General features: G+C 34.8%; 57 protein-coding genes and 1 tRNA gene (2 of these 58 cut by a window edge). 22 read left to right on the top strand and 36 right to left on the bottom strand.

Translation table 11 applies throughout. The features are described from left to right. The 6 genes from sprA to KI430_RS10015 all read right to left on the bottom strand — a co-directional run. Window positions 1-5,764, bottom strand: partial view of a cell surface protein SprA gene (sprA, locus tag KI430_RS09990; RefSeq protein ID WP_248874419.1) — the 5' portion only. It extends 1,400 nt beyond the left edge of the window; 5,764 of the gene's 7,164 nt are visible here — the first part of the coding sequence; it begins with the start codon at window positions 5,762-5,764; its stop codon lies off the left edge, out of view. Window positions 5,765-5,806: 42 nt separating this feature from the next. Further along, entirely contained in the window at window positions 5,807-6,391 is a 585-nt protein-coding gene (gene ruvA, locus KI430_RS09995) for a Holliday junction branch migration protein RuvA (protein ID WP_248874421.1), read from the bottom strand. A gap of 165 nt (window positions 6,392-6,556) precedes the next feature. Continuing rightward, window positions 6,557-7,288, bottom strand: coding sequence for a leucine-rich repeat domain-containing protein (locus tag KI430_RS10000; protein WP_248874423.1), 732 nt, complete (start codon window positions 7,286-7,288; stop codon window positions 6,557-6,559). 231 nt (window positions 7,289-7,519) lie between these two features. Further along, window positions 7,520-9,802: an NADP-dependent malic enzyme gene (locus tag KI430_RS10005; protein WP_248874425.1), complete on the bottom strand. Its 2,283-nt coding sequence runs from the start codon at window positions 9,800-9,802 to the stop codon at window positions 7,520-7,522. 199 nt (window positions 9,803-10,001) lie between these two features. Then, entirely contained in the window at window positions 10,002-10,862 is an 861-nt protein-coding gene (locus KI430_RS10010; protein ID WP_248874427.1) for a BadF/BadG/BcrA/BcrD ATPase family protein, read from the bottom strand. Between the two features lie 54 nt (window positions 10,863-10,916). After that, on the bottom strand, window positions 10,917-11,174 hold the full coding sequence (locus tag KI430_RS10015; RefSeq protein WP_074236458.1) for a hypothetical protein: 258 nt from the start codon (window positions 11,172-11,174) through the stop codon (window positions 10,917-10,919). 257 nt (window positions 11,175-11,431) lie between these two features. On the opposite strand from KI430_RS10015, the gene KI430_RS10020 reads away from it, so the two are divergent. The 4 genes from KI430_RS10020 (at window position 11,432) to KI430_RS10035 (ending at window position 15,249) form a co-directional block, all read left to right on the top strand. Then, window positions 11,432-11,890: a GtrA family protein gene (locus tag KI430_RS10020; RefSeq protein WP_248874429.1), complete on the top strand. Its 459-nt coding sequence runs from the start codon at window positions 11,432-11,434 to the stop codon at window positions 11,888-11,890. A 41-nt stretch (window positions 11,891-11,931) separates the two neighbouring features. Next, complete coding sequence (locus tag KI430_RS10025; protein ID WP_248874431.1) at window positions 11,932-12,651, top strand: lysophospholipid acyltransferase family protein; 720 nt, start codon at window positions 11,932-11,934, stop codon at window positions 12,649-12,651. Between the two features lie 83 nt (window positions 12,652-12,734). After that, the gene (locus KI430_RS10030; RefSeq protein WP_248874433.1) at window positions 12,735-14,183 is read left to right on the top strand and encodes an MFS transporter; all 1,449 of its coding nucleotides are present in this window, start codon (window positions 12,735-12,737) and stop codon (window positions 14,181-14,183) included. Next, a complete protein-coding gene (locus KI430_RS10035; RefSeq protein ID WP_248874435.1) occupies window positions 14,173-15,249 on the top strand; it encodes a DUF3810 domain-containing protein in 1,077 nt (358 codons plus the stop codon). The genes KI430_RS10030 and KI430_RS10035 overlap by 11 nt, the downstream gene beginning before the upstream one ends. 638 nt (window positions 15,250-15,887) lie before the next feature. Here KI430_RS10035 and KI430_RS10040 read toward each other — a convergent pair. The 7 genes from KI430_RS10040 to greA all read right to left on the bottom strand — a co-directional run bounded on the left by KI430_RS10040 (window position 15,888) and on the right by greA (window position 21,846). Continuing rightward, window positions 15,888-15,961, bottom strand: a tRNA-Met gene (locus tag KI430_RS10040). Between the two features lie 46 nt (window positions 15,962-16,007). Further along, window positions 16,008-17,288: a thioredoxin-like domain-containing protein gene (locus tag KI430_RS10045; RefSeq protein ID WP_248874436.1), complete on the bottom strand. Its 1,281-nt coding sequence runs from the start codon at window positions 17,286-17,288 to the stop codon at window positions 16,008-16,010. Between the two features lie 60 nt (window positions 17,289-17,348). Continuing rightward, window positions 17,349-17,525 carry a hypothetical protein gene (locus KI430_RS10050; RefSeq protein WP_248874438.1) on the bottom strand — a complete coding sequence of 59 codons (177 nt, stop codon included), beginning with the start codon at window positions 17,523-17,525 and terminating at the stop codon, window positions 17,349-17,351. Between the two features lie 66 nt (window positions 17,526-17,591). Next, window positions 17,592-19,619 (bottom strand): hypothetical protein, encoded by a 2,028-nt coding sequence (locus tag KI430_RS10055; RefSeq protein WP_248874440.1) that lies wholly within the window; start codon window positions 19,617-19,619, stop codon window positions 17,592-17,594. A gap of 83 nt (window positions 19,620-19,702) precedes the next feature. After that, window positions 19,703-20,881, bottom strand: a complete 1,179-nt coding sequence (gene clpX / locus KI430_RS10060; RefSeq protein WP_248874442.1) for an ATP-dependent Clp protease ATP-binding subunit ClpX — start codon at window positions 20,879-20,881, stop codon at window positions 19,703-19,705. Window positions 20,882-20,927: 46 nt separating this feature from the next. Then, window positions 20,928-21,317, bottom strand: coding sequence for an HIT family protein (locus KI430_RS10065; RefSeq protein WP_248874444.1), 390 nt, complete (start codon window positions 21,315-21,317; stop codon window positions 20,928-20,930). A gap of 61 nt (window positions 21,318-21,378) precedes the next feature. After that, complete coding sequence (gene greA / locus KI430_RS10070) at window positions 21,379-21,846, bottom strand: transcription elongation factor GreA (RefSeq protein WP_248874446.1); 468 nt, start codon at window positions 21,844-21,846, stop codon at window positions 21,379-21,381. A gap of 98 nt (window positions 21,847-21,944) precedes the next feature. On the opposite strand from greA, the gene KI430_RS10075 reads away from it, so the two are divergent. Together KI430_RS10075 and dtd are read left to right on the top strand one after the other, a co-directional pair. Continuing rightward, complete coding sequence (locus KI430_RS10075) at window positions 21,945-22,403, top strand: hypothetical protein (RefSeq protein ID WP_248874448.1); 459 nt, start codon at window positions 21,945-21,947, stop codon at window positions 22,401-22,403. A 1-nt stretch (window position 22,404) separates the two neighbouring features. After that, complete coding sequence (gene dtd / locus KI430_RS10080) at window positions 22,405-22,854, top strand: D-aminoacyl-tRNA deacylase (protein ID WP_248874450.1); 450 nt, start codon at window positions 22,405-22,407, stop codon at window positions 22,852-22,854. Between the two features lie 26 nt (window positions 22,855-22,880). Here dtd and KI430_RS10085 read toward each other — a convergent pair whose 3' ends face one another. The 7 genes from KI430_RS10085 to KI430_RS10115 form a co-directional block, all read right to left on the bottom strand. Continuing rightward, window positions 22,881-23,612 carry an SIMPL domain-containing protein gene (locus KI430_RS10085; RefSeq protein WP_248874453.1) on the bottom strand — a complete coding sequence of 244 codons (732 nt, stop codon included), beginning with the start codon at window positions 23,610-23,612 and terminating at the stop codon, window positions 22,881-22,883. A 125-nt stretch (window positions 23,613-23,737) separates the two neighbouring features. After that, window positions 23,738-24,100 (bottom strand): dihydroneopterin aldolase, encoded by a 363-nt coding sequence (gene folB, locus KI430_RS10090; RefSeq protein ID WP_248874454.1) that lies wholly within the window; start codon window positions 24,098-24,100, stop codon window positions 23,738-23,740. Between the two features lie 196 nt (window positions 24,101-24,296). Beyond that, window positions 24,297-24,467 carry a hypothetical protein gene (locus KI430_RS10095; protein ID WP_248874456.1) on the bottom strand — a complete coding sequence of 57 codons (171 nt, stop codon included), beginning with the start codon at window positions 24,465-24,467 and terminating at the stop codon, window positions 24,297-24,299. A 22-nt stretch (window positions 24,468-24,489) separates the two neighbouring features. Next, window positions 24,490-25,506 carry a quinolinate synthase NadA gene (gene nadA, locus KI430_RS10100; protein ID WP_248874458.1) on the bottom strand — a complete coding sequence of 339 codons (1,017 nt, stop codon included), beginning with the start codon at window positions 25,504-25,506 and terminating at the stop codon, window positions 24,490-24,492. A gap of 17 nt (window positions 25,507-25,523) precedes the next feature. Beyond that, window positions 25,524-26,090, bottom strand: coding sequence for a guanylate kinase (gene gmk, locus KI430_RS10105; RefSeq protein WP_248874461.1), 567 nt, complete (start codon window positions 26,088-26,090; stop codon window positions 25,524-25,526). Between the two features lie 10 nt (window positions 26,091-26,100). Then, a complete protein-coding gene (locus KI430_RS10110) occupies window positions 26,101-26,688 on the bottom strand; it encodes a hypothetical protein (RefSeq protein WP_248874463.1) in 588 nt (195 codons plus the stop codon). A 19-nt stretch (window positions 26,689-26,707) separates the two neighbouring features. Next, window positions 26,708-27,565 carry a YicC/YloC family endoribonuclease gene (locus KI430_RS10115; RefSeq protein ID WP_248874465.1) on the bottom strand — a complete coding sequence of 286 codons (858 nt, stop codon included), beginning with the start codon at window positions 27,563-27,565 and terminating at the stop codon, window positions 26,708-26,710. A 143-nt stretch (window positions 27,566-27,708) separates the two neighbouring features. On the opposite strand from KI430_RS10115, the gene KI430_RS10120 reads away from it, so the two are divergent. The 3 genes from KI430_RS10120 to KI430_RS10130 all read left to right on the top strand — a co-directional run bounded on the left by KI430_RS10120 (window position 27,709) and on the right by KI430_RS10130 (window position 31,342). Then, complete coding sequence (locus tag KI430_RS10120) at window positions 27,709-29,442, top strand: CotH kinase family protein (RefSeq protein WP_248874467.1); 1,734 nt, start codon at window positions 27,709-27,711, stop codon at window positions 29,440-29,442. Between the two features lie 75 nt (window positions 29,443-29,517). Further along, the gene (gene lpxK / locus KI430_RS10125) at window positions 29,518-30,543 is read left to right on the top strand and encodes a tetraacyldisaccharide 4'-kinase (protein ID WP_248874469.1); all 1,026 of its coding nucleotides are present in this window, start codon (window positions 29,518-29,520) and stop codon (window positions 30,541-30,543) included. After that, window positions 30,527-31,342: a purine-nucleoside phosphorylase gene (locus tag KI430_RS10130; protein WP_248874471.1), complete on the top strand. Its 816-nt coding sequence runs from the start codon at window positions 30,527-30,529 to the stop codon at window positions 31,340-31,342. Before lpxK ends, KI430_RS10130 begins: the two co-directional genes overlap by 17 nt. Before the next feature lie 39 nt (window positions 31,343-31,381). Here the strand turns inward: KI430_RS10130 and KI430_RS10135 are convergent, their stop codons facing one another. The 6 genes from KI430_RS10135 to KI430_RS10160 are packed head-to-tail and all read right to left on the bottom strand — an operon-like array spanning window position 31,382 to window position 35,121. Continuing rightward, window positions 31,382-32,131: a T9SS type A sorting domain-containing protein gene (locus KI430_RS10135; RefSeq protein ID WP_248874473.1), complete on the bottom strand. Its 750-nt coding sequence runs from the start codon at window positions 32,129-32,131 to the stop codon at window positions 31,382-31,384. Between the two features lie 4 nt (window positions 32,132-32,135). After that, window positions 32,136-32,657, bottom strand: a complete 522-nt coding sequence (locus KI430_RS10140) for an ankyrin repeat domain-containing protein (RefSeq protein WP_248874475.1) — start codon at window positions 32,655-32,657, stop codon at window positions 32,136-32,138. Beyond that, window positions 32,657-33,199: a YceI family protein gene (locus KI430_RS10145; RefSeq protein ID WP_248874477.1), complete on the bottom strand. Its 543-nt coding sequence runs from the start codon at window positions 33,197-33,199 to the stop codon at window positions 32,657-32,659. The genes KI430_RS10140 and KI430_RS10145 overlap by 1 nt, the downstream gene beginning before the upstream one ends. A 19-nt stretch (window positions 33,200-33,218) precedes the next feature. Continuing rightward, entirely contained in the window at window positions 33,219-33,578 is a 360-nt protein-coding gene (locus KI430_RS10150; protein WP_248874479.1) for a c-type cytochrome, read from the bottom strand. Window positions 33,579-33,588: 10 nt separating this feature from the next. After that, window positions 33,589-34,428 carry a DUF5777 family beta-barrel protein gene (locus tag KI430_RS10155; RefSeq protein ID WP_248874481.1) on the bottom strand — a complete coding sequence of 280 codons (840 nt, stop codon included), beginning with the start codon at window positions 34,426-34,428 and terminating at the stop codon, window positions 33,589-33,591. Between the two features lie 57 nt (window positions 34,429-34,485). Beyond that, window positions 34,486-35,121 (bottom strand): Crp/Fnr family transcriptional regulator, encoded by a 636-nt coding sequence (locus KI430_RS10160; protein ID WP_248874483.1) that lies wholly within the window; start codon window positions 35,119-35,121, stop codon window positions 34,486-34,488. A 162-nt stretch (window positions 35,122-35,283) separates the two neighbouring features. Between KI430_RS10160 and KI430_RS10165 the strand changes: the two genes are divergently transcribed. The 4 genes from KI430_RS10165 (at window position 35,284) to KI430_RS10180 (ending at window position 39,349) form a co-directional block, all read left to right on the top strand. Beyond that, window positions 35,284-35,799 (top strand): TlpA family protein disulfide reductase, encoded by a 516-nt coding sequence (locus tag KI430_RS10165; RefSeq protein WP_248874486.1) that lies wholly within the window; start codon window positions 35,284-35,286, stop codon window positions 35,797-35,799. A gap of 117 nt (window positions 35,800-35,916) precedes the next feature. Next, entirely contained in the window at window positions 35,917-37,002 is a 1,086-nt protein-coding gene (gene dinB / locus KI430_RS10170) for a DNA polymerase IV (protein WP_248874488.1), read from the top strand. A 441-nt stretch (window positions 37,003-37,443) separates the two neighbouring features. Then, window positions 37,444-38,913, top strand: coding sequence for an alpha-amylase (locus KI430_RS10175; RefSeq protein ID WP_248874491.1), 1,470 nt, complete (start codon window positions 37,444-37,446; stop codon window positions 38,911-38,913). A 37-nt stretch (window positions 38,914-38,950) separates the two neighbouring features. Next, window positions 38,951-39,349 (top strand): VOC family protein, encoded by a 399-nt coding sequence (locus KI430_RS10180; RefSeq protein ID WP_248874493.1) that lies wholly within the window; start codon window positions 38,951-38,953, stop codon window positions 39,347-39,349. Window positions 39,350-39,400: 51 nt separating this feature from the next. Here the strand turns inward: KI430_RS10180 and deoC are convergent, their stop codons facing one another. Together deoC and KI430_RS10190 are read right to left on the bottom strand one after the other, a co-directional pair. Beyond that, the gene (gene deoC, locus KI430_RS10185) at window positions 39,401-40,147 is read right to left on the bottom strand and encodes a deoxyribose-phosphate aldolase (RefSeq protein ID WP_410744675.1); all 747 of its coding nucleotides are present in this window, start codon (window positions 40,145-40,147) and stop codon (window positions 39,401-39,403) included. 59 nt (window positions 40,148-40,206) lie between these two features. Continuing rightward, complete coding sequence (locus tag KI430_RS10190; protein ID WP_074236428.1) at window positions 40,207-40,677, bottom strand: Lrp/AsnC ligand binding domain-containing protein; 471 nt, start codon at window positions 40,675-40,677, stop codon at window positions 40,207-40,209. Between the two features lie 410 nt (window positions 40,678-41,087). On the opposite strand from KI430_RS10190, the gene KI430_RS10195 reads away from it, so the two are divergent. Then, the gene (locus KI430_RS10195; RefSeq protein WP_248874496.1) at window positions 41,088-43,907 is read left to right on the top strand and encodes an alpha-amylase family glycosyl hydrolase; all 2,820 of its coding nucleotides are present in this window, start codon (window positions 41,088-41,090) and stop codon (window positions 43,905-43,907) included. A gap of 61 nt (window positions 43,908-43,968) precedes the next feature. Here the strand turns inward: KI430_RS10195 and KI430_RS10200 are convergent, their stop codons facing one another. Next, a complete protein-coding gene (locus KI430_RS10200; protein WP_248874498.1) occupies window positions 43,969-44,499 on the bottom strand; it encodes an SRPBCC family protein in 531 nt (176 codons plus the stop codon). A 238-nt stretch (window positions 44,500-44,737) separates the two neighbouring features. On the opposite strand from KI430_RS10200, the gene KI430_RS10205 reads away from it, so the two are divergent. After that, entirely contained in the window at window positions 44,738-46,756 is a 2,019-nt protein-coding gene (locus tag KI430_RS10205) for a M3 family metallopeptidase (RefSeq protein WP_248874500.1), read from the top strand. 117 nt (window positions 46,757-46,873) lie between these two features. Beyond that, window positions 46,874-47,251 (top strand): YchJ family protein, encoded by a 378-nt coding sequence (locus KI430_RS10210; protein ID WP_248874502.1) that lies wholly within the window; start codon window positions 46,874-46,876, stop codon window positions 47,249-47,251. Between the two features lie 75 nt (window positions 47,252-47,326). Here KI430_RS10210 and KI430_RS10215 read toward each other — a convergent pair whose 3' ends face one another. Continuing rightward, entirely contained in the window at window positions 47,327-47,569 is a 243-nt protein-coding gene (locus tag KI430_RS10215) for a VF530 family DNA-binding protein (protein ID WP_248874504.1), read from the bottom strand. 169 nt (window positions 47,570-47,738) lie between these two features. On the opposite strand from KI430_RS10215, the gene KI430_RS10220 reads away from it, so the two are divergent. From KI430_RS10220 to KI430_RS10230, 3 genes are read left to right on the top strand one after another with little or no spacing between them, the layout of a single operon-like run. After that, on the top strand, window positions 47,739-48,392 hold the full coding sequence (locus KI430_RS10220) for an SGNH/GDSL hydrolase family protein (RefSeq protein ID WP_248874506.1): 654 nt from the start codon (window positions 47,739-47,741) through the stop codon (window positions 48,390-48,392). Continuing rightward, complete coding sequence (locus tag KI430_RS10225) at window positions 48,392-48,922, top strand: YfiT family bacillithiol transferase (protein ID WP_248874508.1); 531 nt, start codon at window positions 48,392-48,394, stop codon at window positions 48,920-48,922. Before KI430_RS10220 ends, KI430_RS10225 begins: the two co-directional genes overlap by 1 nt. 16 nt (window positions 48,923-48,938) lie before the next feature. Beyond that, window positions 48,939-49,340 (top strand): lysozyme inhibitor LprI family protein, encoded by a 402-nt coding sequence (locus tag KI430_RS10230; protein ID WP_248874510.1) that lies wholly within the window; start codon window positions 48,939-48,941, stop codon window positions 49,338-49,340. Window positions 49,341-49,356: 16 nt separating this feature from the next. Here KI430_RS10230 and KI430_RS10235 read toward each other — a convergent pair whose 3' ends face one another. After that, window positions 49,357-50,661, bottom strand: coding sequence for a serine hydrolase domain-containing protein (locus tag KI430_RS10235; protein ID WP_248874512.1), 1,305 nt, complete (start codon window positions 50,659-50,661; stop codon window positions 49,357-49,359). A gap of 92 nt (window positions 50,662-50,753) precedes the next feature. Here KI430_RS10235 and hutH point away from each other — a divergent pair, with 92 nt between their 5' ends. The 3 genes from hutH (at window position 50,754) to KI430_RS10250 (ending at window position 53,318) form a co-directional block, all read left to right on the top strand. Continuing rightward, a complete protein-coding gene (gene hutH, locus KI430_RS10240) occupies window positions 50,754-52,244 on the top strand; it encodes a histidine ammonia-lyase (protein WP_248874514.1) in 1,491 nt (496 codons plus the stop codon). A gap of 277 nt (window positions 52,245-52,521) precedes the next feature. After that, window positions 52,522-52,788, top strand: a complete 267-nt coding sequence (locus KI430_RS10245; protein ID WP_248874516.1) for a hypothetical protein — start codon at window positions 52,522-52,524, stop codon at window positions 52,786-52,788. A gap of 80 nt (window positions 52,789-52,868) precedes the next feature. Then, window positions 52,869-53,318 carry a GNAT family N-acetyltransferase gene (locus KI430_RS10250; RefSeq protein ID WP_248874518.1) on the top strand — a complete coding sequence of 150 codons (450 nt, stop codon included), beginning with the start codon at window positions 52,869-52,871 and terminating at the stop codon, window positions 53,316-53,318. A 96-nt stretch (window positions 53,319-53,414) separates the two neighbouring features. Here the strand turns inward: KI430_RS10250 and KI430_RS10255 are convergent, their stop codons facing one another. The 5 genes from KI430_RS10255 to KI430_RS10275 form a co-directional block, all read right to left on the bottom strand. Continuing rightward, window positions 53,415-54,590: a carboxypeptidase-like regulatory domain-containing protein gene (locus tag KI430_RS10255; protein ID WP_248874519.1), complete on the bottom strand. Its 1,176-nt coding sequence runs from the start codon at window positions 54,588-54,590 to the stop codon at window positions 53,415-53,417. Between the two features lie 187 nt (window positions 54,591-54,777). Beyond that, the gene (ygiD, locus tag KI430_RS10260) at window positions 54,778-55,605 is read right to left on the bottom strand and encodes a 4,5-DOPA dioxygenase extradiol (protein WP_248874521.1); all 828 of its coding nucleotides are present in this window, start codon (window positions 55,603-55,605) and stop codon (window positions 54,778-54,780) included. Window positions 55,606-55,984: 379 nt separating this feature from the next. Next, window positions 55,985-56,494 carry a YceI family protein gene (locus KI430_RS10265; protein ID WP_248874523.1) on the bottom strand — a complete coding sequence of 170 codons (510 nt, stop codon included), beginning with the start codon at window positions 56,492-56,494 and terminating at the stop codon, window positions 55,985-55,987. 248 nt (window positions 56,495-56,742) lie between these two features. Further along, window positions 56,743-57,501: a TIGR03915 family putative DNA repair protein gene (locus tag KI430_RS10270; RefSeq protein ID WP_248874525.1), complete on the bottom strand. Its 759-nt coding sequence runs from the start codon at window positions 57,499-57,501 to the stop codon at window positions 56,743-56,745. A gap of 80 nt (window positions 57,502-57,581) precedes the next feature. Beyond that, window positions 57,582-57,671: the final stretch of a hypothetical protein gene (locus KI430_RS10275; RefSeq protein WP_248874528.1), read on the bottom strand. The gene runs 339 nt beyond the window's last position; 90 of the gene's 429 nt are visible here — the last part of the coding sequence; its start codon lies beyond the right edge, outside the window; it ends in the stop codon at window positions 57,582-57,584.

Raw genomic sequence — 57,671 nt, forward strand, 5'->3', positions numbered from 1 at the left:
TGCTATTCTTTTTAGTAAATGCTGTATTGTAAACATTACCAAGAGAATCTATCTCTTGACGACGCTTCTGCATTGTCTCATTTATTTTTCTGAAATAACTGAACTTACCTAAAAACTTAGGAACATCTACAGTTGAAGTCGCTACAATGGCGTTGGTATTTTGAGAAATGTTACCCAAATTATCATACTCCTTAGTCTCTTCATTATAGAAATTTCTAACAGCTGTTGATCTAGCATTCCAGTTATATTGGAATTGATAGCTCAATTCTGCATTGATGAAATCCAAATATGGCAAATACTCAAACGGCAATCTGTAATTCAACTGTGCTCTGTGGTTATACAAAACAGGACGACCCGCTCTGAATGGATTACTGAAGATAGATTTGTTATTCATAGAATTAACATCCATCTGATCATTCAATGTTTTAGTTTCAGAATTGATTTCTAATTTTAAAGACTTAGTGAAATTAAACCCTAAACTATATTGCCATCCAAAGAAGAAGTTTCTGTTTCTGATGGTTTCAAAATCCTGACCTCCATTTCCGGAAAGTAAAGCATCAACATTTCTATATTCTAGCTCATTGTAATTTCTATCCAAAATAGTTCTGAAAGATAATCTTGTAGGAACCGGATTGAAATTAAATTCCTTAACCCATCTCAAATATTTGTACGACTTCGCTGTATCGCTAACCATTTTGTTGAATGGCTTCAAAACATAAGGTTTAAAGGTATAATTGTACTCCAAATAACCATTCAAATATTGCTTATAATTACGTTTTGTATAAACATCACGATAGAAATCATCATTATAAATTGCCGTAACATTTAAGTTTTCTACATCATAGAATTTTGGCTTTTTATCCGGATTCATTCTTTCCTTTCTCATGTTCACAACTCCAATACTTCTTTGTTGTGTGTATGTGCTGACTACTTTTTTAAGTTCCTCTTGATTTGGAGCTTTAGACAATTCCACATCATTATCCAAAGGATTGTATTTTGGATTGGTCATTGTCTGAGTATAAGAGTAGTTCAAAGGAATCTTCATACCAGATTTTTCCGGCAAGAACTTATCTACGTTAACAGTCGTATTAATACTGAAAGCAGAATTCTCGTCCTGAGATCTTTCTGATGGTTTTTGATCGATTGCTCCAAATCCTATAGAAGCATAAGAAGCATTAGCATTCACCATTGCAAAATCTCCAAGGTTGAAGTTCAAACTTGCATTAGCAGCGTAACCACCTTTATTTTCAATTTCTGACAAACGGATTTCGTTCACCCAAAGGACAAGCGTTTTGGAGGTTGCTTTGCTATTATTTCTAACTCCAATCATAATTGTCGTCACATTTCCGATACTTGGACGCCCTTTGACATAGATTTTTTTCTCTTTATTATTATCTGCATATTCTGTAAAATCATATCTATCAGTTAACTTAATTGTCGGATTTTGAACTCTCAACAACTCATCTCTTTTCAGCTTGGCATTAACAAAGTTTTCAATTTCTAAATCAACAGTATTAGCATCCGGCCAGATATCTAATGGTGATGTCGCATTGCTAGCAGTATAATTCAAAGAAGACTCGTACTCGTAATAGTTATCCGTATTATCACTACCAAAACGAATGAAGAATTTGGCATCTGGATCTTCTTTAAGCGCCGTATTACTAAGGTTTTCTGCGTGTACAAACATTGCTAATTTTTTGTAACGACGCATATCAAGACTTGTATTCTTGAAAACCCCTCTTGATTCTCCTAAAAGATTATCCACTTTCATATACAAAGAAGACTCATTCTGTCTTTGTGCCCCAGCATTCCCACTCAACACTTGTCTATCAATTCCCGGAGGCAAAACATACGGCGGCGTTCCTTGCGCGTTTTCTTCTAAGTTGACGCTTCCTACATTAAAGTTAGAATTAAGATTAGCATCCGAACTTGACGTTCCTTCTGTCTCGGTACCAACAGTACTACTATAAATACGGTTAGTATATTTTCTCCAATCAGATCTTACCAAATCAAAAGATCCAAATCTCAATGTTGATGTCTGGTCAAACCCCTTCATCAATAATCTAGCAAATCTTACGTTGTTAAGAACCGATTCATCAGAACCTTCTATAATAGGATTATTATTACCCCCTTCTTTACCATCATAGTCTCCAACTGGAATTCTAAATAAATACCATTTTACTTTTCCTGCTTGTCCGTTTTCAAACTTAACATCAACTTCTTTTACATCAACAATTTTATTCTGTCCCACCACCATACTTGTTGGATTAAGGTCAATTGTATATTGGTTATAATTTTCAGTTTGGTCAAGGTTATAATCTCTGTTGATATCTTCAGCATCTGGAGTTTGTGTTGCTACTTCTAAAGTATTGGCTGCAGAGTTACCTTCAGGACCTCGGAAATATTTATAACGCTCTGTCAACGAAGAAGCCAAATCGCCTTGGAACTGATCTGACAAATAGAAAACAAAGTTATCCGAAGCCGGATCTAGTTCATTCGTAACTGGGTTCACAAAATTAACACCAAATTTTTCTTGCTCTTGTGTCCCGCTCAATCCATCATAACCTAAATCCTGTTGTGCTCTTTCATCACCTTCTGATGAGAAAGCATAAAGAATCGGAACCTGCTTTGGCTGTGTTCCCCATTTGGTTGTCGTTGTATTGGAAGGCACGCTTCCTGTTGGCATTCCGTTTTCGTATTGCAATCTGCCATCTTTCAAAACATCCTCAGAAACGTTTCCTAATTGTAGTAATAATTTTGGATCACTTCCTAAGTTATTGCCATCTGCACGAGGATCCATCATCCAAAATTCTACATAATCTATATTAGAAGTTACAAAGTTGGTAACCGAAATTGGTCTCATCAAACCAGCCCATCTTTGCGAAGTTGTCTCTGTACCTGGGTTGACATTATAAGGTCCTCTCTCTTGCGGATAATACGTAATATCGAAAGTATTAAGAAGGGTTTGCTCCCCTGCAACGTAATCTCTGTTACTGTAGATTTCCTGCATCTGAACTCTTCTGGATGCGTGGTTGGAAAGTCTTTGGGCGTTAATTCCGTTTGGTGCCGCACCTCCAACTCCATAGAATCTAGGGTCGATGGTGTACCATGATAACAAACCTCTTCCGTTTCCAGTCGTTGTATCATCATTATTTACAGTCATTGGGAAAAGCGCAGGATAATCCTTATTCTTTTCAGGACGAGATGCCAAACTCCACATTGCAGGTTCTTTCAAAGAAATCTTTGAAGTGGTTTGTTCAAAATCATCAATATAAGATTGATCATTGATTCCTTTACTTTGACCTGGAATCAAATAAGCTCCTTCCGCTTTGAAGTTCAAATTAGATGGTGCTTCTGTATTGATGAACGGAATTTTATCTGTTAATCTCGTCAAGAATGGCAGCTCATTGTTGTACATCATATTGAAGCCGACCATTGTATTACTTACCGCTTCCTGACCATAATTTACTTTTTGAGTTAATGGTCTTTCTGTATAATTAACTGCAGTTGCACCAACTGTCAAATGCTCATTGAATTTTCTCTCCAAATTCAATCCCCAGAAACTTTTTCTCTGAGTATTGAAAGTTAATTGATTTTCCAGTGAAATATTAATTGCCTGTCCAGATTGTTTTACTGTTTCATTAATGATGTTAACTGTTCCAGACATATAATCTACAGTATAGTCTACACCTTCTACAAGCTGAGCTCCATTAGCCGTAACTTTTACAGAACCTTGCGGAACGTTGATTGCTCCAAGAGATATCCCTTGTCCTTGAGCTCCTTTGTAACGACCTTCAATCGTGTATCGTTGTGCTAAGTTACTTTGTTTTGCAGTTTCTTTTAATTTGGTATATAAGTCACTGTAGACATAATCTTTTGTATTGTCACTTTTTAAAATTTTGGTAAGGTAATTACCAAACGGTTGAACTTTGGTAAAGATGACTTTTCCATTTTCTGCATCTACGGTAGTTCCGCTAACAAAATCGAATATACCATCACCATATACCGTGTTATTATTTTTAATTGTAGTTTGTAAATCTCCATTGACATTTAACCTATCCCAATTGAAAACTCTTAAGAGATTTTCTTGGTCAAATTTGGTATAGTTAACACCATTCACATTTTCATTATAAGTAGCACCAGCCAAGTAATTAACCTTACCTCCAGAAGACGGATCTTTGAAGTAAACATTTAATAAGAAATCCTGTGCTTGAAGTTGATTAGAATTAAGTGAATAGATATTCTTCATCATCAAATCCCACATTGGAGATGTAGGTTTTACAGTAACATTGGATTTCAGAAGTTTTGTAATCAAGACTGCATTTTCTTCAGAAAACTCTCCGACTTTATAAACCTGACTAGACCCATTGACTGTATATGAGAATGAAACCGCAACAAATTGATTGTCATTCAGCCTTTGATTTAGGGAAATATAACCCAATTGTGTATTGTATTTATACTCTGAAGAAGTCAGTTTTCTTGCCTTTACATTGTTCATGAAATGTTCTCCCGAAACAAATGGTTCAGGTGTTCCTTGAGCATTTGGAAAAGATCTACCATTCAAAGTACTGTAAGCTGCAACAACATCTCTTGTAGTTCCTAATGCAGAAGAGATCTGTTGATATAAATTGTTATTTGCGTTATTTGGTGTTACTCCTTGTCCATCACCCAAATCTCTAATTCCGACAATTGGTTTCTGAGATTCGATATTAGCGCCACCTTGATCCAAAACCCAAACTTCAAGTCTTGTAATATTAATTCTGGAATTGATTAATGGATAATTTTCTAATGACGTATCATAATTATCTTTGAAATAATGTCCTAAAAAGTAGTGTTGATTATCTTCGTAATCATAAGCATTAACTTTGAAAGTACTCATCGTCCCACCACCTTGGGCAACAATGGTTTTAGCTTCACCTTGTTGTTGTGAAAACACCAAAGTTCCGGTTGTTTTACCCAGCTGGAATTCTGTTTTAAGACCAAATAAAGATTGAGAACCTCTGATTAAACTTGTAGAAAGTGGCATATTGATATTACCAACTTCTACTCTTTTGATGATTTTATCTTCTGGATCTTGTCCCTTTTCATTCAGACCTTTGGACTGTAGATCTTTCCATGATCCTTTTGCCTGCCAAACCATATTCATACGGTTTTCGAAGGCGAATCCACTTTGTGTATCGTAATTAGCTTTTAACTGAAGATTTTCTCCAACTTTACCGGTAATCCCTAATTGAATTCTTTGCTGAATATTAATTGCAAAACTGGTTCTGTTCTGAGGAAGAATCAATGGATTATCAATTTTTTGATACAATCCACCCAAATCAAATGATGCAAAACCTTGAGGAATCAATTCAATTTTATTACTTCCAAAAATATTTTCGAACATTTTATTTTTGATGGTAATAGCCGGAATCAAGCCTTTTTTCTTGGCATCTGTCTGATCTTTTCTCCTTCCAAGATCATTTAATAATGACTTTTCTTCGTAATAGGTACGAAGATTGCTTTCCATTACATAATTTTTGTATTCCTCAAAAGTCATGGCAATCGGAGAACCCACAACCGAATTTCCGATTTTAGGATACAGATAATACATTCCCGTTTTGATGTCGTAAAAAGCATCATAACGAATGGGGTCGCCAAGGCTAAATTCTTTTCTACCCGTCACCAGAGTGTCGGCAGGTTTTTCTTGTGCAGCAATGTTGGCAAAGCCTACAAAAAATAAAAAAAGGAGGGTTAATTTATAAAGGTAAATATTTTTCTTCACTTATATTCTTTTAAGAAACTGATGACAAAACATCATCAATTGTTAAATATTTTTTAAAATCTCTTTCACTAATTCTTCTACAGAAGCTTCTGGATTTTGCTTCAAAATTCTATCAGCAATCTTCTCGCTCACTTTCTTAGAAATTCCTAAAACTTCTAAAGCAGATAACGCTTCATTTTTGTTTTTATTGTTTGCAGAAACAGAAAGTTTTTCTTCAGAATTCCCGAAGTTACCGACTTTATCCCGCAAATCTATAATGATTCTTTCTGCAGTTTTCACACCTATACCCTTCACTTTTTGGATAAGTCCGCTATTACCGGAAAGTATAGCATTGGCAGCCTCTGACAAGCTGAGCGAAGATAACAAAATTAACGCGGAAACAGGTCCTACACCGTTAACACTTATTAACAGGTTGAACATCTCTTTTTCCTTTTTGGTAAAGAAACCAAAAAGCAGATGAGCATCTTCACGAATAATCTGTTGAATGTATAATAAAACCGGAGATTCTAATTTCAGATTTTGGGATGTCTGCAGACTGATGCCAACATAATATCCAATTCCGTTAACATCAATCACAGCAAATGTGGGCGTTAACTCCTGAACAACTCCTTTTAGCGAATATATCATTGAATTAATAAAAAATTAGGGTTTTGCGAAGATATAAATTAACTTAAAAACAAAAGCCATTTTAACAACTAAAATGGCTTTTTATAGATATTTCTTTAATAAACTTGTGATTATTCAAATTTTGTCATTTTTGAATGGGGCTTTTTGATTCTATTCACATCAACTTTATTTATTATTACAATATATTTTTCCTGATGATAATTTTGATCTGGAAAATTGTAAATCTTTATCTTTTATAGGATTTTTATCCAAAACTATTGATTCCAACGAAGACAAATTTGAGAGATCTATAGAAAAGGTTGATATCTTGTTATTTTCCAAAGCAAGCACTCTTAGATTTTTCAGATTATTCAATTGTGGAGCTATATTTTCAATCTGATTGTTTTCTAAAAACAAGCCCCATAAGTTAGGTAAATCATAGATGAAAGTTGGAATATTTTTAATTTTATTATTATTAAAATTAATTCTCTTCAATTTTTTAAGATTTTTAATAGAATTTGGAATTTCTTCAAACTGATTATTATCCAGATACAAATCTTCCAAATTAGTAAGATTCGATACTGAATTTGGCAGAGCCCTTAGCTGATTTTCGGTTAAGTACAAATCTTTCAAATTCGTCATAAGTCCAATATTGTCCGGCAAATTTTCAATCTTACTGCGATCCAATGAAAGAGACTCTAAGCTTTTTAAATTTACAATCGAATTTGGAATTTTAATCAAAGATTCATTATCAATGATTTTTAATGTTTTCAATTTAGGTAAATTTCCGATAGATTCAGGAAGTTTTTTAAGTTTAGGATTAAAAGCAATAATCAAAGTTTCAAGATTGACAAATTGTTCGATACATCTTGGTAGCTCTGCTATTTCTTCATCATCAGAAATAGATAGGTTTGTCACTTTCAAAGGTTCTTTGAACGCTTCTTCTAAAGAGACATAGAATTTTGTTTGGGCGAAATAAAAACTACTTATGAAAACAAATACCCATAAAACAAATCTGGTTTTATTTATTTTGGACATTTTTATAATGATAAATTTAGAAAATTAAACCTTCGAATACTATTTTAATCAATAAAAAAAGCCACTCTAATAATCAGAATGGCTTTCGTTTTATATTATATTGAAATTAATCTATTTCTTATCCTTGGTCTGCGCGTCCAAAACTGCAATTGTTGCAAGATTTACAATTTCGTCAACGCTTGATCTCATTTGAAGAACGTGAACCGGTTGATTAAGTCCCATCAGGATTGGCCCGATGGTTTGTGCGGCTTTCATTCCTCTGATGATTTTATAGGAAAGGTTTGCGCTTTCAAGATTTGGGAAAACCAAAACGTTAGCTGGATTGGTTCCTAATTTTGAGAAAGGATAATCCGCCAAGTGGTCACTATTCAATGCAAAATCAGGCTGAATCTCACCATCAACAACCATTTTCGGATATTTTTCGTGAAGAATTTTCACTGCCGCAGCTACTTTTTTAGAAGTATCAGCTTTAGCAGAGAAATTTTCGAATCCTAACATCGCCAGCCTTGGCTCAATTGCAAAAGATTTCACGGTGAACTCTGCCATTCTTGCAATCTCTACAAGATCTTCCGCAGAAGGATTTTTGTTGATTGATGTATCTGCAAAGAACAATGGTTTTTTTTCTGTCAGGATCATCATCATTGCGGCTACTTTATTAACGCCCGGCTTTTTATCGATGATTTCTAAGATCGGTTTCAGAACCGATGCATAACTTTTAGAGAAACCAACAATCAAAGCATCGGTATCGCCGTGTTCCAGCATCAACGGGCCAAAATAATCACGTTGTCTTACGTGTCTTTTTGCTTTATACTCATTGATACCTTTTCTATTTCTTTTGTCCCAAAGAGTTTTTCTGTATTTTTTACGGGTTTCTTTATTTTCGTCATCATTCGGGTCGATGATTGGAATATCTAATGTAATACCGTACTCTTCCATTTTTTCTTTGATGAGTCTTTTGCTTCCTAACAAACTTGGATAAGCAATTCCCTCTTCTTGTAGAATTTGAGCCGCTTTCAGAATATTATACTCTTCTCCGTTGCCAAGCGTTACTCTTTTCGGATTTGCTTTTGCACGGTTTTGCATCATTCTTACGAGTTTCTCATCTCTTCCCATTCTGTCAAGAAGCTGGTTCTCGTATTCTTCAAAATTCTCAATTGCTTTTCCAGCAATTCCACTTTCCATAGCCGCTTTTGCCACGGCAATTGAAACTTTGGTAATCAACCTATTATCAAAAGGTTTCGGAATAAAATATTCTTTTCCGAAACTGATATTGCTAACATTATAAGCCAGCTTTACCATTTCCGGAACCGGTTCCTTGGCAATTTCTGCCAAAGCGTGAACTGCAGCCAATTTCATAGCTTCATTGATTCCTCTTGCCTGAACGTCCAAAGCACCTCTAAATATATAAGGGAAACCAAGAACGTTATTCACCTGGTTAGGATAATCACTTCTTCCAGTCGCCATTATCACATCTTCTCTTGTCGCGACCGCTAAATCATAACTGATTTCCGGATCCGGATTTGCTAATGCAAAAACAATTGGGTCATTTGCCATAGAAAGAAGCATCTCTGGTGACATTACATTTCCTTTTGACAAACCAACGAAAACATCAGAACCTTTTACCGCATCTTCCAAAGTAGAAATCTCTGTCTGAGCAATGAAGTCTAATTTCTCCGGTGTAAGATTTTCTCTTTTATGATTGATGACACCTTTACTGTCACACATCAAAATATTTTTCGGATCAAGACCAAGCGAAATATACAATTTTGCACAAGCAATAGCTGCTGCTCCAGCTCCATTGATCACCATTTTCACTTCATTGATCTTCTTTCCTGTTATTTCCATACAGTTAATCAAAGCGGCAGCAGAAATAATCGCCGTTCCGTGCTGGTCATCGTGCATCAAAGGAATATCCAATTCCTCTTTCAATCTTTGTTCGATATAGAACGCTTCCGGCGCTTTGATATCTTCAAGATTAATTCCTCCGAAAGTTGGCGCAATGGCCTTAACAGTTTCGATGAATTTGTCAGGATCTTTTTCATTAATCTCGATATCAAAAACATTGATTCCCGCGAAAATCTTGAAAAGCAAACCTTTCCCTTCCATTACTGGTTTTGAAGCTTCGGGACCGATGTCTCCTAAGCCTAAAACAGCCGTTCCGTTGGAAATTACAGCAACTAAGTTTCCTTTTGAAGTGTATTCGTAAACGCTTTGCGGGTCATCGTGGATTGCCATACAAGGCACAGCAACGCCCGGCGAATAAGCCAAAGACAAATCTCTCTGCGATGAATGTGGTTTGGAAGGTATAACTTCGATCTTACCTTTCGGTTCCATACGGTGGTAATCTAAAGCGGCTTTATCAAAAGCGTTTTGGTCTCTTGAATTTTTTGACATTGTTGATTTACTTTTGTTGTGCACCTATATATAATATATAGAGTCACGGTTTTTAATTCTTTATCGCGTAAGGGCGGAGGGCATTGTTGGAGCTCCTCGCCAAAGGCGGAGAGCGACTGCCCGTAGACCGACCCGCTTGTTTTTGTGGCTGGCTCAGCTTGGAAAAACAAAGGGATACGCCCCAATTATTATTGCAAAGTTAAAGCTTTGGAATGATATAGTCACGATGATAATTCACCAGACTTTCTATCGGACGCTGAACAACGGTTCCGATTTTGAAGTGAAAATCTGAAGCTGCGGCTCTTAAAGAATCCTCAAAAAAATAGGCAATTGAACCTATAAAATTGATTTCACTTTCGCGGCATTCTTCGTACGGCATCACCTGAAACTCAAGGAAGTTCTTAAGTTCTTTGTAAATAAAATTCTGAAAATACGGATGCGTTTTTCTGTCCACAATGAACCTCGTGAAATCTGCCATATAAGCATTCGCTCTCGGATTGTGATACATATTTTTGAGCAAATCATCTATGTTCAACTGATATATCTCAGTAAATTGCTGATGCAAATCGGGCGGTAATTTCTTCATAAAATAATGACGCACCAATTGCTTACCCAATGCACTTCCACTACCTTCGTCACCAATAAGAAATCCTAAAGAAGGTAATTCTGTTTTGATATTTTCGCCATCGAAATAGCATGCATTGGAACCTGTTCCGAGAATGCAGACAATTGCCGGAACACCTCTGTATGCTGCATAAGCCGCCGCCAAAAGGTCTTCTTTTACCCGAATCTGTGCGTTGTTGAAAACCTTCTGGATTTCTCTTTCTACAATAAGTTTGTTTTCGGGAGTGCCACAACCGGAGCCGTAGAAAAAGATGTTTTCCAGATAGTCTTTGAATTTGGTAAGTGCCTGATTTTTTTCTATTTCAATTGTAATCAGTTCTGGTTTTATGATATTCGGATTGAATCCAACAGTTTCCGTCTTCAGAACCTCTGTACCGTCGTTTTCCAGAATAACCCAATCGCATTTGGTAGAACCGCCGTCAACAATGGCAATCATATAATATATTATTTAGAATGCTAAAATAATATTTTTTCGGGAAGGTTTGGAGATTTACTTTTTTTCAGCGTTGTCTTGTATGAGCCAATCTTCGATTTCGTCCTCCAGATAATTTGTCTGTAATTTGATAGCATTGATGAAATCGTCGGGAATACTTTCTGTAGAATCGCTGCTTTCGAGATTCCAAAGTTCATCGGACATCAATTCATATTCTGAATAGATTCTTTTGAAACGTGAGCTCGTTTTCTCCAACTCCTCAATCTTTTTTTGCTGAGGCAGAAATTTTCTGTAAGGTCTGCTAGAATTTTTCATTTTTCATTAATTATTTTGTAATTGTGGTGACTTAACAAGAGATGAAAAAATTTCCCGACCAAAACATAGTCAGGATTTGATTACATCATCGATTAATATTAACATTTTCACAATTTATTAACTATTTCATAATTAATCTTTCAGACAAATCGCAAAAACTATTAATACTTAATAAAAGTAAAAATATTTTTGAGACTAAAAAATTATTTAACTATTATTTTAAAACATTTAACAATTCGTATAAATTTGCAATTGAAATGAAACAATTAATTCTCCGTCATAAACAAGTTCTACTCTTCATCATCGCTGGTGGGCTAAGCGCGGTTGTAGAAATCGGCAGCTTCAAAATGCTAAGTGTTTACCTTCCAAAAGTCTTCAATTGGGAATATAATCTGTCCGGAATTAAATATCCGTTTAGTAATATCCTGTCCACAAGTTGCGGAATTATCACCAATTATTTTCTGAGCATTTGGTTTGTGTTTGAAAGAGGAAAACATTCTAAAAGGAAAGAGTTCGCTTATTTCATTTCCGTGTCAGTTGTTTCTACATTCATCAGTTTGTTTCTGTTCCAGATTTTATATCATTTTGTTTTCAAAGACGCTATAGATTTGGGAATCTACGTGCTTTCTCAAGAGATGATGAGTAAGATAACTTCTATCGTCATTGTATCTCTTCTTAATTATTCTGTAAAGAAAAAAGTAATTTTTAACGGATAAAAAAGCTATTTTTGATTTGAGTTAAATTTTAAGTAAGATTAATGAGAACAATTCTGGTCTATGCGTGGCGATTTTGGATGGTAATTTTGGGAACCGTTCTTACCTTAATCTTTTTTCTTCCTGTTTATATTTTATCTTTCCGAAAAGAACATTATAAATATTGTTACTTCTTTATCCGTCTTTGGGCGATTGGCATGTTTTATGGGATGGGTTTCCGTTATAAAAAAATTCTCAAGACCAAGAAAAAAATCGATAAAGATCAACCTTATGTTATCATCTCAAACCACACATCTATTATGGATGTGATGTTACCGTGCATTCTTTTCCCCAATCATCCGCTTTGTTATGTCGGAAAAAAGGAAATCGAGAAAATCCCGATTTTCGGAACGGTATACAAAAGAGTTTGTGTAATGGTGGATAGAAAAAGTGCCAGAAGTCGCGCCGATGTTTATCGAAGATGCGCCGAAAGAATGCAGGACGGACAAAGTGTTGTGATTTTTCCGGAAGGCGGTGTTCCAGATGATACAAGTGTAATTCTTGACCAGTTCAAAGATGGTGCTTTTATTTTGGCGACTAAACATCAATTCCCGATTGCGGTTTTCACTTTCCGAGGTTTGAAGGAAATGTTTCCTTTTGATAACAAAAAAGGTTATCCCGGAGTTGTGAAAGTTTTCTTCAATGACATCCTAACACCAGATGCTACACAAAAAGAATTAAAAGAAAAAGCATTTGAAGAAATCCGATTGTCTCTAATTGAGTAATTAAAATAATTATTCTACAAATAAGACTTTTTACTTACATTTGTTTTTAAATATTAACCTAACATTAACAATAAAATTAAATAATGGAAACACAAAAAACCAACTGGGCACAGTTTATCCCGCTTGTTACCGTTTTCTTTTTCTGGGGATTTGTTGCTGCCAGTAACGACATCCTTATTCCAGTTTTCAAAAAAGCATTCGATTTGACCCAAGGTCAAAGTCAGCTTGTATCTGTCGCTTTTTATATCGCTTATACAGTTGGTTCCATCATTTATATGCTGATTTCATTAGCCATTCGTAAAGATTTGGTCAACAAAATTGGATATAAAAACGGTTTAGCTTTAGGTCTTGCAATTTCTGCCTTAGGAACATTACTGTTTTATCCGGCTGCCAATCTGCATTCGTTTCCATTGATGCTTTCCGGATTGTTTATTGTGGCCTTAGGATTTTCTTTACAGCAAACTGTTGCCAATCCATTAGCGATTGCGCTAGGTCCTGTAAAAACAGGTTCTCAAAGATTGACATTAGCAGGAGGAATCAACAATCTTGGGACGACAATTGGTCCATTGATTGTGAGTTTCGCTATTTTTGGTTCAGCCGCTTCTGAGAATACAGAAATGAGCATCGAAAGTGTAAAAATTCCTTATTTGGTTTTAGGTGTGGCATTCTTAGCCGTTGCAATTTTACTTAAATTATCATCTTTACCAGAACATCCAGACACTATCGAAGAATCTGTAAAAGATGAAGGAACTGTAAGAAGTTCTGCTTTGAAATATCCTCAGTTATTATTGGGAATGTTAGCGATTTTCATCTACGTTGGTGTAGAGGTTTCTACAGCAAGTAACCTACCTGCTTATATGGAATCTATTGTGAATTCTGAAACTGGCGTTCTTTATACTTTACAAGAAATCTCTCCTTACATTTCTCTTTATTGGGCAAGTTTGATGATTGGTCGTTGGACAGGAGCTGTTGAAGCTTTCACAGACAATATGAGTTTGCAAAAAGTATTAAGATTCTTAGCACCTTATTTAGCGTTCGGCGTTTTCCTTTTGGTTAACGCTATTGCAAAACACGATTTGACACCTTTCTATGTTTACGGATTAATTATCCTAGTATTGATTGCCGCAGATATGGCGAGTAAAGGAAATCCTGCAAGAATGCTTTTGATATTCTCAGCTTTAGGAATTGTAGCTACTGGAATTGGTATGTTTACAGATGGAATTATCAGTATTTATGCTTTTACAAGTGTTGGATTGTTCTGTAGTACGCTTTGGCCTTGTATCTTTACACTAGCAGTAAGCGGTTTAGGAAGACACACCAGCCAAGGAAGCAGCTTCCTGATTATGATGATTATGGGAGGAGGAATTGTAAGCTGGTTGCAAGGATTCGTTTCCGAAAGTATTGGTATCCAAAACAGTTATATTGTTGGAGTCTTATGTTTTGCTTATCTTGCATTCTATGCTTGGAGAGTCAGCGGAATTCTGAAAAGCCAAGGTATTAGTTTTGATAAAAAAATATCCGGTGGACACTAAAAAAAATATCTTTATTAAAAATAAACTTTGGGCAATCATTTTGGTTGCCCAATTTTCGTTATTCTATATCCTATCGAAGTTTGAATTTGCTACAACATTTTTTTCGAATCTATATGAATGGAAAAAGGATTTTCACGTCCAATTATTTTCCGGATTCGGATTTTCTGTTGGCGATGTTATTTATACGATTATTTCGCTTGCCCTAGTTTATTCAATCATCAAATTAGTAAGAAAGAAAAAGAGTTTGATTTTAAAGAGAATATTGATTTTCGTAAATGTCTTTTATTTTTTATATCAATGTTTTTGGGGAATGCTATATTTCCAGCCTTTAGTTATAAAAAAACTTTCGAATAAAGAAGTGAAGATTAATGATTCTGATTTAAAAACTTTGAGTCTAAAATATCTTGAACTTTGCAAACAAACGAGAGAAAAAGTTTCCGAAGACAAAAACGGGGTTTTCACAATTAATAATTTTGATAAAATTAAATATGAAATTCTTGAGCAACAAAAGAGTTTACCAAATTTCATCAACACAAAAGAAACCGTTAAGATTCTATCTGTAAAATCAAGTCTTTACAATAGCTTTATGAATTACACTGGAATATTAGGCTATTACAATCCATTCACGGCAGAATCACAATTCAATCCCAATCTTCCTAAGACAAATATTCCTTTTACATTGGCGCACGAGATGTCTCATCAACTTGGTTATGCAAGAGAACAGGAAGCTAGTTTTATCGCTTATTTATGCGCAAAAAACACCAAAAATGCAGATTTACAATATAGCACCCAACTTTATGTTTTAAAAAGCTTACTACGAGCTTTGTCAAGGAATTTGGACAATAAAGATTTTGTTTTAAAAATGATTTCTCAGTATTCTGAAAAAATGCTCAGAGACAGAAAAAACGAATTAGAATTCTACGAAAGGAATGAAGGAATTATAAGTGACTTTTTTGGTGTAACCAATGATTTATTTTTGAAGTCGAATCAACAAGATGGAAGGGTGACTTATTCCTATTTTATCAATCTTTTGGTGATGTATGAAACAAAAAAAGAATCGTACTAGGTACGATTCTAAAAACACAAATGATGAAAAAAAATTTATTGCTCCTGAGTGATTGTCTCAAAAGCCCCGTAAAAGTACAACATATAAATGTAACCTCCAAATATATATTTAAAAATATTTATTAAATATTAAAAACAAACTATCAATCAATAATTTAAGATTTTAAATTTCTATTATTTAAAATAATTCAAATTATAATCATCAAACTTTTTTTAAATATTGGAAGTAAAAATAGTTTTTAAGACCATTATCCTAATCATTTTTAAAGGAACAAATTAAACACAAAAAAAACATCATAACACACTGAAAAACAACAATTAAAGCTTTAAAATCAATAGTATAATTTCTGTAATTATTCTCATAATAATTTCTTTTCCTTATCTCTATACACTACTTTTGTATAAGAAATCTGAAAGTAAATAGTTATTATTAATTATTAAATAATAATAAATACTTATAATTTATAAAAACACAAAAACACAAGTGATCAAATGGAAGTAAGTTAAACAACTTGCTTCCATTTTTTATTCATATTAGGAACTCAGCATATAACCTAAAGCTGATTTAAGATCGAAATCTTTCTTAAAATATAAAGCTAAAAAAACCGTAAATTGAAATCAATTTACGGTTTTATCTTGTAGCGAAGACGGGAATTGAACCCGTGACCTCAGGGTTATGAATCCTGCGCTCTAACCAACTGAGCTACCTCGCCATTTTTGTGGTGCAAATATAAGGATTATTTGCATTTCCACAAACTTTTAATTAACTTTTAAATAATCTAAAACATCTCCTACATGGTTAGGTTTGCTAAGAATCTTATTATCAGAATCTAACACAAAATATGTAGGCGTAGCAACGATATTATAAGTTTCTCCATAAGAGCTATACCAACCTTTCCCTTCTGATGCACTTACCCAAGGATAGATATTTGCTTTGTTTTTGAACTCATCCAAACTACTATCCAAAGAAAAGCCAACAATTTCTATATTTTGCGCTTTCAGTTTATCATATTTCTCAAGTAATTTAGGGAGTTCTGCTTCACAATGCGAACAAGTAGAAGACCAGAAAACAATTATCTTTTTAGAAGCTTTGATATCATAGAGAGATTTAGCTTTTGTATGGATTGCATTAGCTAATGTATTATTTGGCATTTTTGCGCCAATTTCTGTATTATTGTTCGCTTTCAATGTAGAGGATAATCTGTCGTTGATTGTACATTTGAGATTATTAGCTTGGGCAAGATATTTTTCTTTCAACTTATCCATATTGTAAGAATTAAAAATATCAATAAGCTCAGACAATATCGTTTGTCCGCGCGGCGTCTCAAGATTAACAGCATCCAACAATTTATCTACTCCACCTTCAACATTCGATTTGGATGCATTTAAATAGTTAATTAGAGATGGTTTCAAGATTAATGATGTTTCTAGAAACTCTCCAGATTTTGAGTAAAAATCGATATAATCTTGCGGTTTTATTTCAGCTGCTTTTTCCTGAACAGAATATTTTTGATTCTTATTATAATAATCTAAAAACGGATGCGAAGCATAAAGCGACGAATCGTTTTTAGAAAGAGCATTGATTTCTGTTTCTAATGATTTATAAAAACTCTCAGAAGGCTTATAATAATCTTTAATTTGGATAAGAGCAGGCAGGATCAACTCTTGCTTCTTTTGAAGTTCTACATCATTACTAAAAAGCTGATTGGTTTCATCAGTAAAAACTACATTGGAGATTTTATTTTTACTGTCCAATTCAACTTTAAAGTTAATATTGGAGTTCTCGGAAGCCATATTAATGGATGAATTTGACTTTTGAAAAAAAGCTCTCATCATTCCAATATATTTTTTGTCAACTTTGAAAACAGCTTTGTTATTGATAATTTTAGCTTTGGAATAGAGTATTTCTTTTGACCCGTTGAATCCATATAGATAAACTTCTGAATCCGCTAAATAAGTTGGTATATCCGCGCTTACAGTAAACTGCGGAAATGCATATGCAGATATTAATACACTGCTAACGAATAATAATTTTTTCATAGAATAAAATTAAAAAAAACCCACTAAAAAAGTGAGTTTTACAGTATTAAAAAATATTTTTTATTGTAATGTTCTTTGTCTTGATTTTATCACAAAGGCTACAATCATTACTAATGCTACTAGAAATAAGCCTATTACATAGTCATCAATTGGTGATGCCGGATAAGCTCCAATATCTCCAGACTCTGGATTTTCGGGTGGTGGTGGGACAGATTGTCCAAACGTAAGTATACTCATTACTAAAAATAAAAATCCGTATACCTTTTTTAATAAAAGATTTGTCATCATTAAATATTTGTGTGTTTAATTAACAATTTTTTTAATCACAACTTCTCCTTTATCAGAAATTGCTTTCACTACGAAAATACTTTTTGCCTGATAGTTCAAAGGAATAGTATAATCTGTACTTGTAGATATACCTGATTTTGTATTTAAAAGCTGTCCTGCAGAAGAATACACTTCAACAGTAGCTTTATTCCAATCTTTCGCAAATCTCACAGTCCACTTAGAATCTTTTTTAGCAATTACAGTTTGAAAATTATTAAGATTTCCTGTTCCTAAAGTTGCTCCTTCAGGTAACTCATAATATAATCCTAAAACTTGAGTTCCGCTTAAAGACAGCCCTTGACCATCTACTATCTTCGTAAATTGACCTTGAGAATTTTTAATATAGAAACTATTACCATTACTTAATCCTTCCGGCATTCTCTCTCCTTTCTCATAAACCTCAAATTTTATTTGATATGGCTGATCAATATTATTAATATATAAAGGAATTTCTTTTGACTTAAATCCAATTTCGTTAGCTTCATTGATATATAGCTTATCCATTTGGTTAATATCTTCCCCTCCATTTAATACTTCTTCCTTAGTATATATTTTTCGTTCTATACTAGCAGATGGCTCTGCTAATTGATCTCCAGCTACCACAGTATTGACAGTAGCATATGCCTGTAATTTAGTATTAATAGGATCGTAACCAGTTACTGCAGAAGGAGAAATAGCGTAATATGTTCTATCAATTTCTAATCCATCCAAATCGTATACTACGACAGCTACTTGTTTTACAATTTTATCTGCAGGAATATCATTATTATCTTCTGAACTGGATTTAGCAGATGTCACAGAATAATCAACTCCATCGGCACGAGAAGTAAATTTAAATCTTCTAGTTTTAGAAAAATCTAACGTTTGAGCTGTATTTGAATTTAACTTAACCATAAATTCTCCCATCGGCTTAATAATTAATCTATTAGCAGTAATATCTCCTGCTTGAAAAGCCCCTCCTGAAGTCAGTGCAACAATTGCAGTACCATAAGTAGTACCTTGACCTAACTGCCAATTAACTTGAGCGGAACCATAATAAGCAATTCCTACAAGATTTGATATATAATTACCATCACTAAGATTTCCAGCTTCATTAGTTGCAATAAATTTCAAATCTATATTAGTAAGAAATGGATTTGCCACGTGGTAAAGATTTCTACCATAATCTGTAGACCAGTTTGGAGTTTTAGAACTAAATGGATCATCTAAGTAACTTCTATAGGTTTCCCCATATGTATTTCTTAAACTACCATTATATCCAAAATTAACAGCTTGCTGACCTGACAAATTAAAAATAAAATTAGAAGATGTATTTGTATTATCTGAAATAGGATTACCAGAGAATGTTTTTAAATCTGCAGCAGATGTAGAAGTGGGATTCCAAAAATAAGTACTTCCTGAAGCATTTCTTCTAGGCAATATGTAATAAGTCATAGGAGTTCCCACAACTGTATTATTATCTGGATTTATATAAATCTGGTCAAATTTGGAATTGAAATTATTCCATCTGAAAATGGAATTTGGGCTAAAACGACCACTTGGAGTATTAGCTCCATTAGTAAAATTAATTTGTCCCGTTCCGAAAGTATTGATCAGATCCTGAATAGTGAAACCATTAAATGGTAAACTTGTTTGTTGTCTACCTGTTACTCCATTTTGATAATCAGACCTGTATTCTTTATTTACCTTTCCTGTAACGGCAGTTTGTGGTATCCCAGATATGTACAATTGCCCATAATCTGTAGTTAATGCAGGATTATATTTTAAGTTGAAACTAGACGTATTCGCAATAGTTAATCCATCAGCTGCTACTCCATTAATCATAATATTTCCAGAGTTATTTACCACCGCAGAACCAGCAGTTTGTAAACCTCCTCCATTATAAACCAAAGTATTGCTTTGAACTGTTACCAGAGCTGTATTCCCAACATAAGTAAGTATGTTTTGGGAAAAAATAATACCATTAAAAAGTATCAGTTGGAGAATAAATAATTTTCGTATCATCGTGTGTATGTGTTTGTGTGTTCTTCCTGCAAAGATATTAATTTTTTAAATACTTGAAAAAAATATGTAAATAATTAAAGATTTTATAATATTGACTCAATTTTAACGATTGCATTATTTTCAATATCAAACATATAATCTTCCAAAACCTTTTCGGTCGTTCCTCTCAGTCCTCTTGCTCCAAGTCCTTTGTTCATAGTATCTTCCACAATTTCTTCAATTGCATTATCTGTAAACTCAAGAACTACATTATCCATTTTAAAAAGTTCTGTAAACTGATTGATAATCGAATTTTTTGGTTCTTTCATAATTCTTACAAGTGTCTCTTTTGTTAACTTATCCAGATAAGTAATGATCGGAAATCTCCCCAAAAGCTCAGGTATTAATCCAAAACTCTTCAAATCGATCGCATTGATCTGACTTAGGATGTAATCTTCCTCATCAACTTTATTGATTTTTTCCGCAGAAAAACCAATAGCTTGTTTATTCAACCTTCTCTCGATAATCTCCTTCATTCCGTCAAAAGCACCACCAGCAATAAACAAAATGTTCTGAGTATTAACTTGGATATATTTTTGATCCGGATGTTTACGACCACCTTGAGGCGGAACATTAACAATACTTCCTTCTAACAATTTCAGTAAACCTTGCTGAACACCTTCACCGGAAACATCTCTTGTGATGCTAGGGTTATCAGATTTCCTTGCAATTTTATCAATCTCATCTATAAAAACGATTCCTCTTTCCGCTTTTTCTACATCATAATCCGCCACCATCAATAATCTCGAAAGAATACTTTCTACATCTTCCCCAACATAGCCCGCTTCAGTAAGAATTGTTGCATCTACGATACAGAAAGGAACATTAAGTTGTTTTGCAATCGTTTTTGCTAACAAAGTTTTCCCTGTTCCTGTTTCGCCGATCATTATGATGTTAGATTTTTCAATCTCTACTTCACGGTTTTCGTCTTGTGCGTGTAATAATCTCTTATAATGATTATAAACTGCAATTGACAATTGTTTTTTAGCTTGATCCTGACCAATCACATACTCGTCAAGAAAAGCTTTTATTTCTCTAGGCTTTTTAAGTTCTTCCAGAGATTCTGCCATAGAAGCTGAGTTTGATGTTTTATTTACACTATCCTTTACGATAGAATGTGCTTGTTCAATACAATTTTCGCATATAAAGCCATTCTGCCCAGAAATCAGGATTTGAACTTCATCCTTTTTTCTTCCACAAAATGAACATTGATTTGGATTCATAATTTTCTTAAGTTCTAAAATTAAAAAAAGAAGTTCAAGACTTCTTTTATGCTTTTGTTATGGATTCCTGAATTTCTTTGTACTCTTCTGGCGTAAAAACCAGCCTGACATTTTTAAAATTAAGCTCATCCATATTGTTGAGTGGTATCAAATGAATATGAGCGTGAGGCACTTCCAAACCAACAACAGCCACACCTACTCTTTTACAAGGAATAGCTTTTTTGATTTGTTTTGCAATATCCTGGGTGAAAGCCCAAAGTTCTTTATAATCTTCAGAATCTAAATCAAAAATAAGATCAATTTCTTTTTTCGGAACAACCAAAGTATGACCTTTTACCAAAGGCATTGCATCCAGAAAAGCAATATGCTTATCGTCTTCTGCTATTTTATAACTTGGGATTTCTCCGCTGATGATTTTAGAAAAAATAGTGCTCATATTTTTTTTAATATTGATTGTAATTTTCAGCAATTATTAAACCAACAATACTACATTTATCTTATAACGAAATCTCTAAAATTTCAAAAGAAAGTTTGTTACCATTTGGCAATATAATATCTGCAGTTTCACCAACAGCTTTACCCAAAAGACCTTTAGCAATTGGTGTATTTACAGAAATTTTTCCAGATTTTATATCACTTTCATTATCAGGCACCAAAGTGAACTTTTGCTCTCCTTTTGTGGCATTATTTTTCAATCTAACCGTTGTAAGGATAGATACTTTGCTAAGGTCAAGCTGACTTCCATCGATGATTTTGGATGTAGAAATAACATCTTTCAGTTTAGAAATTCTCATTTCCAACATCCCTTGTGCCTCTTTGGCTGCGTCATACTCTGCATTTTCAGACAGGTCGCCTTTATCTCTTGCTTCAGCAATCTGCTGTGTTATTTTTGGTCTTTCAATCGTTTCTAGTTGCTCCAGTTCGGCTTTCATTTTGTCCAAACCTTCTTTGGTTACGTAGTTCATAACAATAAAATTTATCGTTTGTATAAAAAAATAATCCGACCTTTGCCGGATACTAATTTGTCTCGAATTGAGTTTACAAATATATAATTTATTTTGAAATGAAAGCTAAAAAAATCGCATCATCATTAGCATTATTTTTGATTATCAGCATTTTAACCATTAATAATTCTTGTAGTGAAAGAAATGAAACCGTAAGCTGTTTTCCCAACTCTATTATTTCAGTCCAACTTGACCTCAAGTTACCTTTATATTATAAATTACAAACAGTAGGAGCTTGGGAATATATTAGCGTAGATGGAGCAGGAACTAGAGGATTAATTGTAGTAAGAACCACAACCGGATTCAAAGTTTATGACAGAAATGCGCCGCATATTTGCCCGGATACAGATACAACCTTGGAAGTTAAGAACGACACTTCTATTTATTGTCCAAAAGATGGCTCACAATGGATTTTGATTACCGGTCAGCCAACAGATAATAGTGTGGCAAAAATAGCTCCTAAAACTTATGGATACAGTTATAATTCTGCTTCCAATATTTTAGATATTTATAATTAAAATGAGAGTCGTAATCCAACGCGTTTCCGAAGGAAACGTAAAAGTAGATAACCAAATTGTCGGAGAAATCGGAAAAGGATTAATGCTTTTGATTGGCGTTGATGAAAGTGATGAAAACACAGATGCAGATTGGCTTGTTAAGAAAATTCTGGATGTAAGAGTTTTTTCTGACGAAGAAGGAAAAATGAATCATTCTGTGAAAGATATCAACGGCGAAATTCTTTGCATCAGTCAATTCACTTTGATTTCTGATTATAAAAAAGGCAACCGACCGTCTTACATCAAAGCGGCTAGACCGGACAAAGCCATCCCATTATTTGAATATTTTAAAGATGAAATAAAAAAGTCTGGCTTGAAAACCGAAAGCGGAATCTTCGGGGCAGATATGAAAGTTTCACTAATTAATGATGGACCTGTCACCTTAGTTTTTGACAGCAAGACAAAATTATAAAGGAGCAAATATTTGCTCCTTTACTTTTAATCGACCTCGTATTCAAGTTTTATGGTAATGCTTGCTTCTTTATCTTTGGAAGTAGTATTGTAAGTTCCGCCATAAGAATAATCTTCGTTGGAGTTAGGAGCTGTAATTTGAATCACACCCATTGTAGCTTTTTTCAAATTTCCGAGACTACTTCCTGCGTTGTCTGCAATTTTTTCTGCACGCTCTTTGGCGTCTTTAGTAGCGTTGGCAATCATTTCTTGTTTTACATCAGACAGTTTTGTATAAAAATATTGTGGTGATGAAGAAGTAAATTCGATTCCGCGATTGATGATTTCTGTAATGTTTCTGGAAATATTTTCAATCTTAGCCACTTCTTTTGATTTTATGGAAACACTTTGAGTCAAATTATAACCTGAAAATTCTCCTTGCTGATAATTGCCGTTAGAATCTGTAAAACTTCTGAATTGTTTCTGAATATCCACAGCGGAAAAAATCATCTCATTTTCCTTCACTCCTTTTGATTTTAAATATTGAGAAATCACTTGCCGGTCAATTGCCAAGGCATCATAAGCAGATTTCAACTCAAAACTATTTTTGGAAAAACTTCCAGACCAGGAAATCAAGTCAGAAGTAAAAGTTTTGGAACCAAGTCCCGTTACAGAAACCGTATTTTCCGATTTGTTTCTGTTTTTCACAGCACTTCCCAGTAAAGCAGCAGCAATAATAAAACCCAAAGCAGCAATTCCAACTGCAATATAATTCTTCATAAAATTTTGTATTTGAGTTCTTTGCATCAAACTTAATACCAAATTTTAAGATTTCATTAACATTATTATTTAATGAAACCCCTTCAGAGTTTAAAACTCTGAAGGAGTTGATTAGCATCTTTCTATTAGAATATCGATTTCTCAAATTCTAAGCTTACACCTTTCATTTCTCCTGACATTGGTGGAACGGTTTTTGTCAATTTGATTTTAATGAAAGTGATTTGAGGAAATGTATTTTCAATTTTGTTAATGATTCTTCCAATCACGTGTTCCAAAAGTTCGGAACGGATTGCCATTTCCTGATGGATGATTTCGCTAACCTCAGCGTAATTGATGGTGTCATTAAGATTATCAGATTGTGAGGCTTTTTCTAAATCGGCTTGTAATTCTGCATTGATGATATAATTATTCCCAATCAAAGCTTCTTCTGGCAAAACACCGTGATAAGCATAGATTTTTATGTCTTCTAAAATGATTTTTGATTTCATTCTTTAAAAATAGAAAAATATTTTGAACGCAAAGTCCGCAAAGATTTTTAATCATAATTGAAAAATATTTTAAGGTTCGCAAAGGCGTAAAACTCAGCAAAGAAACAAACGAATTAAAACATTTAGTTTGTCATTCCGGAAGAATCTCTTCGGTTTAGATTCTTACAGAATGAAAAAGATTCTGGTAAACTCTTATTTATTCTGAAGGTTTCTTTCTTGCAAAGCTGCAATAGGGATAGTAGTGGAAATCCTTTTTTGCAAAAAAAGATTGCAACGGATAGCCCGGCTCTGCAAATTTTTGCTTCGGGAAAGCTTTGGAAAAATCTTGCGGAGATTGCCCAAATAATTCCACAAAAAAAAACCTCATCTGAAAAGACAAGGTTTTGATTTTATTTGATGCTTTTGGAAAGTTCCAGCATGGCTTCAATCGGTTTCAATGCTTTGAGACGAATATCCTCGTCCATTGTAATTTCCGGAAGTTCATATTTCATACACAGATAAAGTTTTTCCAGCGTGTTTCTCTTCATAAAGAAACATTCTGAGCAGTTGCAGCTCTCGTCGAAAACCAAAGCGGGAATCAAAGATTTGTGTGGTGCGCGTTTTCTCATCTCGTGAAGAATTCCTTCTTCAGTCGCAATGATAAACTCTTGGCAATCATCTTGTTCTACATAATTCAAAAGCGCGGACGTTGAACCGATGAAATGCGCCAGTTCCAAAACCGGTGTTTCACTTTCCGGATGTGCGATCAGTTTTGCATTCGGGTGGTCTGCCAGCTGTTTTGCGATACGCTCCATAGAAAATGCCTCGTGAACGATACAGCTCCCGTCCCAAAGAATCATATCACGACCTGTTTTCTTGCTGAGATATCTTCCTAAGTTTTTATCCGGAGCGAATATAATAGGTCGGTCTTTTGGTAAAGCATTAATGATCTGTTCTGCATTGGAACTTGTCACGATGATGTCGGAAGCGGCTTTGGTTTCCGCATTACAGTTGATGTAAGTTGCTACCAGTGCATCTGGATATTGCTCGCGCATCTTGTTGAGACCTTCCGCCGAACAACCGTCTGCTAATGAACAGCCTGCTAAAGTATCGGGCAGAACAACTTTTTTGGTCGGGTTAAGGATTTTTGCCGCTTCTGCCATAAAGTGGACGCCACAAAAAGCGATCATATCTGCATCGGTTTCCTTTGCCTGTCTTGCCAACTGTAAAGAGTCTCCAAGGAAATCAGCGATATCCTGAATCGGTCCTGGCTGATAATAATGCGCCAGAATAACGGCATTTTTTTCTTTTTTGAGGTCAAGAATAGCTTTCACAAGGTCATCGCCTATTGGAATCGCAAATTCTTTGAGGTCAAGAAAACCTTTTACAGGCATATTGTTGATTGCAATGTCTAATGTATTTTCCATTACGTGTTTTTCAGATTTTATTCGTTGATAAAGTTATTAATAATTTTCTCGACTTCCGCTTTTGCCTCATCCAAATCTGTATTAACAATAATTTTATCAAAATGCTTTTGGTAAGTCATTTCCTCGCCTGCTTTTTCCACTCGGGTTTTTATGGTTTCTGCGCAGTCGGTATTTCTTTTTATCAATCTCTGTTCCAATTCGGCGATGCTTGGAGGCATTACAAAAATCGATAAAGCCTTGTCTCCGAATATCTCTTTCAGCCGAATTCCGCCTTTTACATCGACATCAAAAATCACGACTTTTCCTTCTTTCCAGATTCTTTGGACTTCGGATTTAAGAGTTCCGTAATATTTATCGGTATAAACTTCTTCAAATTCTACAAAACCATCTTGTGATATTTTGGCTCTGAACTCTTCCGGCGTCAGAAAATAATAATCTTTTGCGTGTTCTTCTTCGCCTCTTGGTTGTCTTGTAGTTGCTGAAATTGAGAAACTCAGTTGTGGAATTACGGAAAGTCCGTGTTTGACCAACGTTGTTTTACCACTTCCGGACGGCGCGGAGAATATGATGACTTTTTCTTTCAAAATTTGATTTTTAAAATTCTATGTTAAATTGTTTTCTGATGTATTTTAGAATACCTACGAAATCTTGGAGCTCATCAATGCCAGGATAGTTTTTTAAATAAGATTCGGGATTGCTGTATTCAAATTCATTCTGTTGTTTTCCTGCTTTATATTTTACCAAGTAACCAGTACCATCAAGAACCGACATTAGTTGTTGATGAAATACAAATGCATTTTCATCTGTATCAAAAATAACTTTTTTATTACTTGTCTTTTTGTATTGAAAAGCTTCTTCTTTTGGTAAGTAATTTATATTTCTTGCTTGAATGTTTACGAAAATTTCTTCTAATGATTTTTCAGATTTTAGAATTGTGTTTTTTGGTTTTATGAGCTCTTTGTCTAGTTTTTTTGGCAAAAACCATTGGATTAAATTTGCTTTCCAAGTTTTATCTTCTTGATAAATTCTGAAAACATAACTGCTGTTTGTAATTCCTCTGTCTTTATAAATTCTAATTTCTGATTCTTTCAATTCTGATGGAATATTAGCAAGAAAATCTATATTTTGTGATTTTACAATCGCAAATAAAAATATTAATAAAAACTTAAACGAAAAATTCATAAGCTTTTAAAATACATTTCTATAGAACATTCAGCGTTTGTTCCTTGATTTTCTCTAAATCATCCTTCATCTCAACAACCAATTTCTGAATCTCAGAATGATTAGCTTTTGAACCCAACGTATTGATTTCTCTTCCCATTTCCTGAGCAATGAAACCTAATTTCTTTCCATTGAAATCTTCATTTCTCATCACTTCAAGATAATATTTGATATGTTGGGAAAGACGAACTTTTTCTTCTGATATATCTAATTTCTCCACGAAATAAACCATCTCCTGATAGTATCTTGTCTCATCTACATTTTCAAAATTCTTAAGCGCAGTCTGATATCTATCCTTAATTGGCTGAATCCTTTCTTCTTCGTATTGGGCTACCTGACTTAGATTATACTCGATATTCTGGACAATTTTCTCAATCTCTTCGGCTAAGTTATTACCTTCTGTTTGACGGAATTCTATAAATTTACTTACTGAATCTTGCACAACAGAAAGAAGCGCTTTCCACTCATCTTCTTCTAACTCAGAACTTTTTGTTGATAAAACATCTGGCATTCTTACAGCCATTTTTAGATATTCGAATTCTGGAGCATCAGAAGCAACCGCTCTCAACTGTTCAATATAATCTTTGACAATATCTTGATTGATTTTCACCTCATTGCTGTCTTCCAGACTTTCGCAGTTGATGTAACAATCTACTTTTCCACGAAGGATTTTATCATTCAGTAATTTCCTAATATCGAATTCTTTTTCCTTATACCTAAGTGGTGTTTTAACATTCAAATCAAAATTTTTGCTGTTCAGCGATTTGATATCAACGGTAATCTTTGTTCCTTGATAAACAGTTTCGGCTCTCCCAAAACCTGTCATAGATAATATCATACGATTCTATATAAGAGTGCAAAGATAATTAAAAAACTATTGGCAAAATCTTTATGATATTGATCTTGTTTCGTAGAAAATAATTCAAATGAGTGTTTAAAATTTTTGAAAATGATATCTTTGCACCCTTAAAAATATGCAGTATGAATAAACTAATAACCCTTTTCCTAATTTTGTTGAGTACTTTTTCTAATGCTTCAACAATTGAACTTCCTAAAGACAGTTACAGAATAGATGAAGGAAAAAGACTGATTGTCTGCAATACGGATCTTAGTAAATTAGAATTTGACGGACAGGCAATTACTATAAACATCAATGGTAATGATTTCAAAGTTCTTGATAATGTTACTACTCTGAAGATTGGATCAAGATATATCTTAAGTTGGGAAATGATTAGATATTCTATTTATTTTACAGAATTGCCTCTTCTTTATATCAATTCAGCATCAACTATTGTTGACACACCTAAAGTTTTATCTCACATAACAATTGTTGAAAGAGACGGAAAAACAGTTGTTTCCAATGCTGGTATAGAATATCGTGGTGCGTCCTCGCAATTATATCCTAAAAAATCTTTTGAAATTGAGTTTTGGAATGACACAAAAGGGAATGACACAAAGGATATTGCTCTGTTTGATATGCGAGAAGATAAAGACTGGAACATCCAAGCTATGTATAATGAACCTCTCAAAATTGCAAGTAAAACAGCTTGGGAAATCTGGGACAATATCAGCCAACTCTATTATAAGGACAAAGAACCGGAAGCAAGATCTGGAATTAGAACAAAATATGTAGAAGCATTTGTAAACAACTCCTATCAAGGATTATATGGTATTTCAGAAAAAATTGACAGAAAGCAGCTAAAACTTAAAAAAAATACAGAGTCCGAAATCAGAGGAGAATTATATAAAGCAGACTCTTGGGAAACAACCACTTATTATGATTTACCAGAGTTTGATAATAATTCTGAAACTTGGGGTGGTTTCGAATACAAATACCCAAAAGATTTAAGAAACTGGAGCAATTTATATGCTTTACATGAGTTTGTAATTAATAGTTCTAATGAGATTTTCTATTCTCAATACAAAGAAAAATATGACGATAGAAATATTATTGACTATTTTATTTTTATGAATGTCCTGAGAGTATTAGACAATACAGGAAAGAATGTTTATACAGCTAGATATAACAAAAATGAAAAATATTTCTTTGTCCCTTGGGATCTTGATGGTGTACTGGGAAGAATTTGGGACTCTTCAATAGATAATACAACTGATGACTTATTGACGAACGGTCTATATAATAGACTTTATAATGACACAAGACCTGAAGGCTTCCGATTGGATCTGAAAAACCGATGGACAGAATTAAGAAATAACTCTGTTACGGTAGATAAAATAATGCAAATCCTGATTGATAACTTTAATTACCTGAAAGATAATGGTGCATTAGAAAGAGATCAGATAGCTAATTCTGGAAGTACAATTTCATCCGAATATGAAGAGTTTGCATATATCCGTGAGTGGTTAACGAAAAGAATAGAATATCTCGACAAAGCATTTAATTTTGAAGCTATCGGAACACCGCCAGCAGACAATGATACCGACATACAAATAGAAAAACAAAACTCTAAATTTGTTCTCTATCCAAACCCTGCAAAAAACTATATTTATTTCATTGATAAAAATAATAAAACTGAAAAGTCATTTTTAGATATTACAATTTACTCTACATCTGGAAGAATCATTAAAAACATCAACCAAAACCCTATTGATCAAAGTGTTTTTATTGGCAATTTATCGGATGGCAACTATATTCTCAATATCAAAACCAATTCTGGTTATAAGCAAAGTTTCAAATTGATTATTGATAAATAATAATCTTTGGTTAGATAAATTTTCATCAGTCAGAACATACTTTTTATTCCATAGAAATCCTTATTTTTGCCACATATGAAAAGATGGTATCTCTACCCTTTTTCCTTGGGTTATCATTTGGGAACTTCTATTAGAAACCGAATGTATGATTGGGGAATTTTTTCTTCTACGAAATTCAGAACACCAATAATTGGTGTCGGAAACCTGTCGGTTGGTGGCAGCGGAAAATCGCCAATGGTTATGTATTTGGCAGATTATTTATCCAAATTCTACAGGACAGGTGTTCTTTCACGTGGCTACGGAAGAATCACAAAAGGCTACAGCATTGTTAACTACGACAGCAATTATAAATTGGTGGGTGATGAGCCTATGCAGTTGTTCGAACGTTTTCGTAATCGTTTCGTCATTGGCGTTTGTGAAGACCGTGTTTATGGTGCAAAAAAAATCATCGAAGATATGGACCTGGATGTTCTTCTTCTGGATGACAGCTTTCAGCATCGTGCGATAAAACCTGGAATGAATCTTCTTTTAACAGATTACAACGATCCTTATTTTAAAGATTTCATTTTACCTGCCGGTGACCTTCGTGAAAGCCGACACGGAATGAGCCGTGCAAATCTTATAATGGTAACGAAGTGCCCTGATGATTTAACTGAGGAAAAAAAGCAATATTATATTTCCAGAATCAGACCTCAGCATTACCAGAAAGTATTTTTTTCATCAATTGCCTATGACGAGAATATTCTTGGTATTGATAAAATAATGCCTGTAAAGAACTTGGATTATTATGATGTTTTATTGATTACCGGAATAGCAAATCCTTCACAGCTTCTGAAAGAGATTTCGAAGTACAATAAAAAGATTAAACATCTCCAGTTCAAAGATCATCATAATTTTACTGATGATGACATCAAAAAGATTACTGCAGAGTACAAAAAATTGGGTGAATATAAAGTCATTCTAACAACCGAAAAAGATTATGTTCGCCTGAAAACATTTGATTATCTTCGAAACAAAATCTATTATTGGCCAATTAATGTGGAGATAGATAAACCGCAGGAATTTAATAATATCATTCAGAATTATGTTAGAAAAGTTTAAAGAAACGGCAGAATTCATCAAAAACATTATCGGGGAAACTCCTGATTTTGCTATTGTTTTGGGTTCTGGTCTTGGAAAACTTCAACACGAGGTTGAGGCTATTCATACTTTAGATTATAAAGACATTCCGAATTTCCCCCAAACTACAGTTGTTGGTCACGGCGGAAAATTGATTTACGGAATTCTCGAAGGCAAAAAAGTTTTGATGATGAGTGGGCGTTTTCATTATTATGAAGGTCATTCTATGGAAACTGTCACTTTTCCTTTCCGAGTTTTTCACTTATTAGGAATTAAGAATTTGATTTTATCTAATGCTTGTGGCGGCGTGAATCCCAACTTCAAAGTAGCGGATATTATGGTTTTAACCGATCATATCAATATGATGCCCGAGCATCCGTTGAGGGGTAAAAACATTGATGAATTGGGACCTCGTTTTGTGGATATGAGTGAGCCTTATAATCGCAAAATGATTGAACTAGCTAAACAAATTGCTGTTCAGGAAAACATAGATTTAAAAGAAGGTGTCTATGTCGCTTTGACAGGTCCAACTTTTGAAACACCTGCAGAATACGGAATGGTAAAAGCCATTGGCGGAGATGCTGTTGGAATGAGTACTGTTCCGGAAGTGATTGTTGCAAAACATCAGGGAATGGATTGTTTCTGTCTTTCTATCATCACAGATTTAGGAGGTCCTGATATTTCCTTCGCTGTTTCTCATGAAGAAGTTTTGGAAGCAGCCAACAAAGCAATGCCTAGCGTCATCAAAATTGTAAAAGGTCTCGTAAAAAATTATAATTAAATAAAATTAAAAATCCTCAGAAATTCTGAGGATTTTGTTTTAATTCTTGATTAACTTTTCATAACTCTTGGAGCCATCTATATTTTCAAATTCTATGAAATAAACACCTTTCATCAATTGAGAAACATCCAGACTTACAACGGATTTTTGAGATACCACTTGTTTTCCGGTCGAATCATAAATTTTAACCGAACTGATTTTATCCGCATTAGTAAAATTCAAGATATCTTTTACAGGATTAGGATAAACGCCTATTTTCTTCGCTGAAGAATTAACATCATCAACAGCCAGAGCAGGAGAGAATGTCAAAGTTGCATAATCTTTATTTCCTGCGCCATGGTACGCCAAAGCTGTGGAAGTTCCCTTACCATAGAATATAGGAAGACTTCCTGCAGCATTCGTAAATGCGTAATCACCAGCTCCTCCCGCAAGAGTTCTTCTTACTACCAAAGTCCGTATTCCGGAAGCGACTGTATTAGAAAGCTCTGTCCAGTTTTGTACAGCATCTGCCGATGGAGCTACTCCTACTCCATTAAAAGTGTAGTCTCTATCAGCACTGCTATTGTAAATAAAGCCATCCGCTCCTGATTTCATCCCTTCATTACTGAATCCAATTCCTAACCAACTGGTACTACTCCCGGTTAAAGTCATAGTGACATTTGTAGCATCAACATCAATTTTTATTGACATAGAAGTTGTGGGCAAACTGACCATCCCAGTAGAAAACTGAGAAAAGAACATACCGCTGATAAAAAGCGGAATTCCTAAAAGTAGATTTTTTTTAAACATATTATTAAAATTTTAGAAGATTAATCATTTCATTATTATTAGATTTCACAGCATATTCAAACGCCGAAATTCCAAGCGAATCTTTTATAGTTCTGTCCGCTTTATTTTGTAAAAGTATTTTTACGAGTTCCAGATTTCCTCTTTTTACGGCCCATAAAAGTGGAGTATTTCCAAAAGAATCCTGAATATTAGGGTCAGCATTTTTTGATAACATTTTTTCTACAAGTTCTTTATTATAATTAATACAAAGCGACGAAAGCGCTGTTCCTTCCTGACTGAGATAGTTCAAGTCTTTTACGTTATCAATCAGATATTTTGCAACCTCGGTATTGCCTCTGTAACAAGCCAAAATCAAAGGTGTAAAACCTCTTTCATTTTTAGAATTAATGATATCCGGATTTTGACTAACCAAAGCTTTCATTTCTTCAAGAGTTCCGCTTCGTGCGATATCAAAAACATTTTTAGTCTGAGAAAAACTCAACACGAAAAACATTATCAAAAAAATTACTGTAAAATATTTTTTCATTATTTCTGAAGTAAGAAGTTATAGTTCACGTTCACATTTTCCGCCACTTTTGCAGCCACCATTTTTGGAATTTTAACTTTATAATCTGCAGTTTTTGCGACAAATTTTCCCTGAACAACAATCTTGTCATCTTTCAGATAGATGTTAGCCGTTGATTGAACTGCATTATCAACACCGTGGAAATTCAATGTTCCGGAAATGGTGTAAGCTTTTGGTTTGGCTGACAAATCGCTTTTATTAAAATTCTGGATTTTCCCCTTAAAGCTTGTCTTAGGATATTTGGTAGATTCTGCATAGTTTTCATTAAAATGTTCCTGCATGAGACTAACTTTAAACGTAAATCCATTGACCATTGCAAGCGAGGCAATATCGCCGGTATCGGCATTCATGATTGTTGTCGAATTGTTATTCTCGGCATACACATCTTCAAATAGCGGAACCGAAGCTTCAAAAGTAATTTTCCCGGTTTTGGTAGAATATTTTTGAGCAAAGGCGAAATTCGAGGTTATAATAATGCCCATAAAAAAAACTAAAGCTTTCATTTTTTCATTTGTTTATAGATTAATTTTCCAGTAAACCATCTGCTTTCCATTTGATGATCAGGTTGATATTATCCTGAGACAATGTTCCACCCTGAGGCATTTTCAAAGGGTCGCCGTTAGCTCTCTGGATTCTGTCCAGAATGTTGTCAATAGAATTTTTCACAGCCGTGTAATCCGTGAGAGGAAAATAAGGATTAGAACCCGTCGGCGAGTGGCAAACGACACAATTATTATCAATGATTGTTTTCACATTTTTGTTGTAGCTCACTGTTTCTGTAATCGGCTTCACATCAGAAATTTCTTCAAAAGTTTTGGTATCGCAACTCATCAACATCAAAAATCCCAAAACCGGAATGAATAGTTTTATTGTTTTTTTCATAATCAGTATTTTAAAAAACTCTGTAAAGATTAAACCCAAAAAAGAAATGTCCTTTTCCCCAATCACCAGTCGCATTGGAAATGTAACCGGTTTCCGTGTTGGCCTGCGAGTTACTGAAAACCAACTGGAACACGTGTCCGCCAGTATCGATGTCCATCCCTACAGATAAAGGATTTTTGTAAAAGTTCTTATCCTCGAAATTGTAGAAATATTCTGCGTTGATAGAAACCCGTTTCGAGATTTTATATCTTCCGCCTAAACCTGTTGAGAAGAGATTTTTGCTGTCAATGGTTGGTTCGATGAGATTTTTATGAACAAAACTTGGCATCAATTGTAAGGTCAGATTCTCTGTGAATCTTCTTGAAATCAACAATTGAGATAGATAGGCAAATCTGTCGGAAAATTCCAACTTTGGGAAATCATCTTTTCTGAGTTCCGAATTGATGTCCAAAACATTGTAACCAACAATATCAAATGGCGATTCTTTTTCCTGTTTGAATAGTCTATATTTTGCACCAAACTCATAAGTTTTTTGGTAAGTATGCCGGGAAGCACTCAAGGCAAGCCAATCTTCCAAGCCATAGATTACGCCTAATTTTGTGGTCGCATTATCTAATCCGAAGAAATTTTTGAACCCATCACTTACATCCCCGAATCTATGAGAAATGTCAAGATAGAATTCTTTTCTTGCAGGTAATTTTGTGGATTGCGCAGTAACAACCTGCAGTGCCTTGAAACTAGGAGAATATGATTCTTCAGTTTTTACAGTATCAATTTCTTTTAACAAATCATCCTGTGCATAAGAGAAAATTAAAATAAATAGAGAAATAAATGATAAAAATTTCAACATATTAACATTTTAATGTCAAAATTATAACGTATCTCTACAAAAAAACGGTGACTAAAGTCACCGTTTTTCAAATATTTCTATCCCTAATGGGGTTTGTGAAATCAATCCTTCTTTTTCAAATTTTTTCAGAATACGACTTACGACTTCCCTCGCTGTTCCCAATTCATCAGCAATCTTCTTGTGGGAGACCTTTACAGCATCAGCCCCATTTCTTTTGATTCGTTCGTGGAGATATTCCAACACCCTATGGTCAAGCTTTTGGAAAACAATTTTATTGATTGTCTCCATCATAAACTTATATCGGGAATCATATTCCAGGAAAAACATTTGGTTCAGCATGGGATATTTCTGAAGCCAAATTAAAAATTGAGAAACGGGCAGAAGAAGAACATCGGATTTTTCCTCAGAGACGGCGTAGATTCGGCTCACTTTATCGGTGAATATCGTAGAAAAAGTCATAATGCAACTCTCACCTGGTGATATATAATAATAAACAAGCTCTTTCCCGTCATTCAAATTATACACCTTTACCGAACCCTTTATAAGTATAGGGATAAATTTTACCTTATCACCTTCAGCAATCAATTCTTGTTTAGCATTGACCGAGGTAAAAATCCCGTGTTCTTTGAGTTCCTGATAAAAGCCTTCATCAAATTTTTCAAATTTTCTTTTGATGAAATCCGAGTTTCCCATTAATAATTTTTAATCAAAATTAAATATATTTTGATAATTTCAATCAAATTCAAAACAAATTTCAAAATACCTTACGGATTAATCATTCTTCAACACAAACATTTCTTAACATCTACAAATTCGATATTAATCACTAACTTCGTTCATCAAAATTTAAAAAAAATGAAGAGGATATTAGTTTACATCTTATTATTTGTGTTTCAATTGGGATTTTCTCAGGAAGTTCCAAAAGTTCTGAAAACCAAATTTTCCAAAGAAGCACTCGCTCAAAAATTACAGGATGAAAATGGAAAAGAAACTTCCATAAAAGATATTTTGCATCAGCACAAAGGAAAAGTTTTGATACTAGATTTCTGGGCCGGTTGGTGTAGAGACTGTCTAAAAGCATTTCCAAAAGCTAAAGAACTGGAAGCAAACAATCCCAATATAGATTTTGTTTTCCTTTCACTGGAACGCTCAAAAGAAGGTTTTGATAAAAGCCTCGAAAAGCACGAAATGACTGACAAAGAAAACTATTGGTTTGCTTCCGGTTGGAAAAATAACTTCAACAATTATGTGGATCTCAACTGGATTCCTAGATATATTGTAGTTGACCAAAAATCGGATATTGCAAAATATTATGCGATTTCTCCCGAAGACCCAGAAATCCAATCGACAATAGATAAGCTGACAAAATAACAATTGACAATCCCGAAAATTTCGGGATTCTTTTTTGTCTAAATTTGTAATAACCATAAAAGATAAAAAAGACTTTTATTTTTTGTGACTTTTGTGGTAAAAATAATCGAACATCAGATGCAACCGCAACGCAAAATCATCCATGTAGATATGGACGCTTTTTATGCTTCCGTGGAGCAACTCGACAATCCGGGTTTGCGAGGGAAAGCGATTGCTGTTGGCGGCGGACATCGTGGCGTAGTTGCGGCGGCAAGCTATGAAGCGAGAAAATTCGGGGTACGTTCTGCGATGCCCAGTAAAACGGCCAAAGAAAAATGTCCACATCTCATTTTTGTAAAGCCAAGATTCCAGCGTTACAAAGAAATCTCCAACAAAATCCGAAACATCTTCCACGATTATACAGACTTGGTCGAACCACTTTCTTTGGATGAGGCCTATCTGGATGTCACTGAAAATAAGAAAGATATAGAATCTGCCAACGATATTGCCAGAGAAATCCGAAAACGAATATTTGAAGAAACTGGATTAACCGCTTCTGCAGGCATTTCCGTCAATAAATTTTTGGCAAAAGTCGCTTCTGACATCAATAAACCGAATGGGCAGAAAACCATTCATCCCACAAAAATTGATGAATTTTTGGAAAATCTCCCGATTGAGAAGTTTTACGGCGTCGGAAAAGTGACTGCTAATAAAATGCACACGCTTCACATCTTCAAAGGGGCAGATTTGAAGGCTAAGACTTTGGAACAGCTCGAAGGTCTTTTCGGAAAATCCGGAATCTATTATTATAATGTTGTACGTGGAATTCATAATGGTGAAGTAAAACCTAACCGAATCCAGAAAAGCGTTGCCGTTGAAAGAACGTTTTGGGATGACATCAATGAAGATGAGGAAATTGATGAAAAACTAAAATCTCTGAGTCAGGAACTGGAAGAACGTCTCGGAAGAAAAGAAATCAAAGGAAAAACCTTAACGCTTAAAATCAAGTACAAAGATTTTTCACTTTATACGAGAAGCAAAACTCAGGAATTATATTTTGAAAATGCAGAGAAATTCTACAATACGGCAAAACAACTTTGGGAATTGAGGCCTTTTGACAAAGCGATTCGCTTGCTTGGATTATCACTTTCCAATCTTAATACAGAAGAAAAAAAACAAGTTTCTGTCCAGTTGAAAATCCCTTTTGAAGAGTTTGGTGATTAAGTTTTTTAAACGCAAAGTCCGCAAAGGCGCTTTACTCAGCAAATAATTTAGTTTTAAAGTTCATTTTGTCATTCCGGAGGAATCTAGACTGTTGAGATTGACTTCGTCAAACCACTTCGTTAGGTTTCCTCCGGAATGACAAAATTGTGTTTGTGTTAAGTTTGGATTTATGACAAATCTTCAACCTCGCAAAGCGCGCCCCGACTTATCTCTTTTTATTCTTTTATTTTTATTTGAATCGATGAACCACTTCGTTAGGTTTGAGTGGAGCTCTTTTTCTTTTTTGAGAAAAAAAAAGAAAAAAGCGGGAACGGAAGGCGGATAAAGGCGTCCAAATAATTCTCCTCGATTCTTTTTACTTTATCTTGAATTTTTGAAGTGGCTTGATATTTTCATAGAACGAAACATCAAATCAAACAATCTGAAAAAATCTACAATCTTATGAACGGGACTATGATTCAGTTTTTCCATTGGTATACCGATGGTGATTCTTTCCTTTGGAAACACACCAAAGACTCTGCACAATATCTTTCCGACTTAGGAATCACAGCAGTTTGGCTACCTCCGGCTTACAAAAGCACAAATGGCGGCTACTCCGTTGGTTATGATGCTTACGATCTTTTTGACTTGGGAGAATTTGATCAAAAAGGAACGACTGTTACAAAATACGGTTCGAAGGAAGAATATCTGGATGCCATCAAATCTCTGAAAGAAAAAAACATCCAAGTCATAGTAGATGTTGTTCTGAATCACAAAGCCGGTGGCGATGAGCTGGAGAAATTCAAAGTTATACAGGTGGATGAGGAAGACCGCAACAAAGACATTTCTGATGTTATGGAAATCGAATCTTACACCAAATTCACCTTTCCTGGAAGAGGCGATACTTATTCTGATTTCAAATGGGATTTCAACTGTTTTACAGGTGTAGATTATGCGGAAGGTAAGGAAAAAGGAATTTTTCGTCTTATCCACGAACACGCCGATGGCTGGGATGATATTATTTCGGATGAGAAAGGAAATTATGATTTTTTGATGTATAATGATATCGAACACCGTAATCCTTTTGTTCGCGAAGAACTTAATCATTGGGGAAAATGGTATTTTGACCAGACAGATTTTGATGGCGTGAGGCTGGATGCAGTGAAACATATTTCGCCTGATTTTTATAAAGAATGGTTAACACTTCTGCGCTCCAACTCCGGAAAAAATATTTTTGCGGTTGGAGAATATTGGGCACCTGGAGAATTGCCACTTTTGGAAGCTTACATAGATTCTACCGAAGGTTGTATGAGCTTGTTTGATTCTTCCTTGCAGCATAATTTGCATCAGGCCTCCAAAAATCCGGATTATGATTTGAGAGAAATTTTCAATGAAACGCTTGTGGGGTCTCATCCTGATAAAGCTGTAACTGTGGTTGACAATCACGACACGCAGCCGCTTCAGGCTTTGGAAGCTCCGGTTGAAACTTGGTTCAAACCGATTGCTTATGCTTTGATTTTGTTGAGAAAAGATGGTTATCCTTGTGTTTTCTATCCCGATTTGTACGGCGCGAGCTACAAAGACCAAGGAAAAGATGGCAACGAATATGAAATCTTCCTCGACAAAGTGGATGCGATTGAAGAACTCATCCGAGCCAGAAAGGATTTTGCTTATGGGGAGCAAAGAGATTATTTTGATGATGCACATTGCATTGGCTGGACTCGTGAAGGTGACGATGAACATCAAGGATGTGCCGTTGTTTTGAGTAACAAAGATGTGAATCAAAAATCGATGGAAATAGGAAAACGATATGCGGGAAAAACGTTCTATGATTTTACAAAACATCTCGAAGATAAAATTACAATTGATGAAAACGGTTGGGCAGATTTTCCTTGTCCTGCCGGGAATGTGAGTGTTTGGGTAGCAGAGTGATGACCTTCAGAAATTATTTAAATTAAATCCAATAATTATGGAAAATGCAGAAAAACCGCCAAAAGTAATAGGTATCGGCGGCATCTTTTTTTTCTCCGATGACCCGAAAGAAACCAGAGATTGGTATGCCAAAAATCTTGGGATGGATATCACAGAATGGGGAGCAACATTTGAGTCCAGAAACAGTTCCGACCCAGACATCGTAGAGTCGATGCAATGGAGTCCCTTCAAAACAGGCAGTTCTTATTTTTCGCCTTCGAAAAAGGAATTTATGATTAATTATCGTGTTCAGAATATCGAAGAGCTTGTGAAAAACTTACGAGGAAAGGGGGTTACAATTTTGGATGATATTGTAGATTCTGAGTATGGAAAATTTGTTCATATAATCGATTCTGATGATAATAAGATTGAACTCTGGGAGCCTCCTATTAAATAAAATAAAAAAACCTCTTAAAATATTAAGCGGTTTTAGTCTTATCATAAATCCTTAGTAGCCTGATCCAGCTTCGCCCTCTCCCAGAAGTGCTTTGGCTGCTGAAGTTCCGATTCTCTGGATTCCCATTGTAATCATTTTTTCTGCATCCGCAGGTGTTTTCACTCCACCCGCAGCTTTCACAGGAAGTTTTCCGGCATTATCCAGCATAATTTTTACACCTTCGAACGTTGCGCCATTCGGTTTTCCACCTTCGGTCACATAAAATCCTGTTGATGACTTAACAAAGATTCTGGAGAAATCTTTTTCTTCAAAATTTTCTTGTGCCCATTTCCAGATATTTGAAGTCAAATCAGCAATTTGAGCATCTGAAAGTGCAGCAATTTCGATAATCCATTTCACTGTTTTATCGAAATCCAAACCTAATTTGGTTCCTTCAACAAATTCTTTTTTTACCAATGCTAATTCTCCGGCTTTGAAAGCTTCATAATTGATAACATAATCCAACTCATCTACGCCATCCAAAACTGCCTGATTAGCTTCTTTCAATTTATCTTCTATAGAATATGTTCCCTCGTGAAAACCAATAACTGTTCCCACCAAAACTTCAGAATTTTTTGAAACTAAGTAATCTTTGATGAGTTTAACATAATTCGGGCGAATCATCACCTCTTTGAAGTTGTAAGCAATCGCCTCATCTGTCAATTCTCTAACTTTTTCAAAAGTCTGTTCTTCTGTCAACCCAGATTGTTCTGGCGTTTTCAGGTATGTTGAGTCTAAATATTGATTGATTTCCATAATTACAAAAATAAAAAAAGGATACAAATAATTTGTATCCTTTCGCAATTATATAAAATTTTTTAAACTTTCAATTGTCTGCTGATGCTTTGCTCCAGAGAAAGAATTGTTTCTGTTCTTGTCACGCCTTTCAGCTTTTGGATTTTGTTAAGAATCTGCATTAGGTGATCATTATCTTTACAAAGTACTTTTAGGAAAATCGTGTAATTTCCTGTTGTATAGTGGGCTTCTACTACTTCATTTACCAAATTAAGATTTTTGATAGCGTCCTGATAATGACTAGGTTGCTCCAAGAAAACACCAATGTAAGAAACGACTTTATAACCAATTTTTCTTGGATTAAGGAAAGAAATAGAATTTTCTATTACGCCTGCTTGTTCGAGTTTTTTGATTCTTTGGTGAACTGCAGTTGTGGAAATCCCTACGTGCTTGGAAATATGTGCAAGAGAAGTTTTAGCATTGTCCATTAACATATAAATAATCTCTTTGTCAACTCCGTCTAAATGATAACCGGTTTCAGATGCACTCTTCATAATTTTAATTATTAATTTTATTTGCAATTTAAAACAAACATTTAATTAATCAAAAACAATTAACGAACTTTAAGGTTTAATATTAAATTTAAAATTCGCATTTAATCAAATTAAATGTTCATTATTTTTTACTGTGTCCGTAAATTTATAGAAATTTATACGAACTATAAAAATATATCGTTGATTATTTTATAAAATAATACAAATATCATTTAAAGCAAAAAATCCATCAAATTCTTGCACAATGTTGATTTTCGGTTAAACTAAAATTAATAAATTAATTTTCCCCAAATCAAATCAAAACAACAACCTTCTCATTTACAACTGTTTAAAATATAAATTTCATTTAAAATAAAAATATATTGTGTGAATTAAAAAATGATATATTTATCACTTAATATATAGACCTTATGAAATTTTTTTACAAACTGATCGCAATTTTCATTGCGATTACAAGCTTTGCGCAGCAGCAAACTGTGAGTTCTTCTATTAGTCCTCCGACTTTTAACGAAGATGAATCGATTACCATTACCTTTAATGGAAGCAGTATTAACGAATCCACTTGGGGTGTTACCAACAATGCATTATACCTTTGGGCTTGGTCCTACGACAGCAATGATGCTAACAGCCAAGATTGTCCAACCAACGGAACCTGGGCTTCATCGAATGAATCCAATAAGCTGACTTACAATTCCGGAACAGATACATATACAATTACATTTGTTCCCAGAACGTTCTACAACAGAACAGGAATTGGTAGAATTGGTTTCCTTTTAAAAACTAAAACTGGAAACGGACAATCTCAGGATATCTACTCGGAAGTTGGAAGATTTCAATTTATAAGTACTTCTCCGCAAAACGGAACTGTTAATTTTGTAGCTTCAGGAAGTAACTTCCCTATTACTTACAGCACTTCTTTGCCGGCTAATTATGTCGTAAAATCTAATGGTAATACAATTTATACAGCCAGCAATGTCTCCACAATTAATACTTCATTAAACGTTACTTCGGATAATAACATTGAAGTTTCCGCGACAGCATCCGGAACGACTTTGACTTCTAATTTTGTAGTTTCTCCTACTCCAGTTTCTCAGTCGGCTGCAATGCCTTCTTACATGAGACAGGGTATCACTTACGATCCTAATGATCCGACGAAAGTTGGAGTAGCATTGTATGCGCCTTTTAAGAATTATGTGCATGTGCTTGGAAGTTTTAACAATTGGCAGATTTCTTCCAACTATGTGATGAAAAGAGATACTAATAACACCGATCTATTTTGGTTAGAAATCACAGGATTGACACCTCAGCAGGTTTATACTTTCCAATACAGAACCAATGACGGCGTAAAGGTAGCCGATCCTTATTCGACATTAGTATTATCTCCGGATGATGATCCTTGGATTTCATCATCTACATATCCTAATTTGCCGGCTTATCCAGCTGGACAGCAATATGACGTTTCAGTAATTCAGACAGCAAAACCTGCTTACAACTGGACTGTAACTAATTTCCAAAAACCAGCAAAACAAAATCTAATTGTTTACGAAGCTTTGGTAAGAGATTTTACAGAGCAGAAAAACTGGCAATCTATGATTGACAAAATCCCTTATATCAAAGGATTAAATGTTAATGCCATCGAATTAATGCCGGTAATGGAATTTGACGGGAATAATTCTTGGGGATACAATCCAGGGTTTCATCTAGCATTAGATAAAGCATACGGAACACCAGAAAAATTTAAAGAATTTATAGACTTATGCCACCAAAATGGAATTGCTGTGATTCTTGATGTGGCGCTTAATCACGCTTCAGGCAGATCACCTTTGGAAAGACTTTGGTCTACAAGCACAAACGGTGGTTACGGAGATGTTGCCGCTAACAATCCATATTTCAATCAGGTTGCAAAACATGCTTATAGTGTATTCTATGATTTCAACCATTCAAAACCTGAAACAAGATATTATGTAAACAGAGTTTTGGAACAATGGATCAGTGAATATAAAATTGATGGATTCCGTTGGGATTTGACGAAAGGATTTACACAAAACTGTACTGCATCAGACGAAAACTGTACAGGTTCTTATCAGCAAGACAGAGTGGATGTTCTGAAATTATATTCAGATTATCAATGGTCATATGATCCAACTTCTTATATTATTTTCGAACATTTGGGAGGAAATGCTGAAGAAAAACAATGGGCTGACTACAGATTGAACGAAGGGAAAGGTGTGATGATGTGGGATAATTTGGTTGGACCTTATAATCAAAACACAATGGGTTACGATTCTGACAGCAACTTCAACAGAGTTGATTTCGAAAACCATACTTTTTCTGAAAGAAGAAATATGAGCTATGGCGAAAGTCATGACGAGGAAAGATTAATGTTCAAAAACTTAGCTTATGGTAATGCCAACGGTTCTTACAGTGTTAAGGATTTGAATACTGCACTTGAAAGACAAAAAGCTTTTGGTGCTGTTTTCTTCACAGTTCCAGGTCCAAAAATGATTTGGCAGTTCGGAGAATTGGGCTACGAATTCAGTATCAACAGATGTGAGAACGGAACAATCAGTAATGATTGTAGAACATCTCCAAAACCCGTAGCTTTCACTTTAGGTTATGATACCAATGCAAATAGAAAAGCAGTTTACGAAACTTGGTCAAAAATCTTAGCAATCCGATTATCAAGCCAGGTTTTTGACACAACAACCTTCACAGTAGAATCAGGAAATCTTTTACCTAGAATCTATGTTTGGAATGACGCCTTGCCTGCAAGTTCTTTGAAAAACGTAGTGGTAGTTGCCAACTTTACAACAACAGCTCAAACTGTAACACCTAATTTCCCTTATGCTGGAACTTGGTATAATTTGATGGACAATTCTTCTATGAGTGCAAGTGGCTCTACAACGGTTTCACTTCAACCGGGAGAGTTCAGAATTTTTGGTAATCAAACCGCTTTGGCAACGGACGAAACGAAGATTGAAGCGAATAAAACATCATTGCAAATCGTTCAGAATCCTGCAACAGACGGATTATTGAAAATCAGATACAACAAAGCTAAAAACGGACAAATCAACATCTACGACCTTAACGGTAAACTGATAAAATCTTTCGGACTGAAATCCGCTAAAGGAGACGAAACATTCTCTGTCAACGGAATCGGAACAGGAAATTACTTAGTACAACTAAAGTCTGATGAAGGTTTGGCAGTTTCTAAGTTAATCATCAAATAAGACAAAATAAATTTTCAAATCAAATGAAAACGCCTCAACTAGCTGAGGCGTTTTTTGTTTTTTATTTTTCAGAAAGTGCTTTCAATTTTCCAAGACCTTCCGAGAACGATTTATTCATCTGCCAGGTCATTAGCGGTTTCATTGGTTTGAAAAGTGTTTCAATTTCATAATCAATTGTCCAGGTAACTTTGGTTCCGGAACCTTCACTAGCAAGAAGCAAATCCGAAGTCGCATTGTCGTCCATAGGTTTGATAAAATGCATCTTTGTCGCCACTTTTTCGTTTGGAATAATTGCTGTGATTTCCTGTTCACCTTCACCAACATCATCATTTCCTTTCCAATGGTAGCCGTCACCCACTTCACCGCTATTTCCTCGGTAAGTTACAGTCAGATTCGGATCCATCTTCATCCAGGGATTCCAGGTGTTGAAAGCTTTCATAGAATTTACATTCTGCCACACCTTCTCTTTCGGAGCATTGATGACGAGAGATTGTTCATTATGACACTTGCTGTCAAAAAACAACATAGCAATCACGCAATAAACGATGATTATTGCCACAATGACGCTAATAATTTTTAGAAATTTCTTCATAATAAGTTAGTTTTAAGTTTAAAACAAATCTAAAAAGAATTTGAACACAAAAACTTTTTCTAGGATAATATTTATTAGGGCGCCTTTATCCGCCTTCCACTCCCGCTATCCGCCTCCGGCGGATGAGCTCCGTTCAAGTCGGGGCGCAATTTTGTCATACTTTCAACTTTAGGTACTAAATTTGTCAATTACGACACACAGAAAATCATTTATAATTTATCATTAATAATTCATCTTTATGAATCCACTTTTAGAAAAATTCAACACCAAATATACCTCATCGCCTTTCGAGGAAATCAAAGAAGAACATTATCTGCCAGCTTTCCAGGAATTAGTCAAAACATCTGAAAAAGAAATTGATGGAATAACCAATAATTCAGAAGAACCGACTTTCGAAAATACGATTGAAGCAATGGCTTTCTCTGGAGAACAACTGGACAGAGTTTCCAATATTTTCTTCAATATCAATTCTGCTGAGACCAATGATGAAATTCAGAAAATCGCTCAGGAAGTTTCGCCACTTTTGACAGAATTCTCTTCCAAGATTTCTCAAAACGAAAAACTATTTGAAAGAATAAAAAGTGTTTACGACCAAAAAGACAGATTGTCTTTAAATGAAGAACAACAAACTTTACTCAACGAAACTTACAAAGGTTTTGTAAGAAGCGGCGCATTGCTCAATGAAGAAGACAAAAAGAAACTGGAGAAAATCAATATGGATTTGTCTATCAAATCACTTCAGTTTGGGCAAAATGCTTTGGCTTCCACCAACGCTTACTTTAAACACATTACAGATAAAGACGAACTGAAAGGAATTCCGGAAGCCATTCTTCAACAATACGAAGAAGATGCGAAGGAAAAAGATTTGGAAGGTTATGTGATTACTTTGCAATATCCAAGTTATCTTCCGGCAATGACTTACGCTGAAAATCGTGAATTGAGAAAAGAATTAGCTTTAGCAAACGGAAAAAAATCCTTTGACGGTGGGGAATTTGACAATCAGAATTTGATTAAAGAAATTGTAAAACTTCGTCAGGAAAAAGCAGAATTGCTTGGTTATAAAAATTATGCTGATTTTGTTCTTGAGGAAAGAATGGCACAATCGCCGGCAAAAGTTTTTGAATTTTTGAATGAACTTCTTGAAAAAGCAACACCTTACGCTCAAAAAGAAATCGAAGAATTAAAATCTTTGGCAAAAGCTGACGGAATCGATGATATCCAAAGCTACGACCACACTTTCTACGCAGAAAAATTAAGAAAACAAAAATTTGATATTGATGATGAAGAACTGAAACCTTATTTTCAATTGGAAAAAGTTCAGGAAGCCGTTTTTGTATTAGCCGGAAAATTATTCGGATTAGAGTTTAAAGAAATTACCGATGTTCAGAAATATCATCAGGATGTGAAAACTTACGAAATCACAGAAAACGGAAATTATAAAGCTCTACTCTACGCCGATTATCACCCGAGAAAAGGGAAACGTGCCGGCGCCTGGATGACGAGTTATAAAAATCAATACAAACAAAACGGAGAAAATTCCCGTCCGCATATTTCGGTCGTTTGCAACTTTACAAAACCGACCAAAGACACACCAAGTTTACTGACTTTTCAGGAAGTAACCACCTTGTTCCACGAGTTCGGACACGCACTTCATGGTGTTTTAGCAGACACGCAATACCCGAATCTTTCAGGAACTTCGGTTAAATGGGATTTTGTAGAATTGCCTTCCCAATTTCTGGAAAACTATTGCTATGAACCAGAATTCTTAAAAACATTTGCAAAACATTATCAAACCGGAGAAATTCTTCCAACCGAAAAAATCGAGAAATTATCTCAGAGCAAATCCTTTATGGAAGGTTATCAGACTTTGAGACAGCTTGGATTCGGGTTATTGGATATGGCTTATCATACAGAAATTGGAGCGTTGGAGAATAAAAGTGTGAAAGCGTTTGAAGTAGAGAAAACTGCGGCAACTAATCTTTATCCGAGCAATCCAGAAACTGCAGCAAGTCCAAGTTTCTCGCATATTTTCCAAGGCGGTTATTCGGCGGGTTATTATTCTTACAAATGGGCTGAGGTTTTGGATGCGGATGCTTTCCATTATTTCAAAGAAAATGGGATTTTCAATACTGAAATTGCGGCAAAATATAAAATTCTTTTATCTTCTGGTGGAACCAAAAATCCAATGGAATTGTATAAAAATTTCCGTGGAAGAGAACCTAAAGTCGAGAGCTTACTGAAAAGAGCTTTTGGATAAGTTTTAGTGTTCGAGAGTTTTAGAATATTAGCGTTTAACCCTTTCAGAGTTTTAAATTGACTTGTGTAATCTTCGATTTCTGAAATTGTTTTTAAATCAATCAATTAAATTTAGAAAATGAATTGTCCTTGCTGTTCCGGAAAGTCCTACGAAGATTGTTGTCAGCCTTATCATCTGAAAGAGAAATTTGCTCCAACAGCAGAAGCTTTGATGCGTTCAAGGTTTTCTGCATTTGCTATCCCAAACGGCGACTATCTTTGGGAAACGACTTCTCCCAACAAAAGGCAATTCCATAACAAAAAGGATTTGCAGGAATGGGGTGAAATCAATGAATGGACGAAGCTGGAAATTATCGATAAACCTTCAACTAATAAAGTAGAGTTCAAAGCTTTTTATAATGATGAAGAAGGAAATCCTCAAGTTCATCACGAGTTGTCACAATTCAAAATGATTCAGAATCGTTGGTTTTATGTGACTGGGGAATTTTTGGATTAGTTTTATGAAGAGGCTTCGAGAGCCTCAGCCTGACAAATGTAAAAACTCTGGCGCACTGAGGTTCTCGAAGTGTTTTTATAAATTTTGTTTTTTCTTTTGTCTCAAAACGTAGAGATACAAACTTTCTACTTTTGCCCTTGCCCAAGGTGTTTTGCGAAGAAATTTGAGAGAGGAACTGACACTTGGATTTTCGCCGGTGAAACATTTGATGTTGATTTGTTTTCCCAATTCGCTGTAACCTTTGTAGTATTCCAGCAATTCTTCCAGAATCGCATCCAATCTTTTGCCGTGCAAAGGGTCTTTCGAAGTGTTTTCCATTTTGTAAAATTATTGATTTTATTATTTCAAAAACCACAAAAGACACATAAGTTTTAATTTAAAAAAAATACTGCTGACTTTCATTTGCTTATTTCTTTTGTGACTTTTGTGGTTAAAAAAGAAATTTCTCTATTGTCATTTCATATATTTGATAATCAAAAATAGAACAATGAAATTCCTAACAATTACATCAATATTACTTTCTACTATGTTTTATGCCCAAGATTTTGCTGGATTCTCTAAATATGAAAACCAAAATCAAGAAATCAAAGTCAAAAAAGTTACTCCAAATTCAGTTTTTATGGGTGACTCCATTACGGAAGGTTGGTTTTCTACTGATCCTGAATTTTTTACTAAAAATAATTTTGTAGGAAGGGGAATAAGTGGACAGGTTACCTCTCAAATGCTGATTAGATTCAGAGAAGATGTCATTAAACTGAAACCAAAACGTGTCATCATTCTTGCCGGAACCAATGATATTGCAGAAAATCAAGGTCCGATTTCTTTGGATAAAGTGTTCGGAAATATTGTTTCTATGGTAGAATTGGCAAAAGCGAATAAAATACAGGTAATTCTATGTTCAGTACTTCCTGCATATGATTTCCCATGGAGAAAAGATATAATACCGGCCGACAGAGTCATAACATTGAATAACATGATAAAAGATTACGCTCAGAAAAATCATATCACTTACGTGGACTACCATTCAGTTTTAAAGGATGAAAAAAATGGTTTGCCTAAAGAAATTGCTGAGGACGGAATCCACCCGAACAAATTAGGTTACGAAAAAATGGAAGCTATTTTGATGCAAAATTTGAAATAATGAATCTCGAAGAATTAAAATATCCAGTCGGAAAATTCATCAAACCAGAATGTATTACCAAAGAAATCATCGATTCTTCGATTTCTGAAATCGAAAACTTTCCGAGTCTTGTTAAAACAGAAATTCAAAATCTTTCCGAACAAGATTTACATCTAAGATACAGACCAGAAGGTTGGACAATTACTCAAGTGGTTCATCATTGCGCCGACAGTCATATCAACAGCTATATGAGATTTAAATTGGCATTGACGGAAAATGTTCCAACAATCAAACCTTACGAGGAAAGTCTTTGGGCAGAGTTGCCGGACAAACAATTGTCGTCATTGATTTCGTTGCAACTTTTGGAAGCTTTGCACGCAAGATGGGTTTATCTTTTGAAAACTTTGAGTGAAGAAGATTTGAATAAAGAATTTATTCATCCTGAACAATCAGAAAGAATTTCGCTCAGAGAAAACATATTGATTTACGGCTGGCATTGTCTGCATCATTTGGCTCATATTCGCCAGGCGAAAGAATTAAGATTTGAGTGAAACTAAAAATAAAATTATGAAAAAGTCGATCGTTATTACTTTTCTATTTGCAATCCCTATTTTTCCATTGGCTCAAAATAAAATAGACCAAACCTTGGAAAAATGCCTAAACCAAGATAACTCGACGGCTGGTCAAAGAAACTGTATCATTTCTGCTCATCAATCTTGGGACAAGGAACTGAATAAGTCTTATACTTCACTAAATCATAAATTAAAAAATACAGCAAAAAAAGAATTGCTGGAAGCTCAGCGAAACTGGATTTTATTCCGAGATTCCGAATTCAAACTAATCAACAAGTATTATTTTGACGTCAAAAAAGGAACAATTTTTCAAGTGATTTCTGAAAACAAAAAATTACAAATCATCAAAGAAAGAGCGTTGCAACTGAAAGAATATGATGAACAATTTGATTATTAGATAAGCTATACTGTAATTAATCTACTTTCTTATAAACGTAAGTATTTCTTTTTGTCGTCATAGTCATTTTCTTTTTCTCGGGTGAAAATAACAATTCTACTTTGTTTGTATCGTAAACAAATTTGTTCTTTTCCTTGGCTTCAATCAAAACTTCGGGAGAATCATCTTGCTGTATATAAAGTTTATCATTATTAATATAAACATTCAAATCTGTAGAAGAGCTCGAGTATTTATACTTCCCTACAAATTGTTGTAATTCGTGATTACTAAGTTTGATCCTTTTAAAATCCGGCACTTCATATTTGTCATTATACAAATCATTAAGAACATACTCCAAGATATCGCCAATGTCATATCTCACGCCATTTTCTGTGATACAAATAGCAATCTTATCTTCCGGAATGTAAAGTGCAAATGTCAGATAACCTAAAACAGAACCTGTGTGGCCATACATATTCTTGCTTTCATAAGGATAACGAAACATACCTTTTTCCAAATTTTTCATTTGAACGAGAGATTTTTCAGAAACTAATTTTCCATCAAACAAGGCTTTATAAAAAACATTGATTTCCGAAGGTGTAGAAATGATATTCCCTGCTCCTATAAAATTGTTAAGACCTCTATCCAAATTTTTTCTCCAATCGGTATAATAACGATACGACTTTGACTCATTATTTTCTGATTTAAAAAAGTCTGCCGTCCCAGTATTAACTAAATTCAGTGGACTGACAATTTTTTCTTTGAGAATCTCGCTGTAACTTTTATCATAAATCTTTTCCAGAATAAATCCCAGAAGCATATAACCCGTGTTGCAATAAGAATATCTGTAATCCGGAGGAAAGACGGAAGGCAACCTGTACATCATCTCCATGAGCGTTTCCTTGGGAAAATCTCGTGCTATAAAATCATCATAAAATTTAGAAGCATTAATATTCTGAATTCCACTTCTGTGTTCTAACAAACTCGAAATTTGTATAATATCTGCATTTTTGACTCTCGGAAAAAACTTAGAAAGCTTGTCAGTTTGTTTTAATTTCCCTTCCTCAATCGCTTTGAAAATCAAAACTGCAGTGAAGGTTTTGGTTACAGAACCAATTCTATATTTGGTATTATCATCCGGAACGGTTTCGTTTTCCAAATCAGCAAATCCAACATTTTTTTCATAGATATCTTTTCCGTCTTTTTGAACCTTAATTCGGAACATCGCTTTATCATAAGTTCCAAATGCGTCATAGACACTATCAAGTTTACTTTTGTTATGGATTGTCTGAGCAAAAATCTGCTGACAAAATAAGAGAATTAGTAGGTAATAGTTTTTCATCTTTTACAAATATAAATAAATCTGAGAATCAAGGTAAAATCCTTTTTATAATTCCTCCCGAAAAGTGTATTTTTAGGCAAAATTTTTCAGTGATGATTTACGGAATCGACCAATTTAAATATCAGGATGTTTTAGAGATTTTAAAAAATCCTTCCAAAGCCAAGCTCAATAAAAAATCAAAAGACCAGATCATAAAATCGCAACAGAATGTTCAGAAAATTGTAGCGTCTGACAGGACAGTTTATGGCATCAATACAGGTTTTGGACCGCTTTGCGATGTTAAAATTTCAGAAGAAGAAACGGCTCAGCTTCAACATAATTTGATTATTTCGCACGCTGTTGGCGTCGGAAAACCGATTGACAGGAACATTTCCAAAACAATGATGATTTCCAAAATCCACGCTTTGTCGAAAGGATTTTCGGGTGTTTCGTTAGATGTTATCGAGCGATTGATTCTGATGTTGGAATTGGATATTATTCCGGTTGTTCCAGAGCAAGGTTCTGTTGGAGCTTCAGGAGATTTGGCACCGTTGGCACATTTGGTTTTGCCGCTTTTAGGATTAGGTCAGGTTTGGGAAAATAATAAAACTGTTGAGACGGCTAAAGTTTTGAAGAAACATAAACTTCAACCGTTAAAATTAGGCCCGAAAGAAGGTTTAGGATTGATTAATGGCACTCAGTTCATTTTAGCTCACGCAATTACAGGTCTAGCAAAATTCGAATATCTTTTAGATTTAGCAGATTTAACAGCAGCTATGAGTCTTGAAGCTTATCGTGGCTCATCAAGTCCGTTCAAGAAAGAATTGCATGAGATTCGTCCATTTGACGGAAGTCAAAAAGTAGCGGAAAGAATGCGAAATTTCCTTAAAGATTCAGACAATCTCAAGTCTCACGAATTCTGTGACAGAGTCCAGGATCCTTATTCTATGCGTTGTGTTCCACAGGTTCACGGTGCGAGTAGAAATGCTTTCGAACATCTGAAGCAAATGGCCGAAACGGAACTGAATTCTGTAACGGACAATCCGATTGTGTTGAGTGCAGAGGAATCAATTTCCGGAGGTAACTTTCACGGCCAATTGATGGCTTTGCCTTTGGACTACGCTTCATTAGCAGCAGCAGAATTAGGAAACATTTCCGACAGAAGAAGTTATCTTTTGCTCGAAGGAAAATATGGTTTACCGAAATTGTTAGTAGAAAGTTCTGGACTTAATTCTGGCTTTATGATTCCGCAATATACGAGTGCAGCGTTGGTTACAGAGAACAAAACGCTTTGCTTCCCAGCTTCAGCAGATTCTATACCGACAAGTTTAGGACAAGAAGACCACGTTTCTATGGGAAGTATTTCGGGAAGAAAATTCAATCAGATTTTGGGAAATCTTGAAAACATTTTAGCCATCGAATTGATGTTTGCAGCTCAAGGTTTGGAATTCCGAAGACCAGCAAAATGTTCTAAAATCGTTGAAAAAAATTATGATTTGATTCGTTCTGTTGTTCCAAAATTAGAAGACGACCGATTGATTGGTGAAGATATTTTGAAAATTGCTGAGTTGATTAGAGAAAAGAAATTTCAAGTCCACATATAATTGACAAATAATATTAAAAAAAATTAATTATTCCTCAGTTTTAACTGGGGAATTTTCATTTTTATTAAATTGATTATAAACACATTAAGTAATTATACTTATGAATAAAAACAGGTATATATACTCTTAAATATATAAGTAATCTGCAATAGCTTTGTCCTGTGGTCACAAAAAGACACCTTGATTAAAAAAAATTCTAACCATGGAGACCAGAAACCATCAAAAACGGGGCGTATCCGAAAGGCCATAAGAGTAGGACACCTAAAACAAATTAATCATGACAGAAGAACTAACAGTTGGCGGATGGACAGCGTTTCATAGCCTTACATCAGAAGAGCAACAAGTATTCAGTGAAGCTCTAAGAGGATTTGTTGGAGTAAAATATACTCCTACAGAAGTATCAACACAATTAGTTAATGGAACCAATTACCGTTACAAATGCGCAGCAAGTATGCCGCCGTCCGATGTAACTTGGAACGCAATTGTAGAAATTTACAAGCCTATTAACGGACAACCTCACGTTACGGGTATTACAAGAATATAAAGTATTCCGAATACTTTTATTAGCCGGAAGATAATATCTTCTGGCTATTTTTTTATAATATATTTCATTACTTTTAATTAATGAAAACCCTTAGAACAAATTCCGAAAATCCAGATTTTCAAAAATTAGTAAAACAATTAGACGCCTATCTTGCTGTGATGGATGGTGATGAACACGCTTTTTATCATCAATATAACAAAATCGATTTACTGAAAAACTGCGTTGTGATTTTTGATAATGATGAAGCCGTCGCTTGTGGCGCTATCAAAGAATTGGATTCAAAATCTATGGAAATCAAAAGAATGTTCACGCTTCCTGAGAAACGGGGAAAAGGCTTGGCTTCTGCAATTTTAACCGAATTAGAAGCCTGGTCTAAAGAATTAGGTTATGAAAAAACGGTTCTGGAAACAGGAAAAAGACAAACTGAAGCTGTTGCACTTTACAACAAATGCGGTTATAAAATCATTCCGAATTATGGACAATATGCTGGTGTAGAAAACAGTGTTTGTTTTGCGAAAGTATTGGAATAAATCTCTCGCAGATTAGGCTGATTTTGCAGATTTTCTAACGCAATCATCTGCTGATTCGTAAAATCGGCGAGAGATTTAATTTTTCGAAATAAAAAATCAATTCCCAAACTGATAATCCAAAGGCAACATCTTAGAAACATTTTGTTGGGAAAAACTCTCTTCTAAAATCAGCAAATCCGGCTCTGAACAAATACCTTCCGGAAAAATCTCAAATTCTGCCGCTTCGGGATGTATCAATGATGATTGGGAAACAGCAGTTGCAGATTTTACAAATTGACCTTTCTTGATTTCGTAATAATATTTCTGATAATTGACCATTAATAAGTCTTTAAAATCGAGAAACAGTTTTCCCTCTTTGCGTTTCATGAAATCAGATTCTTTGATTTTTGTCTTCAGAATTCCTAAAACTAACGGAGAATTTTTATTTTTTCGCTGTGATATATCTTCTAACTCCGGGGACAGATTCACATTCATTACTTTCTGTAGTCTCACAAAACTGAAATAGTCTTCCAGCTTCTGCAATTCAGCCTCAGTTGGGTATTTTGGATTAGGAATTCGTTTGGCATGATTCACGATGAAACCATCTTTTTCTAATTCGTTTTTGTAAAGACTTCTGAAAAAATGCATCAAACTGCCTTGGTAAGCATTCATTCGGTTGAGAATTACATTTTTCTTATTGCTGGTCTCTTTGAAAAAAGAAGTTCCCAGATAGCTATTGGTTTTGTTTTTAAAGTCCGCTTCAAAATTGATAAGATTATATTGAATGCTGTAACCCAGATTTTTATTTTCAATAATCAGGCTCTGTGGCGCTTTGACTTTTAGGAATTGATTTTTCTTATCATAAGAAAACTTAAGTGTTCGTTGATTTTTAATGACAACATCTTCCCTGTCAAAACCAATAAATTTATCCAAAAAGTAATTGATAAAATCTTTATAGGCTTGTTCTGTATAAGGGATGATGACAACTTCTTCTATCTCTTTAACAGGATTGATAATTACTTTGACCGATTTTCCAATGGCTTGATTCAATGGAAAAATGCTCGTTTCATAATTATCTTTCTGGAAAATCAGATTTCCGCTTTTTTGGCCTTGAATATCGAGTCTAAAAGTTCCATCAGTAATTGAAGTGGTAGAAATCTTAGTTCCATCAAGATAAACGTTGACATCCGAAATCAGCTTACCAGTTTCAGTCTGGATTGTCCCGGAAATAATCTGAGAAAAACAACTGCAGATAAAACTAAAGTAAACGCAAAAAAGTAATATTCTTTTCATTCAAACAATATTACTAATTTTTTAGTTATAAAAATAAACTTATTTAGATTCTGTTATAATTTGTTTTAGAACATTATTTCTCACTGATTTGCAGCTTCAGCAGATGATACGTCATTAAAAATCACACGATTTGCTTTATCTGCGAGAAAAGTATAACATCTGATTATTGGTATAATATTATCTACTTTTACCCAATCCTTATCGATGTCATACTCAAAGAGCCACCAATTAGCGAGTCATTGAATAATGATAATTCTTCCGATTTTTCTTTCAGTCCTAGATTATAAATCATTGGCAGAAAATGATCCGGTGTCGGAACAGCATATTGCAAAAACGAACCTTGTTTTTGATAATCAATGAGTCTCTGAAAATCACCGTCCAAGAGCCAATTGTTGGTTTTTTCTCTGGCTTCTATCGCCCAATCCCAGCCTGCTCCAACGGTATCAATATTTTTCCAGTCAATCAATCGGAGATTATGAACAATGTTTCCACTTCCGATAATTAGTATTCCTTTTTCGCGGAGTCTGGATAGTTTTTTTGCCAAATCAAAATGATATTGAGGCGGTTTTGTGTAATCGATACTCAACTGGATAACCGGAATATTCGCATCAGGATAAAGATGTCTGAGAACCGACCAGGCACCGTGGTCCAATCCCCAATTATGGTCTTCTTCCACCAAAACCGGAGCGAGTAAACCGGCAGTTTCTTTAGCCAATTCCGGACTTCCTTTTGCCGGATATTGAACATCAAACAATTCTTTTGGGAAGCCGTAAAAATCGTGAATCGTTTTCGGCATATCCATCGCCGTGACAAAAGTTCCGTTCGTAAACCAATGCGCAGAAATACAAATGATTGCATTGGGTTTCGGGATTTCTTTGCTGATATTCCTGAATCCCTGAACAAAAACATTCTCTTCGATAGCGTTCATCGGAGAGCCGTGTCCTAAAAACAGAACCGGCATTTTTTCTGTGGTTCGGAAGTTATCAGATATTTTTGAAAGGTCGTTGAGGTTCATATTTTTTTTGTAAAAAGTAAAATGTATTAATGTAAAAAGTATTTTATTTTCTCACAGATTTGGCTGACTGAGCTTTCTTTTCACACTTAAGTTGATTGTTTTAAACCACAAAAGTCACATAAGGACAATTAAGTTTTTAAGTCTCCGATTTTTTTGGCAAATGTTGTTTTTATGCTGAATCTGCAGCCCGACTTGAGCGAAAATCCTTTTTACGCAACGTAGTGGAGTGAAAAGATTGGGAGCCCTTCGACAAGCTCAGGATAAACTACAGGCGGATAAAGCTGCCCCGATAATTATTCTCAAAATCAAAAAAAGTATAAACAAAGCGAACTCTGTTTATACTTTAAAAAACTCAAACTATAAATACTATTGTATTCTTTTATTGTTTTACAAACTGCAATTCGCCTGCAATTTTTACTTCTTCGCTTACCATTACACCGCCTGTTTCCAAAGCCGCGTTCCAAGTTAAACCGAAGTCACTTCTTTTGATTTTTCCTTCGAATGAGAATCCTGCTTTTGTGTTTCCCCAAGGGTCAGAGTTGATTCCTCCGAAATCTACGTCCAAAGTCACTGGTTTCGTAACGCCGTTGATTGTTAAATTCCCAGTTACATCACCGTTCAAGGTAGTAGCTTCGAAAGTGATTTTCGGGTTGGCTTCTGCATTGAAGAAATCTGCAGATTTCAAATGCGTATCTCTGTCCGCATTATTGGTGAAAATAGAATCTGTATCAATGAAAGCTGAAACTTTTGCGTTCGCAAATGTATCGTCTTCTGCATCGATTTCTGCGTTGAAAGTCGTGAATTCACCTTTTACGTTAGAAATCATCAAGTGTTTTACTTTGAAAGTGATCTCGCTATGTGTTGGGTCTAATAACCATTTAGTTGCCATAATTTTTAATATTTTGTTGTTAATTATGATGCAAATTTAGGCCGACCAGGTTTCCCTCACATTGATGTAAGTTAAGAATTTGAATTGTGATAAAAATTTTGGGCAGCCCGTCAGATTTCCCAGTGCTTATGCCGACGCAAAATCTGCCGGCCGGGCTATCCACTCCTATCTTTTTCGGACACTCCGCTTCGCTCCGTGTCCAAAAAAGGATATCCGCTACTATCCCTGCTGCGGGCGCCATCTCCGATTCACCATTTCTCCGTCAAATATTTCCAATATCTTTTCGGGACGTGCTGAATGTGAAGCTTAGTGTTTTTCCTTTCTTTAATATTGGTTTTCGTAAAATAGCTTTGCCAGAGCTTCTGGTATTTTTTTTCTTCGTCGTGGAATTTTTCCTGATACTGGTTTAAATCTAATTTTTCATCGGGATAAAAAAAGTCGCAGTTTTCCAAATCGTAGAACAATCCGTAATGTCTCCGAAGATCATAGATCATCCATTTTTGATCGGCATATCGGTCTTTGAAATGTTTTCTGATTAAAGGCAAAACATTGAAATCCGGGTCTATCTTCGCGAAATAAATATCATCCTGCATTTTCTCGAACCTTATAAAAGCGGTCATCCTGTGTCTTTCCCGACTGACGGATTTGCAGATTTTAGCGATTTTCAGAATGTCATCGTTGGCAAAATTTTGAAGAATGTTTTCGTTTGGATGTTTGATGGATTGTTTTATGGCAGAAAAAATCAATTGTTCTAATTCTAAATCTTCGGAAAGATAAACTCTCAGCAAATCATTAATTCCAGACTTTCCAATACTTTTTTCTAATTTATTGAAAACTCTTTCCGATTTTTCCTGTTGGGTAACAACTTCGTGAATCTCCGCAAACATATTTTCCTGCTGGAAATTTTCTCTGTTTCTGATTTCCACATCCTGATAACGATATTCAAACACTTCGAATATCGCAGTGAAAAGTCCGTCGAAAGTTCCGTCGTAGAGAAGTGTTGTCATTTTTGAGTTGGAGAGTTTGAGAATTTGAGAGTTACAAATTCAAGGTAATATTTGTCATTCCGGAGGAATCTAGATTTATTTTAAATTTTATAACAAACAAGTTTCAATTCATTCTCATCAAGTTCTAAATAAAACTCGCCGACTTCTTTTATTAATGTAAAAATTCTGTC

Source organism: Epilithonimonas zeae, from assembly GCF_023278365.1.
Lineage (GTDB): Bacteria > Bacteroidota > Bacteroidia > Flavobacteriales > Weeksellaceae > Epilithonimonas > Epilithonimonas zeae_A.

Coding starts and splice junctions, on each gene's coding strand:
- ruvA (WP_248874421.1), bottom strand. CDS start 6,391: ATGATATATTCGCTAAAAGGAGTTGTTCAGGAGTTAACGCCCACATTT.
- KI430_RS10005 (WP_248874425.1), bottom strand. CDS start 9,802: ATGTCAAAAAATTCAAGAGACCAAAACGCTTTTGATAAAGCCGCTTTA.
- KI430_RS10010 (WP_248874427.1), bottom strand. CDS start 10,862: ATGATTGCCATTGTTGACGGCGGTTCTACCAAATGCGATTGGGTTATT.
- KI430_RS10015 (WP_074236458.1), bottom strand. CDS start 11,174: ATGAAAAATTCTAGCAGACCTTACAGAAAATTTCTGCCTCAGCAAAAA.
- KI430_RS10020 (WP_248874429.1), top strand. CDS start 11,432: ATGAAACAATTAATTCTCCGTCATAAACAAGTTCTACTCTTCATCATC.
- KI430_RS10025 (WP_248874431.1), top strand. CDS start 11,932: ATGAGAACAATTCTGGTCTATGCGTGGCGATTTTGGATGGTAATTTTG.
- KI430_RS10030 (WP_248874433.1), top strand. CDS start 12,735: ATGGAAACACAAAAAACCAACTGGGCACAGTTTATCCCGCTTGTTACC.
- KI430_RS10045 (WP_248874436.1), bottom strand. CDS start 17,288: ATGAAAAAATTATTATTCGTTAGCAGTGTATTAATATCTGCATATGCA.
- KI430_RS10050 (WP_248874438.1), bottom strand. CDS start 17,525: ATGAGTATACTTACGTTTGGACAATCTGTCCCACCACCACCCGAAAAT.
- KI430_RS10055 (WP_248874440.1), bottom strand. CDS start 19,619: ATGATACGAAAATTATTTATTCTCCAACTGATACTTTTTAATGGTATT.
- clpX (WP_248874442.1), bottom strand. CDS start 20,881: ATGAATCCAAATCAATGTTCATTTTGTGGAAGAAAAAAGGATGAAGTT.
- KI430_RS10065 (WP_248874444.1), bottom strand. CDS start 21,317: ATGAGCACTATTTTTTCTAAAATCATCAGCGGAGAAATCCCAAGTTAT.
- greA (WP_248874446.1), bottom strand. CDS start 21,846: ATGAACTACGTAACCAAAGAAGGTTTGGACAAAATGAAAGCCGAACTG.
- KI430_RS10075 (WP_248874448.1), top strand. CDS start 21,945: ATGAAAGCTAAAAAAATCGCATCATCATTAGCATTATTTTTGATTATC.
- dtd (WP_248874450.1), top strand. CDS start 22,405: ATGAGAGTCGTAATCCAACGCGTTTCCGAAGGAAACGTAAAAGTAGAT.
- KI430_RS10085 (WP_248874453.1), bottom strand. CDS start 23,612: ATGAAGAATTATATTGCAGTTGGAATTGCTGCTTTGGGTTTTATTATT.
- folB (WP_248874454.1), bottom strand. CDS start 24,100: ATGAAATCAAAAATCATTTTAGAAGACATAAAAATCTATGCTTATCAC.
- KI430_RS10095 (WP_248874456.1), bottom strand. CDS start 24,467: ATGAGGTTTTTTTTTGTGGAATTATTTGGGCAATCTCCGCAAGATTTT.
- nadA (WP_248874458.1), bottom strand. CDS start 25,506: ATGGAAAATACATTAGACATTGCAATCAACAATATGCCTGTAAAAGGT.
- KI430_RS10110 (WP_248874463.1), bottom strand. CDS start 26,688: ATGAATTTTTCGTTTAAGTTTTTATTAATATTTTTATTTGCGATTGTA.
- KI430_RS10115 (WP_248874465.1), bottom strand. CDS start 27,565: ATGATATTATCTATGACAGGTTTTGGGAGAGCCGAAACTGTTTATCAA.
- KI430_RS10120 (WP_248874467.1), top strand. CDS start 27,709: ATGAATAAACTAATAACCCTTTTCCTAATTTTGTTGAGTACTTTTTCT.
- lpxK (WP_248874469.1), top strand. CDS start 29,518: ATGAAAAGATGGTATCTCTACCCTTTTTCCTTGGGTTATCATTTGGGA.
- KI430_RS10130 (WP_248874471.1), top strand. CDS start 30,527: ATGTTAGAAAAGTTTAAAGAAACGGCAGAATTCATCAAAAACATTATC.
- KI430_RS10135 (WP_248874473.1), bottom strand. CDS start 32,131: ATGTTTAAAAAAAATCTACTTTTAGGAATTCCGCTTTTTATCAGCGGT.
- KI430_RS10140 (WP_248874475.1), bottom strand. CDS start 32,657: ATGAAAAAATATTTTACAGTAATTTTTTTGATAATGTTTTTCGTGTTG.
- KI430_RS10145 (WP_248874477.1), bottom strand. CDS start 33,199: ATGAAAGCTTTAGTTTTTTTTATGGGCATTATTATAACCTCGAATTTC.
- KI430_RS10150 (WP_248874479.1), bottom strand. CDS start 33,578: ATGAAAAAAACAATAAAACTATTCATTCCGGTTTTGGGATTTTTGATG.
- KI430_RS10155 (WP_248874481.1), bottom strand. CDS start 34,428: ATGTTGAAATTTTTATCATTTATTTCTCTATTTATTTTAATTTTCTCT.
- KI430_RS10160 (WP_248874483.1), bottom strand. CDS start 35,121: ATGGGAAACTCGGATTTCATCAAAAGAAAATTTGAAAAATTTGATGAA.
- KI430_RS10165 (WP_248874486.1), top strand. CDS start 35,284: ATGAAGAGGATATTAGTTTACATCTTATTATTTGTGTTTCAATTGGGA.
- dinB (WP_248874488.1), top strand. CDS start 35,917: ATGCAACCGCAACGCAAAATCATCCATGTAGATATGGACGCTTTTTAT.
- KI430_RS10175 (WP_248874491.1), top strand. CDS start 37,444: ATGAACGGGACTATGATTCAGTTTTTCCATTGGTATACCGATGGTGAT.
- KI430_RS10180 (WP_248874493.1), top strand. CDS start 38,951: ATGGAAAATGCAGAAAAACCGCCAAAAGTAATAGGTATCGGCGGCATC.
- KI430_RS10190 (WP_074236428.1), bottom strand. CDS start 40,677: ATGAAGAGTGCATCTGAAACCGGTTATCATTTAGACGGAGTTGACAAA.
- KI430_RS10195 (WP_248874496.1), top strand. CDS start 41,088: ATGAAATTTTTTTACAAACTGATCGCAATTTTCATTGCGATTACAAGC.
- KI430_RS10200 (WP_248874498.1), bottom strand. CDS start 44,499: ATGAAGAAATTTCTAAAAATTATTAGCGTCATTGTGGCAATAATCATC.
- KI430_RS10205 (WP_248874500.1), top strand. CDS start 44,738: ATGAATCCACTTTTAGAAAAATTCAACACCAAATATACCTCATCGCCT.
- KI430_RS10210 (WP_248874502.1), top strand. CDS start 46,874: ATGAATTGTCCTTGCTGTTCCGGAAAGTCCTACGAAGATTGTTGTCAG.
- KI430_RS10215 (WP_248874504.1), bottom strand. CDS start 47,569: ATGGAAAACACTTCGAAAGACCCTTTGCACGGCAAAAGATTGGATGCG.
- KI430_RS10220 (WP_248874506.1), top strand. CDS start 47,739: ATGAAATTCCTAACAATTACATCAATATTACTTTCTACTATGTTTTAT.
- KI430_RS10225 (WP_248874508.1), top strand. CDS start 48,392: ATGAATCTCGAAGAATTAAAATATCCAGTCGGAAAATTCATCAAACCA.
- KI430_RS10230 (WP_248874510.1), top strand. CDS start 48,939: ATGAAAAAGTCGATCGTTATTACTTTTCTATTTGCAATCCCTATTTTT.
- KI430_RS10235 (WP_248874512.1), bottom strand. CDS start 50,661: ATGAAAAACTATTACCTACTAATTCTCTTATTTTGTCAGCAGATTTTT.
- hutH (WP_248874514.1), top strand. CDS start 50,754: ATGATTTACGGAATCGACCAATTTAAATATCAGGATGTTTTAGAGATT.
- KI430_RS10245 (WP_248874516.1), top strand. CDS start 52,522: ATGACAGAAGAACTAACAGTTGGCGGATGGACAGCGTTTCATAGCCTT.
- KI430_RS10250 (WP_248874518.1), top strand. CDS start 52,869: ATGAAAACCCTTAGAACAAATTCCGAAAATCCAGATTTTCAAAAATTA.
- KI430_RS10255 (WP_248874519.1), bottom strand. CDS start 54,590: ATGAAAAGAATATTACTTTTTTGCGTTTACTTTAGTTTTATCTGCAGT.
- ygiD (WP_248874521.1), bottom strand. CDS start 55,605: ATGAACCTCAACGACCTTTCAAAAATATCTGATAACTTCCGAACCACA.
- KI430_RS10265 (WP_248874523.1), bottom strand. CDS start 56,494: ATGGCAACTAAATGGTTATTAGACCCAACACATAGCGAGATCACTTTC.
- KI430_RS10270 (WP_248874525.1), bottom strand. CDS start 57,501: ATGACAACACTTCTCTACGACGGAACTTTCGACGGACTTTTCACTGCG.